General features: G+C 74.1%; 39 protein-coding genes, 1 tRNA gene and 1 pseudogene. 16 read left to right on the top strand and 25 right to left on the bottom strand.

The window, feature by feature from the left end:
- Together LWC33_RS29475 and LWC33_RS29470 are read left to right on the top strand one after the other, a co-directional pair.
- Positions 1-483, top strand: a pseudogene (locus LWC33_RS29475) (SCP2 sterol-binding domain-containing protein); the annotation flags it as partial.
- A gap of 236 nt (positions 484-719) precedes the next feature.
- Positions 720-1,247, top strand: a complete 528-nt coding sequence (locus LWC33_RS29470) for a L,D-transpeptidase (RefSeq protein WP_233307960.1) — start codon at positions 720-722, stop codon at positions 1,245-1,247.
- 65 nt (positions 1,248-1,312) lie between these two features.
- Here LWC33_RS29470 and LWC33_RS29465 read toward each other — a convergent pair whose 3' ends face one another.
- From LWC33_RS29465 to LWC33_RS29450, 4 genes are all read right to left on the bottom strand, one after another.
- Positions 1,313-1,771, bottom strand: a complete 459-nt coding sequence (locus LWC33_RS29465; RefSeq protein ID WP_233307959.1) for a DUF6010 family protein — start codon at positions 1,769-1,771, stop codon at positions 1,313-1,315.
- Positions 1,772-1,867: 96 nt separating this feature from the next.
- Entirely contained in the window at positions 1,868-2,299 is a 432-nt protein-coding gene (locus LWC33_RS29460; RefSeq protein ID WP_233307958.1) for a hypothetical protein, read from the bottom strand.
- A gap of 31 nt (positions 2,300-2,330) precedes the next feature.
- Positions 2,331-2,531 (bottom strand): heavy-metal-associated domain-containing protein, encoded by a 201-nt coding sequence (locus LWC33_RS29455; protein ID WP_233307957.1) that lies wholly within the window; start codon positions 2,529-2,531, stop codon positions 2,331-2,333.
- A gap of 112 nt (positions 2,532-2,643) precedes the next feature.
- On the bottom strand, positions 2,644-5,823 hold the full coding sequence (locus LWC33_RS29450; RefSeq protein ID WP_233307956.1) for an AfsR/SARP family transcriptional regulator: 3,180 nt from the start codon (positions 5,821-5,823) through the stop codon (positions 2,644-2,646).
- Positions 5,824-5,977: 154 nt separating this feature from the next.
- Between LWC33_RS29450 and LWC33_RS29445 the strand changes: the two genes are divergently transcribed.
- Together LWC33_RS29445 and LWC33_RS29440 are read left to right on the top strand one after the other, a co-directional pair.
- Positions 5,978-6,463: a DUF4188 domain-containing protein gene (locus LWC33_RS29445; protein ID WP_233307955.1), complete on the top strand. Its 486-nt coding sequence runs from the start codon at positions 5,978-5,980 to the stop codon at positions 6,461-6,463.
- Positions 6,464-6,548: 85 nt separating this feature from the next.
- Entirely contained in the window at positions 6,549-7,205 is a 657-nt protein-coding gene (locus tag LWC33_RS29440; protein ID WP_233307963.1) for a metal-dependent transcriptional regulator, read from the top strand.
- Between the two features lie 158 nt (positions 7,206-7,363).
- Here LWC33_RS29440 and LWC33_RS29435 read toward each other — a convergent pair whose 3' ends face one another.
- On the bottom strand, positions 7,364-7,963 hold the full coding sequence (locus LWC33_RS29435; RefSeq protein WP_233307954.1) for a hypothetical protein: 600 nt from the start codon (positions 7,961-7,963) through the stop codon (positions 7,364-7,366).
- A gap of 262 nt (positions 7,964-8,225) precedes the next feature.
- On the opposite strand from LWC33_RS29435, the gene LWC33_RS29430 reads away from it, so the two are divergent.
- Entirely contained in the window at positions 8,226-9,341 is a 1,116-nt protein-coding gene (locus tag LWC33_RS29430; protein ID WP_233307953.1) for an alpha/beta hydrolase family protein, read from the top strand.
- On the opposite strand, the gene LWC33_RS29425 is transcribed toward LWC33_RS29430, so the two are convergent.
- Entirely contained in the window at positions 9,332-9,811 is a 480-nt protein-coding gene (locus LWC33_RS29425; protein ID WP_233307952.1) for a hypothetical protein, read from the bottom strand. The two genes, LWC33_RS29430 and LWC33_RS29425, sit on opposite strands and share 10 nt — an antisense overlap.
- Positions 9,812-9,865: 54 nt before the next feature.
- On the opposite strand from LWC33_RS29425, the gene LWC33_RS29420 reads away from it, so the two are divergent.
- Positions 9,866-10,405: a peptidylprolyl isomerase gene (locus LWC33_RS29420; protein WP_233307951.1), complete on the top strand. Its 540-nt coding sequence runs from the start codon at positions 9,866-9,868 to the stop codon at positions 10,403-10,405.
- Between the two features lie 8 nt (positions 10,406-10,413).
- Complete coding sequence (locus tag LWC33_RS29415) at positions 10,414-11,286, top strand: rhomboid family intramembrane serine protease (protein WP_233307950.1); 873 nt, start codon at positions 10,414-10,416, stop codon at positions 11,284-11,286.
- 837 nt (positions 11,287-12,123) lie between these two features.
- Here the strand turns inward: LWC33_RS29415 and LWC33_RS29410 are convergent.
- The 10 genes from LWC33_RS29410 to LWC33_RS29365 all read right to left on the bottom strand — a co-directional run bounded on the left by LWC33_RS29410 (position 12,124) and on the right by LWC33_RS29365 (position 23,804).
- A complete protein-coding gene (locus LWC33_RS29410; protein ID WP_233307949.1) occupies positions 12,124-12,558 on the bottom strand; it encodes a PH domain-containing protein in 435 nt (144 codons plus the stop codon).
- Positions 12,559-12,686: 128 nt separating this feature from the next.
- Positions 12,687-12,947 carry a cell division protein CrgA gene (gene crgA, locus LWC33_RS29405; protein ID WP_232868280.1) on the bottom strand — a complete coding sequence of 87 codons (261 nt, stop codon included), beginning with the start codon at positions 12,945-12,947 and terminating at the stop codon, positions 12,687-12,689.
- Positions 12,948-13,121: 174 nt separating this feature from the next.
- A complete protein-coding gene (locus LWC33_RS29400; protein ID WP_233307948.1) occupies positions 13,122-13,763 on the bottom strand; it encodes an aminodeoxychorismate/anthranilate synthase component II in 642 nt (213 codons plus the stop codon).
- Complete coding sequence (gene pknB / locus LWC33_RS29395) at positions 13,763-15,706, bottom strand: Stk1 family PASTA domain-containing Ser/Thr kinase (RefSeq protein ID WP_233307947.1); 1,944 nt, start codon at positions 15,704-15,706, stop codon at positions 13,763-13,765. Before pknB ends, LWC33_RS29400 begins: the two co-directional genes overlap by 1 nt.
- A 109-nt stretch (positions 15,707-15,815) precedes the next feature.
- A complete protein-coding gene (locus LWC33_RS36655; RefSeq protein WP_372476717.1) occupies positions 15,816-17,690 on the bottom strand; it encodes a serine/threonine-protein kinase in 1,875 nt (624 codons plus the stop codon).
- Entirely contained in the window at positions 17,687-19,156 is a 1,470-nt protein-coding gene (locus LWC33_RS29385) for a peptidoglycan D,D-transpeptidase FtsI family protein (RefSeq protein WP_233307946.1), read from the bottom strand. The genes LWC33_RS36655 and LWC33_RS29385 overlap by 4 nt, the downstream gene beginning before the upstream one ends.
- Positions 19,153-20,655, bottom strand: coding sequence for an FtsW/RodA/SpoVE family cell cycle protein (locus tag LWC33_RS29380; protein WP_233307945.1), 1,503 nt, complete (start codon positions 20,653-20,655; stop codon positions 19,153-19,155). The genes LWC33_RS29385 and LWC33_RS29380 overlap by 4 nt, the downstream gene beginning before the upstream one ends.
- Positions 20,655-22,010, bottom strand: coding sequence for a PP2C family protein-serine/threonine phosphatase (locus LWC33_RS29375; RefSeq protein WP_233307944.1), 1,356 nt, complete (start codon positions 22,008-22,010; stop codon positions 20,655-20,657). The genes LWC33_RS29380 and LWC33_RS29375 overlap by 1 nt, the downstream gene beginning before the upstream one ends.
- Positions 22,007-22,465, bottom strand: coding sequence for an FHA domain-containing protein FhaB/FipA (locus LWC33_RS29370; protein ID WP_233307943.1), 459 nt, complete (start codon positions 22,463-22,465; stop codon positions 22,007-22,009). Before LWC33_RS29370 ends, LWC33_RS29375 begins: the two co-directional genes overlap by 4 nt.
- Positions 22,466-22,568: 103 nt before the next feature.
- Positions 22,569-23,804 (bottom strand): FHA domain-containing protein, encoded by a 1,236-nt coding sequence (locus LWC33_RS29365; RefSeq protein WP_308191024.1) that lies wholly within the window; start codon positions 23,802-23,804, stop codon positions 22,569-22,571.
- 197 nt (positions 23,805-24,001) lie between these two features.
- Here LWC33_RS29365 and LWC33_RS29360 point away from each other — a divergent pair.
- Positions 24,002-24,087, top strand: a tRNA-Leu gene (locus tag LWC33_RS29360).
- A 121-nt stretch (positions 24,088-24,208) separates the two neighbouring features.
- Here the strand turns inward: LWC33_RS29360 and LWC33_RS29355 are convergent.
- The gene (locus LWC33_RS29355; RefSeq protein ID WP_233307942.1) at positions 24,209-24,847 is read right to left on the bottom strand and encodes a nucleoside/nucleotide kinase family protein; all 639 of its coding nucleotides are present in this window, start codon (positions 24,845-24,847) and stop codon (positions 24,209-24,211) included.
- Complete coding sequence (locus LWC33_RS29350) at positions 24,844-25,089, bottom strand: DUF2630 family protein (RefSeq protein WP_233307941.1); 246 nt, start codon at positions 25,087-25,089, stop codon at positions 24,844-24,846. The genes LWC33_RS29355 and LWC33_RS29350 overlap by 4 nt, the downstream gene beginning before the upstream one ends.
- Positions 25,090-25,149: 60 nt before the next feature.
- Here LWC33_RS29350 and LWC33_RS29345 point away from each other — a divergent pair, with 60 nt between their 5' ends.
- Entirely contained in the window at positions 25,150-25,896 is a 747-nt protein-coding gene (locus LWC33_RS29345; RefSeq protein ID WP_233307940.1) for an IclR family transcriptional regulator, read from the top strand.
- On the opposite strand, the gene LWC33_RS29340 is transcribed toward LWC33_RS29345, so the two are convergent.
- Entirely contained in the window at positions 25,886-26,734 is an 849-nt protein-coding gene (locus tag LWC33_RS29340; protein WP_233307939.1) for an LLM class F420-dependent oxidoreductase, read from the bottom strand. The genes LWC33_RS29345 and LWC33_RS29340 overlap by 11 nt on opposite strands.
- 67 nt (positions 26,735-26,801) lie before the next feature.
- Between LWC33_RS29340 and LWC33_RS29335 the strand changes: the two genes are divergently transcribed.
- The 4 genes from LWC33_RS29335 (at position 26,802) to LWC33_RS29320 (ending at position 31,732) form a co-directional block, all read left to right on the top strand.
- A complete protein-coding gene (locus LWC33_RS29335; protein WP_233307938.1) occupies positions 26,802-27,905 on the top strand; it encodes a 5-methyltetrahydropteroyltriglutamate--homocysteine S-methyltransferase in 1,104 nt (367 codons plus the stop codon).
- A gap of 83 nt (positions 27,906-27,988) precedes the next feature.
- Positions 27,989-28,330 (top strand): TfoX/Sxy family protein, encoded by a 342-nt coding sequence (locus LWC33_RS29330; RefSeq protein ID WP_233307937.1) that lies wholly within the window; start codon positions 27,989-27,991, stop codon positions 28,328-28,330.
- 88 nt (positions 28,331-28,418) lie between these two features.
- Positions 28,419-29,132 (top strand): class I SAM-dependent methyltransferase, encoded by a 714-nt coding sequence (locus LWC33_RS29325; protein ID WP_233307936.1) that lies wholly within the window; start codon positions 28,419-28,421, stop codon positions 29,130-29,132.
- A 1,091-nt stretch (positions 29,133-30,223) separates the two neighbouring features.
- Positions 30,224-31,732: an MFS transporter gene (locus tag LWC33_RS29320; protein ID WP_233307935.1), complete on the top strand. Its 1,509-nt coding sequence runs from the start codon at positions 30,224-30,226 to the stop codon at positions 31,730-31,732.
- An 88-nt stretch (positions 31,733-31,820) separates the two neighbouring features.
- Here the strand turns inward: LWC33_RS29320 and LWC33_RS29315 are convergent, their stop codons facing one another.
- The 5 genes from LWC33_RS29315 to LWC33_RS29295 form a co-directional block, all read right to left on the bottom strand.
- Positions 31,821-32,750 carry an SDR family NAD(P)-dependent oxidoreductase gene (locus tag LWC33_RS29315; RefSeq protein WP_233307934.1) on the bottom strand — a complete coding sequence of 310 codons (930 nt, stop codon included), beginning with the start codon at positions 32,748-32,750 and terminating at the stop codon, positions 31,821-31,823.
- Positions 32,750-33,598: a MaoC/PaaZ C-terminal domain-containing protein gene (locus tag LWC33_RS29310; RefSeq protein ID WP_233307933.1), complete on the bottom strand. Its 849-nt coding sequence runs from the start codon at positions 33,596-33,598 to the stop codon at positions 32,750-32,752. The genes LWC33_RS29315 and LWC33_RS29310 overlap by 1 nt, the downstream gene beginning before the upstream one ends.
- A gap of 118 nt (positions 33,599-33,716) precedes the next feature.
- Positions 33,717-34,409 carry an iron-sulfur cluster assembly protein gene (locus tag LWC33_RS29305; protein ID WP_233307932.1) on the bottom strand — a complete coding sequence of 231 codons (693 nt, stop codon included), beginning with the start codon at positions 34,407-34,409 and terminating at the stop codon, positions 33,717-33,719.
- Complete coding sequence (locus LWC33_RS29300; protein ID WP_233307931.1) at positions 34,406-35,470, bottom strand: amidohydrolase family protein; 1,065 nt, start codon at positions 35,468-35,470, stop codon at positions 34,406-34,408. The genes LWC33_RS29305 and LWC33_RS29300 overlap by 4 nt, the downstream gene beginning before the upstream one ends.
- A 46-nt stretch (positions 35,471-35,516) precedes the next feature.
- The gene (locus tag LWC33_RS29295; protein ID WP_233307930.1) at positions 35,517-36,545 is read right to left on the bottom strand and encodes an NAD(P)-dependent alcohol dehydrogenase; all 1,029 of its coding nucleotides are present in this window, start codon (positions 36,543-36,545) and stop codon (positions 35,517-35,519) included.
- 348 nt (positions 36,546-36,893) lie between these two features.
- Here LWC33_RS29295 and LWC33_RS29290 point away from each other — a divergent pair, with 348 nt between their 5' ends.
- The 3 genes from LWC33_RS29290 (at position 36,894) to LWC33_RS29280 (ending at position 39,925) form a co-directional block, all read left to right on the top strand.
- Complete coding sequence (locus LWC33_RS29290) at positions 36,894-37,556, top strand: NAD(P)H-binding protein (RefSeq protein WP_233307929.1); 663 nt, start codon at positions 36,894-36,896, stop codon at positions 37,554-37,556.
- Positions 37,557-37,657: 101 nt separating this feature from the next.
- Positions 37,658-39,052: a dihydrolipoyl dehydrogenase family protein gene (locus tag LWC33_RS29285; RefSeq protein ID WP_233307928.1), complete on the top strand. Its 1,395-nt coding sequence runs from the start codon at positions 37,658-37,660 to the stop codon at positions 39,050-39,052.
- Between the two features lie 33 nt (positions 39,053-39,085).
- Entirely contained in the window at positions 39,086-39,925 is an 840-nt protein-coding gene (locus LWC33_RS29280; RefSeq protein WP_255693438.1) for a pentapeptide repeat-containing protein, read from the top strand.
- 484 nt (positions 39,926-40,409) lie between these two features.
- Here the strand turns inward: LWC33_RS29280 and LWC33_RS29275 are convergent.
- The coding region (locus LWC33_RS29275) for a CopD family protein (protein WP_233307926.1) at positions 40,410-41,149 on the bottom strand (740 nt) is incomplete at its 5' end.

Raw genomic sequence — 41,149 nt, 5'->3', positions numbered from 1 at the left:
GCCCGGACCCTGGTCGCCGCCGGCCCGGGAACGGAGGTCCGGGGCCCCTTCCACTTCCGCAGCGCCGCCTTCTGGGCCCGGCGGTTCGCCCACGAGACGCTGCTGCACCGGGCGGACGCCGCCCTCGCCGCGGGCACCCCGTTCGTCGTGGACCCGGAGGTGGCGCTCGACGCCCTGGACGAGTGGATGGAGCTCGACGTCCTGCCGCAGCATTTCGACCTCCGCCCGGAGAAGCGGGAGCTCCTCGCCCCGGGCCGCACACTCGCCCTGGAGGCGACCGACGCCGACACAGCGTGGTTCGTCGACCTGAGCGGGCCGGTCATCACCTGGCGGCGCGGGACCGGCGAGGCGGCCGTGACGGTCCGGGCGCCGCTGACCGAGCTCCTCCTGCTCGTCTACCAGCGGCGCGACGGGACGGGTCCGGCGGTCTCCGGGGACTCCGCGCTGCTCGCCCTCTGGCTGCACCACGTGGCATTCGGGTGACGACACGCCGTTCGGCGCCCGCGGGTGACCGGCCACGGCGAGGCCGTTTCCCGTGTGGGTCTGCGGGCGTTGGAGGGGTGCCCGGTCGTCGACCGAGATCTACTCACCGTGATCGGGCAACCCCGGAGGGTGTGTGGGCGTCTTCCTCTCGGAAGCCACCACAGCGACACGAGGAGCGGCAGGGCTTGGGTACGCGGCGCTACGCATCAGCCACACGCACCGGCAGACGCAGGACGGTGCTCGCCACTGTCGTCGCCGCCGTCGGGATCGGGGGCGCCCTGGTCGCCGGGCCCGCCTTCGCCGAGTCGCCCGCCGCGCAGCGCGCGCACGCGGAGCCGCTGGTCGAGGGCACTCCGTGCTCGATCTCGGCCAAGGCCTGCGTGGACCTCGACTCCCAGCGGGCCTGGCTGATCCAGGACGGCAAGGTCATCCGCGGACCGGTGCGCATCGCGTCCGGCGGCAACGGCGAGGAGACGCCGGTCGGGCACTCCCTGCGCGTGTACCGCAAGGACAAGGACCACCTGAGCCAGGAGTCGCGCCTGCCCAACGGCGACCCGGCCCCGATGCCGTGGTCGGTGTTCTTCAACGACGGCGGCATCGCCTTCCACTCCGGCAGCCCCGACCGGTCGTCGGCCGGGTGCATCCACCTGGAGCCCGCCGACGCCGAGGCCTGGTTCAACTACCTGCAGATCGGCGACATGGTGCAGGTGGTCAAGGCCTCCGAGGAGATGGCGGCGCGCAACCCGCAGCCCGCCCAGAAGTAGGCCCGGAAACCTGTTCGGACGCGCTGGCGGCCCGGCCGAATCGGCCGGGCCGCACGTCCGGTGGGTCAGCCGGCCGGGGCCGTGGTCGCGCGGGTGCGCCCGCGGCGGTCACCGACGAGCCCGGTGCCGTACGCGACGGCGATGGCGGCGGCGACCACGAGGTCCCAGCTCAGGCAGGAGATCGTGTAGGCCTCGGGGGCGAAGGCGCGGCCGGGGCCGATGTTGTGCAGCACGATGTCCCACACGGGGTGCAGGGCCCAGCCCGCGACGAGCCACCAGTACGAGCCCCGGACGCCGAGCACGGCCATCCCGCCGTAGAGCACGATGCCGAGGACCTCACCGGCCAGCCAGGCCGTGCCGGCGTCCTCGCGGGCGGCGAAGACGACGTAGAACACGGCGGCGGCGATCAGGATGCCGGCGAGCAGCACGCGCCCGACGACGTCGCGGACGAAGCGGGCCAGGACGAGGCCGACGAGGGACCAGAAGGCGCCGCCGACGGCACCTCCGACGAGCAGTTCGAGCATGGGTCGGTTCCTTTCGGGACGGCCGACGGGCCCGGCGGGCCCGCGGTGCGGAAGAGATCGGCCGGAGAGATCGGCCGGAGAGATCAGGCGGAGAGATCAGCCGGCGTCGGGCCGGGCCGGGCAGTGGCCGGTGTACTCGGCGCGGCGGAGCAGCATCGCCACGGCCATCGCGGGCAGCATCAGCACGTGCCCGCCGACCATCACGGTCCCCTCGGAGACGAGGCCGGCCCACAGCGGCGGGAACAGCACGACGAACGGCAGGTACATCGCGGCGGCCATCTCGAGGGTCGCGCGCCGGCCGTGGCCGCGGATCCGCATCCACGCGCACATGGCGACGGACATGTTCGTGGCCATGATCAGGGCCGCCGGCTCGGGTGCGTGGAGCAGCTCGGTCAGGCCGAAGGCGTCGCCGGCGAGTGACCAGAGCGGCCCGAGGGCCACCATGCCGACCACCATCGCCACGACCATCTCCAGGTAGTGGCGGACGAAGTGGCCGGTCGGGGTGGTGGGGCGCAGCAGGGTCTTCACGGTGGTTCCTCCAGGATTCGGGAAGACGGGGTCAGGGCGCGACCCGGTGGCCGGCGTGGGCCACGGCGGCGCGGACCCGCTCCGGCGCGGCGATCCCGGACACGCGGACCGTCCGGGCCGGCAGGTCGACCTCGACGGCGGTGACCCCGGCGACGTCGGCGACCCGGGCGGAGACGGCGCGGACGCAGTGCTCGCAGGTCATGTCCGGCACCTGCAGCTCGATGACTCCCATGGCGACATCCCTCCTCCGGTCGCGTCCGGTGTCGAACGCCTGGGAGAAGGGTCGGCTCGGGCGCTGTCCGCCCGCTGTCCCCGCGCTGTTCGCGCCGGACAGGAGGAACGGATCAGCCCTCGGGGAGCGGAACGGTCCCGGTCCGGAGGCCCTCCGCGTGGGCCTCGGCGAAGCCCGGCGCGCCGAGCTCGGCCCGCGCGCCGGCGGTGGCGCGATCGAGGTCGCCCTGCTCGACGGCATCGGCGGGACGGCCCGTCCGCTCCCGTTCGGCGGCCGCCACGCCGAGCAGCCGCGCAGCCGAGCGGGCGTCGCCGCGCGCGACTGCGACGCAGGCCAGACCCTCGACCGCGGCGGCCCGCACGACCCCGCCGCCCAGCTCGAGCGCCCGACGGTGGGCCCGTTCCGCGGCGGCGAGGTCGCCGGACAGCTCGTGCGCGTGGCCGAGCTGCACGGTCAGGGCCGCCGCCAGTCCGCCGATGCCCGCGGTCGTGAGCTGCTCGACGGCCGGGGCGAGCGCGGTTCGGGCGGCGGCCAGGTCGCCGCGCTGCCGCGCGTCGATGCCGCGCACGAGGGCCGCGAAGGCGGCGCCGGGCCCGGCGCCCAGCTGTCGCGTGGTCTCCTCGGCCTCCGCGCACCGTGCGAGGGCGCGTTCGCGGTCGCCCTCGACCAGGGCGCAGTAGGCCAGCTCGGCCTGCATCCACTGCAGCGTCAGCAGGAGCCCGAGATCGGTCGCGAGCCGGGCGGACCGCTCGATCAGCCGCACCGCCTCGGGGATGCGGCCCGCCATCCGCACGGCGGTGCCGTGGTGACCCAGCACCGCCGACCGGCCCCACCGGTCGTCGAGGCGCGCGAACGCGGCCGCCGCCCGCTCGGCCAGCCGCTCGGCCTCGGCGAACGGGACGGACCCGGTGCGGAACCCGATCTCGGCCCGGACGAACGTGGCGAGCGCCAGGCCCCACTCGTCGCCCGCCCGCCGCAGGGCCTGCTCGGCGGTGGTCAGCAACCCCTCGGCGCCCGCCGGGTCAGTGCCGAGGGTCCCCTCGACCGCCACCAGGATCCGGGCGTACGCCGCGGTCGCCTCCGCTCCGGTCTCCTCCGCGGCGGCCAGGCTCGCCGCGGCCTCCCGCGCGCACCGTGGGTCGGGGTGCACGACGCACGCCCCCGGCCGCCACACCAGGGACGCCGCCTGATGGGCGACCGCCCGGGCCGCGGGGGCGCCGCCGACCACCGCACCCAGCACGGCGTCGACGGCGCGCCGGCCCTCGTCGTGCCGGCCGAAGTACCACCACCATCCGAGCGCCCCCACCAGCCGCAGGGCGACGTCCGGTGCCTCGGCGGCGTGCTCGACGGCCCAGGTCAGCGCCGCGTCGATGTTGTCGCGCTCGGCCCGCAGCCGGGCGAGCGCGCGGTGCTGGTCGGCACCGCGGAGCCGCGGCGCCGCCGCTTCGGCCACGGCCAGCACCGCCTCGGCGTGCCGGCGCTCGACCTCCGCGCGTTCCCCGGCGTCGTCGAGGCGGCGGGCGGCGTAGGCCCGGACGGTCTCCAGCATGCGGAAGCGGCCGTCGCCGGTGCGCGCGTCGACCACCAGCGACCGCGCGACGAGCCGGCCGAGCACGTCGAGCACCGCACCGGCCGGGAGCGGGTCCCCGGCGCAGGTGGTCTCGGCCTCCTCCAACGTCCAGCCGCCGCGGAACACGGCCAGGCGCCGGAGCAGGACCTGCTCGTCCGCGTCGAGCAGGGCGTGGCTCCAGTCCAGCGTCGCCTGCAGTGTGCGGTGCCGCGCCGCGGCCGTCCGCGCGCCCGAGGTGAGCAGCGCGAACCGGTCCGAGAGGCGCTCGGCGATCTGTGCCGGGGACAGGACGGCCACCCGGGCCGCGGCCAGCTCGAGCGCCAGCGGCAGGCCGTCGAGGCGCCGGCAGATCTCCGCGACCGGGCCCAGCGTGGCCCCGTCGAGGACGAACCGCGGATCGACCGTCCAGGCCCGTTCGGCGAACAGCCGTACGGCGACGTTGGCGGCCAGCTCGGCCGGCCCCGCGTCCGGCGGCGGGACCGGCAGCGGACGCACGGGCAGCTGCACCTCGCCCGGCACCGCCAGCGGTTCGCGGCTGCTGGCCAGGACGTGCACCGACGGGCACCCCGCCAGCAGGCGTTCCACCAGCACCGCGCACGCGTCCACGACGTGCTCGCAGTTGTCGACCACCAGCAGCAGGCTGCGACCGCGCAGTGCGCCGATGAGCCGCTCCACCGGGTCCACGGCGGCGTCGCCGGCCAGGCCGAGGGCGTCGACCACCGCGGCCGGGACCCGGGCCGGGTCCGTCACGCCCGCCAGCTCGACGAGTACGACCCCGTCCGGAAACCGGTCGGCCAGCGTGCGGGCGGCCTCGGTGGCCAGCGTCGTCTTCCCCGCCCCGCCCGGCCCCGTCAGCGTGACCAGCCGGCGGTCCCGGCACAGCAGCGCGACGTGCTCGAGCTCGTCGGCGCGCCCCAGCACGGTGGTCAGCCGCACCGGGAGCGTGGAGGGCGGTCGCGGGGACGGAGCGGTCCGCGGGGCGAGGTCCGGGTGCCGGCGCAGCACCGCCTCGTGCAGCGCCTCCAGCTCGGGGGACGGGTCGAGCCCGAGCTGCTCGGCCAGCGCGCGGCGCAGGTCGGCGTACACCGCCAGCGCCTCGGCCTGCCGGCCCGCCCGGTACAGCGCGGTCATCTGGAGGCCGCGCAGCCGTTCCCGCAGCGGATGGGCGGCCGCGAGCGGCTCCACCTCGGCGAGGACCTCGGCGTCCCGGCCGGTCGCCGCCCGCAGCGCGGCACGCTCCTCGATCGCGGTCAGCCGCAGCTCCTGCAGGCGGGCCCGCTCGGGGGCGGCCCAGCCCTCGTCGGCGAACTCGGCGAGCGGCTCGCCGTGCCACAGCGCGAGCGCCGCGGTGTGCAGCTCCTCGGCGCGGTGCGGGTCGGCCGTGCGGCGCGCCTGCTCGACAAGCTCGGCCGCGCGGAACGCGTCGACCCGGTCTGGCGCGACGTCGAGCACGTAGCCCGGGGAACGGGTGGCGACGACGCCCGGCACGCCGGCCGTCGTGAGCGCCCGGCGCAGCTTCGAGACCCTGGTCTGCAGCGCGTTGGCCGGGTCGTCCGGGAGCTGCTCGCCCCACAGGTCGTCGATCAGCCGGGCGGTCGACACGACCGTGCCGGCGTGCAGCGCGAGCAGCGCCAGCAGGGCTCGTTCGCTGCTCCGGCCGACGTCGCGCGCCCTCCCGTCGACCACGACGGCGACCGGGCCGAGGAGTTGTACGTCGATCACCCGGTCCGCCGGCCCGTCCGCTCGGTACGCACCGCGTCAACCAACCATGCGACGGCTCCCCGGCGCGAGCCTGGTGCGCATCACACGTGTTGACACAGATAGCACCACTCTCCACTATTGGAGAGCGAAGCTATCTACTATCCGGGAGGCCGGCATGGCGCGGACGGACCGACGGCGAACGACCCACGACCACGAGGGCGAACTGGTGGTCTTCCTCATCGGCATGACGATCAACCGCTGGTGGCGTATCGACCTGTGGCTGCCGACCATGCTGGCCATGGGGCCGATGCTGCGCGAGCTGTCGACCGACCCGGACTCGGGCCTGCTCGGGTTCCGGGCGCTGCTCGGCGCCGGGGGACCGACCGTGGTCCAGTACTGGAGCTCGGTCGACAGGCTCTACGCCTACGCGAGCGACCGCACCGCCACGCACCGCCCGGCGTGGGCCGCGTTCAACCGCCGCGCGCGGAAGGCGCCGGGGGTCGTCGGCGTGTGGCACGAGACGTACCGGGTGGCGCAGGCCGAGAGCGTCTACGTCGGGACGCCGGAGATGGGCCTGGCGAAGGCGACCGGCCGCCTCCCGGTCACGGGCCGCACCGACGCGGCCCGGCAGCGCCTCGAGACGGACCGCACGGTGGCCTGACCGGTCCGGGCCGGGCCCCGCCGGAAGGGCCCGGACGTGCGCTCCGGCCGAGGTCAGGCACGGCTAACATCGTCGCGTGGGGACCATGACACCCGCCGTCGAGGACTACCTCAAGACGATCTTCCTGCTGTCCACGCGCGGGGAGACCGTCACCACCGGCGCGCTCGCGAAGGAGCTGCAGGTGTCCTCGCCGTCGGTGTCGGCCATGGTCAAGCGGCTGGCCGACGGCGAGCTGGTCCGGCGGGGCCGCACCCTCACCCTCACCGCGGCGGGCGAACGCGAGGCGCTACGGGTCGTCCGCCGGCACCGGCTGCTGGAGACGTTCCTGGTCCGGGCGCTGGAGATGCCCTGGGACGAGGTGCACGAGGAGGCCGAGCAGCTCGAGCACGCGCTGAGCGACCGGCTGGAGGCCCGGATCGACGCGGCGCTGGGCCATCCGACGCACGACCCGCACGGCGATCCGATCCCGGGCGCGGCGGGCCGGCACGACGAGAGCTGGGGCCAGCCGCTCGCCGTCGCCCCGGAGGGCTGCCGCTTCGCGATCGAGCGGGTGTCGGATCGGCGCAGCGACGCCCTGCGCTATCTCGGCGAGCGCGGGCTGCGTCCGGGCGTGGTCGTCGAGGTCGAGGAGCAGGACCCGTACGGCGGGCCCCGGTGGGTGCGGGTGTCCGGGGAGCGGGTCGCGCTGGCGCCGCTGCTCACCGCGCTGATCCACGGACGTGTGGTCCGGCAGGGGGCCTAGCGTGACCTCGGGGACGTCGGGTGGATCACCCGCCGCGCGGTTCCTGCGAGGAAGAGCACGAAAGGCCGATGCGCCGGCGGCCCCGGGGGAGGGCCGGCCGGCGCATCGGAATGGGTGTGCCCGGTTCGGGGGTTCCGGGCACCGTGGGGAGCGGACGCTCAGCCCGCGAGGGCGGCGATCTGCTGGGCGACGTCGCCCGCGGAGGGGGCCGCCAGGCCACTGGTGGGGAGCGCGGAGTCCTGGGTGTCGAGGTTCTGGTCCGCGGTCGACGGCAGGGAGGGCAGCTGCGGCGCGGCCGGCAGCTCGGGCGCGGCCGGAAGCTGCGGCGCGGCCAGCGGCAGCGTGGCCTGCGGGGTGGCGAGCTCGCCGCCGGTGTTCGGCAGGTGGCTCTGGACGGCGCCCGGGAGCGCCGGCAGCGCCGGCGCGTCGTGGGCCGCCTCGTGCGAGGCCGCCGGGAGCTCACCCGCGGTGGAGCTGTTGCCGCTGCTGTCGACGGTCACGTTCGGGGTCTCGAGGTTCGCGACGCCCGGCACCGAGAAGGAGCTGAAGTCCGTCGGCAGCTGCGGGGCGGAGTCCAGCGACGGGGCCTCCAGCGCCGGGGCCTCGGGCAGGGCCGCGGCCCCCGTCGGCAGCTCGGGCGTCGCGGGCAGCGACGGCATGTCGGCGGCGAACGCCTGGCCCGCGAAGGCGGCACCGAGGGCGGCGACACCGGCGACGGTGGCCGTCGTGGCAAGCGTGCGCCTGGCGAGACTGCTCATGACTGGGGGTCCTTCCGATCGGGGGAAACCGGATGTCGAACATCGGTCAACTCGCGTGTGGATCTGCGGGGCCAACGAAGCCGTCGTTACCGGGTTGTGCCCCGAGGCCGTGCTTCACCCGATGCGGTGGACGCAAAGACGCAGGTCACACGCGTTTCACCACCTCGGGGGTGCGGCGGTGCTTGACGGCGCGAACATCTCGGTCCCGGCACGCCGACAGGTGCCTCGACGCGGCCCGGGTCCACTCGGGATGATCGGGCGCGTGGGTGTTCGGGGACTGCTGGCCGCCGGTGTCGGCACGGGGCTGGGACTGGTGGGTGCCGGCGCGGTCGGCGTCGGCCGGCACTACGCGCACGTGCTGCTCGACCCCGTGCGGGTCGTCGCCTATCCCGAGCGGGTGCTGCGGGCCGACGCCGAGGCCGTGACGCTCGCCGGCAGCCGGCTCGTCCGGCAGCCCGGCGTGTGGGGCCTGCGCTGGCCGGACGGGCTGGCGGTGCTCGGCCGTGTGCTCGCCGACGACCGGCACGGGGTGCGCCGCGCCCTGCTGTCCGGCCCGGTCCCGCCGGAGGGACCTGCCGTCGTCGACGCCGGGCCGTTCGACCCGGACCCGGGGACGCGTGGCCTCCCGTTCACCGAGGTCCGGGTCAATACCCCGCTCGGTCCGGCGCCGGCCTGGGAGGTCCCCGGTCCGCGCGACGTCTGGGCGGTCGCCGTGCACGGCCGGGGCGGCCGGCGGCGCGAGGCGCTGCGGATCCTCCCCGTGCTGCACCGGCTCGGCCTGCCGAGCCTGGTGATCAGCTACCGCAACGACGACGACGCCCCGCCCAGCCCCGACGGCCACTTCCACCTCGGCGACACCGAGTGGGAGGACCTCGAGGCCGCGGTCCGGTACGCGCAGGAGCGCGGGGCCCGGCGGATCGTGCTCGTCGGCTGGTCGATGGGCGCGGCGATCGGCGGGGCCTTCCTCGACCGCTCGCCCGCCGCCGAGCTCGTCGACGCCGTGGTGTGGGACGCGCCGCTGGTCGACTGGCGGGCGACGCTGCGCCGGCAGGCCCGCAACCGCCTACTGCCGCCGCAGCTGATCCCGATCGCGACCGCCGTCGCTCGCCGCCGGATCGGCATCGACTTCGACGACTTCGACCTGCTCCGGCACCCGCCGGCGCGGCGCCCGCCCACCCTCCTCGTGCACAGCACGCCGGACACGGCGGTGCCGGTCGGGCCCAGCCGCGCGCTCGCCGCGGCGGGCGGCGAGCTGGGCTGGCCCATCCGGTACGTCGAGGTCGGCGGGGTGGAGCACACCGCGGCCTGGAACGCCGACCCCGAGCGCTACGAGCGCGCGGTCGCGACGTTCCTCACCGAGGTCCTCGCTCAGGAATGACCGGTGCGGGTCACCCCGGCGGGCGACCCGGTCTCCACGTCGACGTCCCCCGGCGGGTTCGTGGTCGGCGGCTCGGTCGCCTGCTCGACGGGCTGCGGGCGCCGGGACAGCACGAACCAGCCGACGATCGACAGGGCGGTGACCAGCAGGCCCGCCCCGATCCACCACCAACGGCGCGAGGACGGGGTATCCGGGTCGATCCGGGCGGCCAGCTCGCGCCGGGCGGTGAGCACGCCCTCGTCGAGCCGTTCGAGGGCCGTCGCGGCGGCCGCCCCGGCGACGGCCTCGGCCTGCCCGGCGAGCCGGCCCGCGCGCTCGGCCAGCACCGGCAGGTTCTCCTCCACCTTGCCGACGACCTCGTGGGCGAGCTCCTCGACGGTCCCGCCCAGGGCGGAGAGCGTGGCCTCCGCCTGGTCGCGGGCGCGGCCGAGCGCCTCGCGCGTGCCGGTGGGGATGCTGGGGGCGTTCATGGGGCCTCCGCTCGTGGTAGTGCCGGGGTGGCGTGCCCCACCGACCCTGGCACGATGGACGACGTGACTGCACCAGGCAACTCGAAGCAGACCGCGACGCTGCGGACGTCCGAGGGCGACATCCGGATCATCCTCTTCCCGGACCACGCGCCCAAGACGGTGGAGAACTTCGTCGGTCTCGCGACCGGCAAGAAGGAGTACTCGCAGCCGAACGCCGCCGGCAGCGACAGCGGGCCGTTCTACGACGGCTCGGTCTTCCACCGCGTGATCAGCGGCTTCATGATCCAGGGCGGCGACCCGACCGGCACGGGTCGCGGCGGCCCGGGCTACCAGTTCGGGGACGAGTTCCACCCCGAGCTCAAGTTCGACCGCCCCTACCTGCTGGCGATGGCGAACGCGGGGCCCGGCACCAACGGCTCCCAGTTCTTCATCACCGTGGGCCCGACGCCGCACCTCAACCGCCGCCACACGATCTTCGGCGAGGTGGCCGACGCCGAGTCCCGTGCCGTCGTCGACACGATCGCGAACACCGCGACCGACCGCGCCGACCGGCCGCTCACGGACGTGGTGATCCAGCACATCGACGTCGAGTAGGACCCGAATTGACGTACCCCGCCGGACCGCCCGAACCCACGGCGGCGCTGCCGGCCTGCGCCCGGCACCCGGACCGGCCGACGGGGCTGCGCTGCACGCGGTGCGGCCGGCCCGCCTGCCCCGAGTGCCTGCGCGACGCCGCGGTCGGCCAGCAGTGCGTCGACTGCGTGTACCAGGGCGGTCGGGGCGTCCGGCGGGGAAGGACGGTGGTGGGCGCCGAGCCCGGCGGTCGTCCGCTCGTGGTGCCCGTGCTCGTGGCGCTCAACGTGGCGCTGTACGTGTTCACCGCCGCCCAGGCGCGCAGCATCGGGTCCAACGAGGCCGCGCCGCTCTTCCGCGAGTGGGTGCTGGTTCCGGGCCTGGTGGCCGGCGGCGACTGGTGGCGGCCGCTGACGGCCGGGTTCCTGCACTACGGGCCGCTGCACCTCGTGTTCAACATGCTGGCGCTCTGGGTGATCGGGCGGGAGCTCGAGCCCGTGCTGGGGCGGGTCCGCTTCCTCGCGGTCTACCTGGTGTCGCTGCTCGGCGGGGCGGCCGCCGTGATGCTGTTGTCCCCGCCCGCCTCGCTCGTGGCCGGTGCCTCGGGCGCCGTGTTCGGGTTGATGGGCGCGCTGTTCGTGATCGCCCGGCGGCTGCGGGTCCCCACCGGCCAGGTCGTCGGCCTCGTCGTGGTGAACCTCGTGCTGAGCGTGGTCGTGCCGGGGATCTCGCTGGTCGGCCACCTGGGCGGGCTGGTGGTCGGTGCCGCCGCCACGGTGGCGCTGGTGCACGTGCCGAACGTGCGCAACCGCACGGCGCTGCAGACCGGGGCGCTGGTCGTGCTCACGGTCGTGGTGCTGACGGTGATCGCCGGGCGCGCCGCCGCGGTCGCCTTCGTCTGATTCGTCTGAACCGGCCGCGTACGCAGGGTGGGCCGGGGAACGTCGTCGGTCCCCGGCCACCGGACTCACTCCGGCTTGCTGCACCCGCAGCCGGTGGAGCAGCCGTCGGTCCCACGCATCGGCGTCCTGGCGATCATGGTGATCTCCCTTTCCTCGTCGGCAGACCGAGCCTAGGAAGGCGATGGCCTCCGGGGCGAGCCTCCGGAGGTGGCACACCTGCCCGCGGACGCTCGGCGGAGGGTGAGGATCGCTGGGCCGTCAGGGTGATCATGACGGATCCATCAGGTGCACCCGGGAGGGACCCGCAGACCATGATCACCTGTCGTGGATGCAGAGCGTCGAATTCCGGCCGTCCCCGTCCATGGATGGTGATCACGACCTGGCGTGCAGGCTGGCTACGACCATGATCGTCGATCCTGGACAGAGAAGGTCGAAATCCGACCGTCGCCGCCCATGATCGGCGATCGTGCACGGGAAGCGCCGTCCACGACAGCGAAGACCGGAGCCCTGAGACCAGCACTGCCGCAGATCGAAGCGGTGGACCATCGCGACCGCGGCTCACGATGACGAGCTGGTCACCGCGCTTCGAGACCCCACGTCGCCATGATCACTCGTTAGGGACGCTGCCGGTCGGATATCGACCCTCCTCGTCCATGGTCAGTGATCACGCTCTGGGCTCACGCGCGCCCAGGCCGTGATCGTCGGTCCCGGGCGGAGAAGGTCGAGATCCGGCCCTCTCCGTCCGCGAAGAGTGATCGCAGCCCGAGGTGATGCGCACCCCGACCCATGGCCTCCGGTTCCGTGCCGAGAGAAGGTCGACACCGACCGGCGGGCTGCTCAGGAGCGGCTGGGGAGGTACGGCCGCACGACCTCGGCGACGTCCTCGGGATCCGCGCCCAGGTCCAGCCGGCCCAGCACCACGAGGCGCTCCTCGCCGCCGACCAGCAGGTCCAGCTCCAGGAGGCTGGTCTCGCGGCCGAAGCGGCGGGTCCGTAGCACGCGCACCTGCTGCACGGCGGGCCAGTCGACGGACCGCGTGCGGGTGAGGCTGCGCACCTCGAGCCCGTGCCGGTGCAGGGCGAGCCGCGGCCGGGCGATCGTGCCGACCAGGGCGGCGTACGCGAGCCCGAGCGCGGCGACCGCGGCGATCAGCCGCCCGGCCGGATCGGCGCCGCCCAGGAACAGGGCGACGAGCCAGCCGAGGGCGCCCGCGGCCAGGACCCAGGCCAGCACGACCAGCCCCGCGGCCGGGGCCCACTGGTGCTCACGCATCGTAGCTATGAGGGTTATCCACAGGGCTTGTCCACAGTGGGGATGAATAACACACCTGTAGTTTTCGCTGCTCAGCGCCCTGCGACGGCAGATATGGCCTGGATCACGCAGCGTTACTACCTGATCGACTAGCGCCAGCGCATCGACATGAGCAGGGCGATGACGATCAGCCCGAAGCCGACGAGGAAGTTCGCGCCGCCCAGCGCCTGCATGAAGGGGATCGCGTCGCGGGCCAGGTAGTCGGTGATCAGCCAGGCCAGCCCGAGCAGGCCCACACCCAGCATGATGACGACGTACGCGGGATGGGTGGGGCCCTTGATCTTCACCGGCTTCCGGTCGGCCGCCGGGGGCGTGTAGGCGACCTTCTTGCGGACCTTGGACTTGGGCATCGGGGACCTCGTGGAGCTCTCTCGGGGTGACGCGGGGTGGTGCACGCCGGTCGCGCGCACCGCTCGCGACCACCGTAGCCGACATGCGGGCGCCGCGGGCCGGGCACGAGGCCCGCGATCAGCACGAACACCCCGGATCGGGCATGGCGGGACCCGGGCCCCGCCCGTGCCGGGTCAGACCTGGGCGGTGAGGGCGGCGACCTCGTCGCCGAGCCGGCGGACGAGCTCCTCGGGCACCTCGTGCCCGGCGCTCGCGAGCCAGTTGGCCAGCATCCGATGCCCGCCCTCGGTGAGCACGGACTCGGGGTGGAACTGGACCCCCTCGATCGGCAGGTCCTTGTGCCGCACCGCCATGATCAGGCCCGTCTCCGTGCGCCCGGTGACCTCGAGCTCGACCGGCACCGTGTCCGGCCGGATCGACAGCGAGTGGTACCGCGTGGCGGTGAAGGGCTCGGGCAGCCCGCGCAGCACGCCGACGCCCTCGTGGAAGACCTGCGAGGTCTTGCCGTGCAGCAGCTCCGGAGCCCGCTCCACCACGCCGCCCCAGGCCACGCCGATGGCCTGGTGGCCGAGGCAGACCCCCAGCAGCGGCAGGTTCCGGTCCCCGGCGGCCCGGATGACCTCGATGCTGCGGCCGGCCTCCTCGGGGATGCCGGGGCCGGGGCTGACGAGGACCGCGCCCACCTCGTCGAGCTCGTCCAGCCCGGGGGACAGCGCGTCGTTGCGCACGACGACCGGCTCGACGCCGAGCTGCGCCAGGTACTGGACGAGGTTGTAGACGAAGCTGTCGTAGTTGTCGACGACCAGGACGCGCATCAGTTCCCGCCTCCGAAGAATCCGCCGCCGCCGCCTCCGCCGTTGCCGGACGACTGGCCGACGACCAGCGTGACCGTGTCCTCCGGGTCGACGGACTTCCCGGCCGAGGGGTCCGTCTTGACCACCCGGTTGTTCTGCGAGGAGTCGTTCACCTGCGTGGCCTGCAGCTGGTAGTTGCGGATGCCGGCCGAGCGCAGCTGGTCGACCGCGTCGTTGACGGACTGGCCGACGACGTTGGGCATCTGCACCTGGTTGCCGCGCGAGATCTGCAGCGTGATGGTGGTGCCCGGCGCCACCTTGGTCCCGGCCGCGGGGTTGGTGCCCACCACGGAGCCGTCCTGGCCGCCGCCGTCGACGTTCTGCGTCTGCACGGAGGTGAACCCGGAGTTGGCCAGCGTCTGCTTGGCCTGGTCCGCGCTCTGCCCGGTGACGTCCGGCACCGCGACGGTGGTCTGCTTCGTGCCGACCACGACCGACACGGCGCTGCCACCAGGCGCGTCGACGCCGGCCGCGGGCGACGACGAGATGATCTTGCCGACGAGGCTCGAGTCCGAGGTCTCCTGGGTGCTCTGCTCGCCCAGCTTGAGGCCCCGCTGCTGCAGCAGCGCCGAGGCCTCGTCCGTGGTCTTGCCGGACAGGGCCGGCACGGTCGCCGCGGCGGGCCCGGTACCCACGAAGATCGTGACGCGGCTGCGTTCGGCGACCTGCACGTTGGAGCCCGGGTCCGTGCGCGTGACCTTGTTGGTCAGCGCGACGTCGGACGCCTCCTGCTTGAGGTCCACGAGCAGCCCGGCGTTGACGACGGCGGTGCGCGCGGCGTCGGGATCCTGCCCGACGACGTTAGGCACGGCGACCTGGTCGGGCTGCGCCGGCCCGCCGAGCACCTGGTAGGCGAAGAAGCCGATCAGCGCGAGCGCCGCGAGCACCCCGACGACGATCCCGACCGTGCGCCCGGTGCGCCGGCGCGGCTCCTCGTCCTCCCAGGTCTGCGGGGGCGGCGGCGGGGCGTGCCGGCCGCCGCCGGAGATCCGCCGGGTGGCGGCGGTCTGCTCGGCGAGCAGCGCGGTGCGCTCGTCCTCGCTCATCACCATCGGCGCGAGCGGCTGCTGACCGTTGCGCACGCGGATGAGGTCGGCGCGCATCTCGGCGGCGGACTGGTACCGGTTGGCCGGGTTCTTCGAGAGCGCCTTGAGGACGACGGCGTCGAGCGCCGGCGGGATCTGCGGGTTGACGTCCGACGGGCGCCGCGGGTCCTCCCGCACGTGCTGGTAGGCGACCGCGACCGGGGTGTCGCCGGTGAACGGCGGCTCGCCGGTGAGCAGCTCGAACAGCACGCAGCCCGCGGCGTAGACGTCCGACCGCGCGTCGACCTGCTCGCCGCGCGCCTGCTCGGGGGAGAGGTACTGCGCCGTGCCGATGACGGCCGCGGTCTGCGTGACGTTCTGCCCCTCGCCCAGCGCGCGGGCGATGCCGAAGTCCATCACCTTCACCGCGCCGTTGCGGGTGATCATGACGTTGGCGGGCTTGACGTCCCGGTGGATGATGTTGTGCCGGTGGCTGAAGTCCAGCGCGGCACAGACGTCGGCCATGACCTCGATGACCCGCTGCTGGGAGAGCGGGCCGGTGGTCTTGACGATCTCCCGCAGGGTCTGGCCGTCGACGTACTCCATGACGATGTACGGCAGCGGGCCGAACTCGGTCTGGGTCTCGCCGGTGTCGTACACGGCGACGATCGCGGGGTGGTTGAGGGCCGCGGCGTTCTGCGCCTCCCGGCGGAACCGCAGCTGGAACTGGGGGTCGCGCGCGAGGTCGGCGCGCAGCACCTTGATCGCGACGTCCCGGCCCAGACGCGTGTCCATCCCGCGATGGACCTCGGACATGCCGCCGTAGCCGAGCGTGTCGCCCAGCTGGTAGCGCTCGGAGAGCAGCTTGGGGGTCGTCATCGGGTCCGGTTCCTGAGGGGGTGGGGGGCGGGTCCCATCATGCCCGGGGCGGGCGACGTCGCGTTCCCCGGCCACCCCGGGCGTGCGCCGACCCGGCGACTGCGAGGGCTCACCGGATCTCCTCCGTGCGGGTCGGGACGGCCGTGGGTCCGGCCGGTGCCGCCGGACGGGCGAGGACGGCCACCTGGCCCGTCACGCTACCCGGCGAGGTCTGCGTGTGCGTTCCGTCCGGTACGGGCCCGGCGGACGGTGTCGGGGCGTCGGCGAACAGTTTGGGGACCGTGAGCGCCGCCACGACGACGGCCGCGACGATCAGCAGCACGAAGGCCACGAGCAGCACCGTGCCCGAGCGCTGCGACTGCTGCCGCGCGACGAGCTTGAGCGGCTCGGTCGGCGGCGCGGGCGCGACCGGGGGGCGGGGCGGGGGCGTGCGCGAGGCGGCCCCCGGGGTCGGTGGTCCGGCGGCCGCGCGTGTCGCGCTCCCGGGCGGCGGGGTGGCGGTGCGTGCGGCGCCGCCGGAACGGGTGGGGGTCGGCGAGGGCCGGGAGGCCTCGACGCCCGGGCTCGGCGGGCGGAGCGCCTGCGGTCCCGGAGCGGCACCGCCGGGTGCCGGTCGCCCGTCCGCGCCCTGGTCCGTTCCCGATTCAGGGGCCCGGTGCGCCGACCCGGGCCGGCCCGGGACCGGCGTGTCCGACCGGCCCCGCTCCGGGGACTCGGGCTGTGCTCGCGGCCGCACCCCGGCCGCGGGCGAGGCGGTGGTGGACGAGGAAGTGGCGGGCGAGGCGGTGGACGAGGAAGTGGCGGGCGAGGCGGTGGCCGACGGGGTGGGAAGAGCCGTGGGGGACACCGGCGGCAGGGAGGGCGTCGAGGAGACCTCACCCCGGTCCGCGGCGCGAGAACTCCCCGACGAGGGCGACGGGGTCGCCGAGGGAGTCGACGACGTCCGGTTCCGGTCCCGCCCCCGCGTGGCGCGCCGCTCCCGCTTGCTGCGCCGGCGGTGCGCGGCGGGGCCGTCGGCGGCCTCGGCGACCCTCGTGGCCCCGGCTGCGCCCCCGTCCGGTCCGGCCGACGGCAGCCGCAGCCCGAGGGCGGTCATCCGGTTCGGCGTGGGCAGCGCCTCCTCCCGGCGCACGGCGGCGACGGCGGCGGCCAGCTCGGCCCCGTCGGCGTAGCGCCGGTCCGGGTCCTTGACCAGGATCGTCTCGATCAGCTGCCGCACCCGCCACGGCACCGACTCCGGCAGGGGCGGCGGCGCGTCCCGGACCTGCATCATCGCGACAGCCACGGCGTTGTCGGCGCGGAAGGGGCGGTGGCCAGCCAGGCACTCGTAGCCGACGATGCCGAGCGAGTAGACGTCGCCCTCCGGCCCGGCCTCGCCCCCGCTGGCCTGCTCGGGCGCGATGTAGTGGGCGGTGCCCATCACCATGCCGGTGCGCGTGACGGGGACGGCGTTGGCGGCCTTGGCGATGCCGAAGTCCGTGAGCTTCACGGTGCCGTCGACGCGGATGAGGATGTTCCCCGGCTTGACGTCCCGGTGCACGAACCCGCGCTCGTGGGCCGCGTAGAGCGAGTGCGCGGCCTGCTCCATGATCCGGAGCGTCTCGGCGGGGTCCATCGGGCCGCGCGCGATCACCGCGGACAGCGGCTCGCCCCGCACCAGCTCCATCACCAGGTAGGCCGTGCGCCGGCCGTCCTCGGTGACCTCGTCCTCGCCGTAGTCGTGGATGGCCGCGACGCCGGAGTGGTTGAGCGAGGCCACCGTGCGCGCCTCGATGCGGAAGCGGTGGAGGAACTCGTCGTCGTCGGAGAGCTCGCCGCGCAGCACCTTGACGGCCACGTGGCGGCCGAGCCGCTCGTCGAGGGCCTCCCAGACCTCGCCCATGCCACCGACGGCGATCCGCCGCTCCAGCTTGTAGCGGTCGGCGATGAGCCGGCCCGCGGCGAGGCTGCCGGGGACGGGGAGCGGGCCGCCGGCGGCCGTCACTGGCCGCCCCGCAACGCCTCCGCGATCACGGCCCGTCCGATCGGTGCGGCGACGGAACCGCCGGTCGCCTCGAGGGCCCGGTCGCCGCCGTTCTCCACCAGGACGGCCACCGCGACCTGCGGGTCGTTGGCCGGCGCGAACGCGACGTACCAGGCGTGCGGCGGGGTGTTCTTGGGGTCGGTGCCGTGTTCCGCGGTGCCCGTCTTCGACGCGATCTGGACGCCGGTGATCTTGCCGCCACCCGAGGTGCGGGCCTCGGAGCCCAGCATGAGGTCCGTGAGCGTGGACGCGACGTCGGCCGGCATCGAGCGGCCGAGCCGGTCCGGCTCGGTGGTGTCGATGACGTCGAGGTTCGGGCCCTGCACCTCCTTGATGAGGTGCGGGGCCATGGTCTGCCCGCCGTTGGCGATCGAGGCGACGATCATGGCGTTCTGCAGCGGGGTCAGCCGCACGTCCCGCTGGCCGATCGAGGACTGCTGCACGGCCGCGGTGTCCGGCAGGTCGCCGACGCCCGAGGCCGTGACCGGCATCGGGATCGACAGGTCGGAGCGGCCGATGCCGAACGCGTCCGCCTGGGCGCGGATCTTGTCCGCCCCGAGCTCGCCGCCGAGCTGTGCGAACGCCGTGTTGCAGGACCGTGCCAGCGCCTCGCGCAACGACGCGGTCTGGCCCGTGCCGCACTGGGTGCCGGCGTAGTTCTCCAGCGTGGTGTTCGTGCCGGTCAGCGTGATGTTGGGGGCCGCGGTGAGCTGGCTGTCCGGGGTGTAGCCGTTCTGCAGCGCGGCCGCGGTGTCGACCAGCTTGAACGTCGACCCGGGCGGGAAGGTCTGGTCGATCGCCCGGTTCGGCAGGGTCGCCGGGTCCGCGGCGTTGTCGGCCTTCCACGCCTGCTGCTGGGTGCCGGAGTTGTGGCTGGCCAGCGGGTTCGGGTCGAACGAGGGCGTGGACACCATCGCCAGGATCTCGCCGGTCTTCGGCTGCAGGGCCACGACCGCGCCCTCGAAGCCCTTCTTCGACATCTCCTCGTACGCCCGCTCCTGCACGGACGGCTTGACGGTGAGCACGACGTTGCCGCCGCTCGGGTCCCGCCCGGTGATCAGGTCGGAGAGCCGGCGGGCGAACAGCCGGTCGTCGCTGCCGTTGAGCACGGGGTCGGCGTAGCGCTCGATACCGCTGGAGCTGTAGATCACCGAGTAGTAGCCGGTCAGCGGCGAGTACGCCGGGCCGTCCGTGTACTGGCGCTGGTACTTGAGCCGGTCGTCCGTCTCGACGCTCTGCGCGAGCACCTGCCCGTCGGCGGAGATCTGGCCGCGCTTGCGGGCGTACTCGGCCAGCAGGACCCGCTGGTTGCGCGGGTCGTCCCGGTAGTCGCCGGCCTTCACGACCTGCACATAGGTCAGGTTGCCGAGCAGCAGCAGGACCAGCGCCATCACGGCGATGGCGATCCGGCGGATCGGGGTGTTCACGGGCGGCCGCCCGTCGGGCCGGGGAGCGGCCCGGTCGTCGGGCCGACGGCGGGGCGCTGGACCAGCTCGGTGCCGGCGTCGGCGATCGGGACGGCGGGGGCGGCGGGCCGTCGCGTCAGGGGAGCCCGCGCCGCGTTCGAGATCCGCAGGAGCATCGCGACGAGAGCGTAGTTCGCCACGAGCGACGACCCGCCGTAGGACAGGAACGGCAGGGTCAGGCCGGTCAGCGGGATCAGCTTGGTGACGCCGCCGATGACCACGAAGATCTGCAGCGCCACCGCGAAGGACAGGCCGGTGGCCAGCAGCTTGCCGAAGCTGTCCCGCACCGCGAGGGCGCTGCGCAGGCCGCGGGTGATCAGCACCAGGTAGACGACGAGGATCGACGCCAGCCCGATCAGGCCCAGCTCCTCGCCGAGCGAGGACCAGATGAAGTCGCTCTCGGCGAAGGGCACCAGGTCGGGGCGGCCCGCGCCCAGGCCGGTGCCGCCGACGCCGCCGGTGCCGAGCCCGAACAGCGCCTGCGCGATCTGGTAGCCGCGGTTCGCGTAGTCCGCGAAGGGGTCGAGCCACACCTGCACGCGGACCTGCACGTGCCCGAACAGCTGGTAGGCGATCAGCGCCCCGACCACGAAGAACCCGAGGCCGATGAGCATCCAGGACACGCGCTCGGTGGCCGCGTAGAGCAGGACCAGCAGGATCCCGAAGAACAGCAGGGAGGACCCCAGGTCGCGCTCGACCACGAGCACGCCGACCGAGAGCCCCCAGGCCACCAGCAGCGGCGCGAGGTCGCGGGCGCGGGGCAGCTCCATCCCGAGGAACCGGCGCCCGGCCGTGGAGAACAGGTCCCGCTTCTGCACCAGGAACGCGGCGAAGAAGACGATCAGCAGGATCTTCGCGAACTCGCCGGGCTGGATGCCCGCCCCGCCGATCCGGATCCACAGCTTCGCGCCGTTGACCTCGGAGATCGACGACGGCAGGAGGCCGGGCAGGGCCAGCAGGACCAGGCCGACGAAGCCGCAGGTGAAGCCGTAGCGCGCCAGCGTGCGGTGGTCCTTGACCCGCCACAGCACGGCGATGAACAGCGCCAGCCCGACGGCCGTCCACAGGATCTGCTTGAACACCAGCGAGCCCGGGAGGGGCTGGCCGAGCAGCGCCGCACGGTCCTGGTCGGCCAGGTCGAGCCGGTGGATCATCACCAGGCCCAGCCCGTTGAGCAGCGCGACCGAGGGCAGGATCAGCGGGTCGGCGTAGGGCGCGAACCTCCGCACGGCCAGGTGCGCGAGCGTGAGCACCACCAGGTACGCCAGGCCCACGTAGAGCAGCGTCGGGGTGAGCTCCTGCTCCTGGTTGGCCTCCACCAGCACCAGCGCGCCGGTCACGATGACCGCGGCGAACACCAGCAGCAGCAGCTCGATGGTGCGCCCGGTGGGCAGCGCGGGGGCGCCCTCCCGGCCGTTCGTCGCGCCCGGCCGGGCCGCCCCCGACCCCGGGGCCGCCATCAGCTCGCCGGCCGGCAGGTCAGGCCCGGCTCGGGGGTGGCGGTCGGCAGCGGGGTGGTGTCCGTGGCCGGCGCGTTCGGGTCGGGCTGCCCGGCGGTTCCCGGGGCCGGCGGGACGGCCGGCGTGGTCGTGGCGGGCTGGTCGACGGGGCAGACCGGCAGCATCCGCTGGTGCAGCCGGCTGACGGTGCCGCGGGCGCCGTCGAGACCGTCCGAGGCGGGGATGCCGGCGGCCACCGTGTTGCGCGCGTCCTCGGGCAGGTCGGACAGGCTGATGTCCGTCCGCTCGGCCACGGTCTGCAACGGCACGCCCAGCACGCTCCCGCGCACCCCCTGGTAGATCACGACCTGTTGGGCCTCGGTCCCGACGTAGTACTGCTGCAGCACCCAGCTGCGCGCGAGCCAGCCGCCCACCGCGAGGAGGACGAGCAGACCCGCGACCGCGATCCCGATCCGCACCGCGGTGCGCCGGCGCGGACGGTCCGGCTGGGCCGCGGCCGCCGGCTCGACGCGGCGGGGCAGGGCGCGGGGGAGGGTGGTCGCGGAGGCCCGGGACGCGGCCGTGTCGGCGCCGGAGATCCCGTCGTCGCTGCCGTCGCCCGCCGCGCCCCCGATGATCGGGGCGTCGTCGCCGTAGTCGACGTCGAGGACGTCGGCGACGATGCAGGTGATGTTGTCCGGCCCGCCGCCGCGCAGGGCCAGCTCGATGAGCCGGTCGGCGCACTCGCGGGGGTCACGGTACTGGCGCAGGGTCTCGGCCAGCGTCTCGTCGCTCACCGGGCCGGACAGCCCGTCCGAGCAGAGCAGGTAGCGGTCGCCGGCGCGGGCCTCGCGGATGGTCAGCGAGGGCTCGACCTCGGCCCCGGTGATCGCCCGCAGCAGCAGCGAGCGCTGCGGGTGGGTGTGCGCCTCGTCCTCGCTGATCCGGCCCTCGTCGATCAGCGACTGGACGAACGTGTCGTCCTTGGTGATCTGGGCGAACGCCCCGTCGCGGAGCTGGTAGCACCGCGAGTCGCCGACGTGCACCAGGCCGAGCCGGTTGCCCGCGAACAGGATCGCGGTCAGCGTTGTGCCCATGCCCTCGAGGTCGGGGGACTCCGCGACGTGCCGGGTGATGGCCGCGTTGCCCTCGAAGGTGGCCTCGCGCAGCTCGGCCAGCAGGTCGTCGCCGGGCTGGTCCTCGTCGAGCGGGGCCAGCGCGGAGATGACCAGGGACGACGCCACCTCGCCGGCGGCGTGCCCGCCCATCCCGTCCGCCAGCGCCAGCAGCCGCGGCCCGGCGTAGACCGCGTCCTGGTTGTTCTGCCGGACGAGCCCGCGATCGCTGCGGGCGGAGTAGCGCAGGACCAGCGTCATGAGCGCAGCTCGATCACCGTCTTGCCGATACGGACAGGGACCCCCAGGGGGACCCGGGTGGGTGCGGTGACCTTAGCCCGGTCCAGGTAGGTCCCGTTGGTCGACCCGAGGTCCTCGACGTACCAGTCCTCGCCCTGCTGGCTGATCCGCGCGTGCCGGGTGGAGGCGTAGTCGTCGTCGAGCTTGAGGGTCGAGTCGTCCGCGCGGCCGACGAGGATCGGCCGCGAGTCGAGCGTGATCCGGGTGCCCGCCAACGGCCCCTGCGTGACCAGCAGCTGCCTGGCGGTCCGGCTGCGCCCCGCACGGGACGCGACCCGCCCCCCACCGGGCATGATCGCCCGCAGGCCGGACGCCGCGTAGAGGTCCGACCGGACCACCCGCAGCGCGACCAGCACGAACAGCCAGAGCAGGGCGAGGAAACCCGCTCTGGTCAGCTGCAGCACCAATTCGGGCACTCGCCGGGCACTCCGATCTCATGAGGTGGGCAGGGGACGTGGCAGGGACGGTGCAGCGTACCGACCCCGCTCGCACGACCTCCCGCCCGGACCGCGGGTCGGCTCAGCCCTGGGTGCGGAAGACCAGGCTGGAGTGCCCGACCCGCACCACGTCGCCGTCCGTGAGCTGCCACTGCTGCACCGGGTTGCCGTTCACCGTGGTGCCGTTGGTGGAGCCGAGGTCCGACAGCGTGGCGGTGTGCCCGTCCCAGCTGATCTCCAGGTGCCGGCGCGAGACGCCGGTGTCTGGGAGCCGGAAGTTGGAGTCCTGGCCGCGGCCGATGACGTGCGTGCCCTCGGTCAGCGGGTAGCTGCGCCCGGAGCCGTCGTCGAGGGTCAGCGTGGCCTGCAGCTGCTGGCCGTAGCCCGGCTGGCCGCCCCAACCCTGCTGCTGGCCGTAGCCCTGCTGCTGGTCGTAGCCGCCGTCGTAGCCCTGGTCGTACTGCTGGCCGTAGCCGTCGTACCCGGGCTGCGCGTAGCCCTGCTGGCCGCCGTACTGGGGCTGGCCGTACCCGGGCTGGGCGTAGGCCTGCTGGCCGCCGTACTGCTGGCCGCCGTCGTAGCCCTGGTCGTAGCCCTGCTGCGGGTAGCCGCCCTGCTGGCCGTAGCCCTGCTGGCCGCCGTACTGCTGGCCGTAGCCCTGCTGCTGGCCGTAGCCCTGGTCGTAGCCCTGCTGGGGGTAGCCGCCCTGCTGGCCGTAGCCCTGCTGGTCGTACCCGCCCTGCTGGCCGTAACCCTGCTGGCCCTGCTGGCCGTAGCCCTGCTGGCCCTGCTGGCCCTGCTGGTCCTGCGGCGGGGCGTAGGTCTGCTGACCGTACGGGGCACCACGGTCGTAGCCGTACTGCCCGTTCTCCTCGGGGTGGCCCGGTTGCTGGCTCATGGGTGCTTCTCCTGCGTTGCGTGCTCGTCCGGCGGACCGACGGGAAGCGTCGGGGTCCACGGCCGAGCGGGTGCGGAACTGTCCCGTGTGCAGCGCCTCGGAGCGCTCCAGGAAGACTACGACCTCGCCGTAGGTGTCCCAGCCCTGGTCGGCGAGTTGCGCGGCGACGTGCGCGGAGAGCGAGTCCGTGACCCCCGCGGTGTCGCCCGCCATGCGGTCCAGATCGGCGGGGCTGAGCTGCACGGTGTAGGCGTTGGGTGCGAGCACCCGGCCCCCCGCGAGCTGCCGGAGATGGTCCTCGGCTTCCCTGAGCAGCGCCTGCGCGACCTCCTGGGGAACGACGCTGCCTCCGAAGACCCGCGCGAAGGCGTCGTCCACCATCCCCTGGAGGCGGCGTTCGAAGCGATCGACACGGCCCACTCGATCTTCCTTTCCGTCCGCTCGGCGTGTTACCGGCGTGTCCGATGGTATCCGTGGTAGGCCCACGTCCGGTGACACCCGACCCGGTGGTGCGGTGACCGTCCGCCCGCGCGCGCCAAGTCGACGGGTGACGATCGCGTAGAGGACCCCCCTCGCACGGGGTGTCCGGGTGCCGTGCTAGCTTTTCCCAGTCGCTCGGGCGAGTGGCGGAATGGCAGACGCGCACGGTTCAGGTCCGTGTGTCCGAAAGGACGTGAGGGTTCAACTCCCTCCTCGCCCACCATCACCCGAAGGCCCGCCGGAACCGGCGGGCCTTCGTCCGTTCCCGGGTCGGCGAGCCGTCCGTTGTGTGCGACGACCGGTCGATCACCGTGCCCACGGTCCACCGTCCTCCCCGCCGGCGTTCACTCGCGCATGGCGGGCCGGTCCGGATGGTCGGCCATCACCAGCACGTCGGCGGCGCCGGACGGGTCGCGCTCGCGCGAGTAGCGCTCGAACACCGGGAGGGTCCAGCGCTCCTCCTCCGGTGTCCGGCGGGCGAGCGCGGCCCGGCCCATGTGCAGGTGCGCCACGAGCTCGAAGGGCAGCCCGCGGCCCAGCAGCAGGGCGCCCGCGACCACCACCACGCCGGCGGGACCCAGCTCGCGGTAGTCCTCGCGGTAGGCGCGGTCGCGCTCGGCGTCCCAGAGCCGGGGCAGCACCCGACCCGCCCCGTCCGGGGCGGCGGGATCGAGGACCTCGCGGCGCAAGGCGCCCTCGTCGAGCCAGCCGTCGAGGTACATGTCCTCGTCGTGGTGGCCGTATTCCAGCCGCAGCGAGGCGGGCCGCAGGAAGTCCGCGGCCCGCACGACCACGGTCTCCCGCCCGCGCAGCCGCAGCCCGTCGGCCACCGCCTCGGCGAGCTCGGCGGTCCCGGTGGGCGGCGGCCCGTCGATCGCGACCCGGACCCGCCCGGGCAGCGCGTCGGTCCGTGCGACCAGGTGCTCCGCGAGCGCCTCCCGGCTCACCGCGCGGATCGAGCGGATCGAGCGGGTCGACGTCACTGCCGGTAGTTCTCCACCGTCGAGGCGTCGCGGGTCCGTGCCTCGTCGGGGTCCTGGCCGGCGGCCCGTCGGGCGTCGCGCTGCCGCAGCAGGTCCCAGCACCGGTCCAGGTCGACCGCGATCCGGTCGAGCCGGGCCTTCTCCTCGTCGCTCAGCGCCTTCCCGACGTGGGAGCGTTCGAGCCGGTGCTCCTCCTCGACGAGCTCCGTGATCCGGTGGCGCAGGTCGGCGTCGTCCGTCATGCGTGCATCCTCCGCTGTGGGTGCTTGCTGCGCGATCGCTGCGGATCCGACACTAGTCGCGTGACCTCGGGGCAGGGTGGTTCGCTGGTCCGGGCACTGCGGGTGCTCGAGGCCGTCTCCGCGCTGGGCGACGGGGTCACCGCCAAGGCCATCGCCCGCCGGCTCGGCTGCCCGCTGCCCACCGTGTACCGGGCGCTCGGCACGCTGGTGGAGGAGGGCTACCTGGTCCGGCTCAACGCGGTGCGGGGCTACGGGCTCGGCTACAAGGTGGCCGAGCTGCACCGCGGCCTCACCACGCAGGTCCGGCCGTCGGCGGCGGTGCGCGGGCTGCTCCACGAGGTGCACGACGGCGTGGGCGCGGCCGCCTACCTCGCCGTACGCCGGGACGTCGACGTCGTGGTCGCCCACGTCGACCGCTGCGCCGAGCATCCGGGGCCGCTCGGCCTGCGCGTCGGCGAGCCCGCGCCCCTGCACGCGACGGCCCTGGGCAAGGTGCTGCTCGCGGGCCTCCCGCCCGCGGAGCTCGGCGAGGTGCTGGAACGCACGCCCCTCACCGCCTACACCCCGCGCACGCTCGCGGACCGGCGCGGGCTGGACCGCGAGCTGCAGCGGATCCGGGCGGCCGGCGCGGCCGTGGAGGTCGAGGAGTTCCACCGCGGGGTCGCGGGCGTCGCCGTGGCGCTGCGGGGGGCGACGGCCGCGGTCGGGGTCGCGGTGAGCCGCGCCGAGTTCGCCGCGCGGCGCTGGGAGCTGGAGCACGCGGTCCGCGAGGCGGCGGACCGCGTGTCCCGGGTGCTCACCGTGTGAGCAGGCGCGCCAGGGTGTCGAGCTCGGCCAGGGTCTCCGCCTCGGCATCCGGGCCGTCCCGGTCCGGGAGGGTGAACAGCACCCGGTCGACGCCCGCCTTCGCGTAGGAGTCCAGGGCGTCGGGCTTCGGCACGGCCCCGAAGATCGTCACGGGCAGGTGGTCCCGGCCGGCGTCGGCCGTGCGGCGGCGCAGCTCGGTGACCCGCTCCGCGAAGGCGTCGAGCTCGCGCAGCCGGACCCGCAGCGGGATCCAGCCGTCGCCGTGCGACAGGACCCGGTCGAGCACCGTCGGGCCGCCGCCGCCGAGGAGCACGGGCGGCGCGGCCGTCGGCTTCGGCCAGGACCAGAGCGGGTCGAAGTCGACGAACTCGCCGTGGTACTCCGCCTCGTCCTGCGTCCAGATCGCACGCAGCGCCTCGATCCGCTCCAGCATCTGCGCGGTGCGCTGCCGCGGGTCGATGCCGTGGTGCGCCATCTCCTCCTTGTTCCAGCCCGGCCCGACGCCCAGCTCCACCCGTCCCGGCGCGAGCCGCTCCACGCTCGCCACCTGCTTGGCGAGGTTGATCGGGTGGTGCTGGTTGATCAGCGTCACGCCGGTACCCAGCGCGATCCTGCTGGTCACGGCCGCCATCGCGGCGAGTGCGACGAAGGGGTCGTAGGTGTGGCTGTACTGCCGCGGCAGCTCGCCGCCCGCCGGCCACGGGGAGCGCCGGCTCGTCGGGATGTGCGTGTGCTCGGTGAGGAACAGCGCCGAGAAGCCGCGCTCCTCGACGCCCCGGGCGAGGACCAGCGGGTCGATGCCGTAGTCGGTGAGGAAGGTGCTGACGCCGATGTCCATGGTCGGACTGTGCCATCCCGGCGGTTCCGTCGCGCCACACCTGCGTGCCGCGCGTTACGTTCTGGCCATGGCGCTCCGCACCGAACCCCCGTTCCGCGCCGACCACGTCGGCAGCCTCCTGCGACCGAAGGCCCTGCTCGACGCCCGGGCGCAGTACGCGCCCGGCTCGCCCGAGCTGGAGGCGGTGGAGGACGAGGCGATCCGCGACGTCGTCCGGCTGCAGGAGGAGATCGGGCTGCGGTCCGCCACGGACGGCGAGTTCCGCCGCACCTCCTGGCACATGGACTTCATCTACCAGCTCGGCGGCGTCACGAAGACGGACGAGCAGATCCGGGTGCGGATGGTCAACGCCGAGGGGGAGGGCGCCTTCACCTCGGCCGGTCTCGCGATCACCGAGAAGGTCCGGCTCCGCGAGCCGATCTTCGCCGACGCCTTCCGGTTCCTCGCCTCCTGCACCACGAGCGCGGTGCCGAAGCTGACGATCCCGTCGCCGAGCATGGTCCACTACCGCGGCGGCACGGCGGCGATCGACCGCTCGGTGTACCCGGACGTCGAGGAGTTCTGGGCGGACCTGTCGGCCGCCTACGCCGACGAGGTCCGCGCCCTCGGCGAGCTCGGCTGCCGCTACCTGCAGCTCGACGACACCAGCCTCGCCTACCTCAACGACCCCGCCCAGCGGGCCGAGCACGCGGCCGACGACGCCGACCACCTCCACGAGCGCTACATCCGCCAGATCAACGCCGCCATCGCGGACAAGCCGGAGGGCATGCGGATCACCACCCACATGTGCCGCGGCAACTACCGGTCCTCGTGGGCCGCGGAGGGCGGCTACGACTTCGTGGCCGAGGCGTTGTTCGGCGGGCTCATGGTCGACGGCTTCTTCTGCGAGTTCGACGACGAGCGCTCCGGCGGGTTCGCCCCGCTGCGGTACGTCCCGCCGGGCAAGCAGGTGGTGCTCGGGCTCGTGACCACCAAGAACGGCCGGCTCGAGGACGCCGACACCCTCAAGCGCCGCATCGACGAGGCCGCGAAGTACGTCCCGCTCGACCAGCTCTGCCTGTCGCCGCAGTGCGGCTTCTCGTCGACCGTGGAGGGCAACACGCTGACCGTCGACGAGGAGATCGCCAAGCTCCGCCTGATCGTGCAGGTCGCGGAGGACGTCTGGGGCTGACGTCGGGGGCTGACGTCGGGGGCTGACGTCGGGCCTGACGTCGGGTAGCCGGTTCTGTCGGGGTCCGGCGCTACCGTGCGCGCATGACCTACGACGAGGGTCTCGCCGCGCGGATCCGCACCCTGCTGGCGGACGAGCCGGGGCTGACCGAGAAGCGGATGTTCGGCGGGCTCGCCTTCCTGCTCGGCGGGCACATGGCCGTCGCCGCCAGCGGGCGGGGCGGGCTGATGGTCCGGGTGGATCCGGACCGCGCGCCGGAGCTCGTCGCGCTCCCCGGCGTCGAGCGGATGGTCATGCAGGGCCGCGAGATGGACGGCTGGCTGCGAGTGGCCGGCCGGCCCGACGTCGACGACCTCCCCGACGCCGACCTCGCCCGCTGGGTCGCCGAGGGGGTGGGGTTCGTGCGGACGCTGCCGCCGAAGTGACGGGAGCGCAGCGATCGATCATGCCGAGGGCTTCTCGACCGGCGGCAGGTGATCGTGGACTGCGCCACGTCCGGCTAGGCTCGGGCGGGTGAGCGAGGGGCCTGCGGGCTGGGGCGAGCCGCTGTACGAGCGCGTGCTGGCCGGTGTCCCGGAGGGCGCGTCGGTGCTCGACGTCGGGTGCGGGCCGGGCGTGTTCGCCGCCTTCGCCGCGGCACGCGGGCTCACGGTGACCGGCCTCGACGCGGACCGCTCCGCCGTCGCGGCCGCCCGGCGCGAGGTGCCGACGGCGACGTTCGAGATCGGCGACGCCCACCAGCTCACGGGGTCCTACGACCTGGTCGCACTGGTCCAGGTGCTGGCGCACGTCACCAACCCGCTCAAGGTCCTGAAGGAGGCGGCGCGGGTCGGCGGGCGGGTCCGCGCGACGGTCTGGGGCCGCGAGCAGGAGTCCGACGTCCGGCTCTTCGGCGAGGCCCTCGCCCCGTTCCTCCCGCCGCGCGGGGCCCGCCGCGCGCCCGCCGGCCCACCCCCGCTGACGGATCCCGACCGCTTCCGGAAGATCGCCACGACCGCCGGCCTCGAGGTCCTCGCGCTCGACGAGGTGGAGTGCCCCTTCGACTACCCCGACGAGGACGCGCTGGTCGGCCCCCTGCTCACCGCGGACATCGGGCGGTTCGCGGTCAACCGGGCGGGCCCGGCCGCGGTCCGCGACGCGGTGCTCGCCGCCTTCGCCCCGCGCCGCCACGGCGACGGCTACCGGCTCCGCAACCTCTTCCGGGTCCTCGACGCCCGCCCCGGCTGACCCGCGCGACCTGGTGTGCGGAGCCGCCGATCGCGGCTCTCGTGCGGCAATGGCGCCGCCCGCAGCCGTCCCGGCACACCGGCGCCGATCACGAGCACGACCGGCACGAGCTGATCGCTGTTCCGTGCAGCGCTCTTGCGCATAACCGTTCCGCACAAGATCGCTGATCACCGGGCCGCCACCGACGCCGGCGCGTGTGCGAGCCGCCGGGCGCGTACGTCGCTCCACAACTGCCGATCACCAGCACCACCGGCACGAGCTGATCGTCGGACCCGTGCAGAGGTGGTCTCGTTCCCTTCGGTTCCGCACGTTATGGCTGACCAGGCGACCACCGGCACGAGCTGATCGTCGGACCCGTGCAGAGGTGGTCTCGTTCCCGCCGGTTCCGCACGTTATGGCTGACCAGGCGACCACCGGCACGAGCTGATCGCTGTCCCCGTGCAGCTAGGGTTCCGACACCGGCCCTCTCTGCACCCAACCGGCGACCACGGGTGGTGGCCGGCAGAGCTGATCGCCGTTTCCGTGCAGCAGCGGCTCCGCTCATGACCGTCCCTGCACACTGTCGCCGATCATGCCCGCCATCGGGCCCGCCCGGGGGCCCACGTCAGCTGTCGCCGGGACGCATGCTGTTGTCGCTGTTGTCGACGCCCGCGTTGCCGCCGGTGGCGAAGGCCGAGCCGTCGTCGATCGTAAGGTCGCCGCCGACGTTGGTGGGCTCGGCGGCCGCGGGGCCCGGACAGCATCCGTTCCGACGGCTGATCGCCGGTTCCGTGTAGGGCGTGTGCGTTCACGGCGCTCCCTGTGCAGCGCCGCCGATCACGGGGCGATGGTGCTGCCGCCGCCCACGTCAGCCGCCGCCCACGCCTGATCACCGTCTCCGTGTACGAGCGGTCTCGCTCATCACATCCCCCCTTCATTGATCGTGATCGCCACCGACGCCAGCTGATCGCCGTTCCCGTGCAGTCGGTGTTCCGGCTGCGACCCTCCCTGCGCCACACCGACGATCACGGGCGGTCGTGGAGCTGATCGCCGCTCCGTGCAGCCAGGAGAAGCCCGTTGACGCCCCACGCCCACGTCCGTAGCTTGAGTTCGTGTCGAAAACTCAGCTCGTCACCATCGGCGCCGCGGCGCTCGCCCCGTTCGTGGTGTTCGCGAGCTTCCCGCTGCCGATCGTGGCGCTGCCGGCGATCGGGGCGGACCTGGGCGTCGGGATCGCCGAGCTGAACCTGCTGGTCAGCGGGTACGCCCTCGGCCTCGGCGCCTTCCTGCTCACCGGTGGCTCGCTCGCCGACCGCTTCGGCGCCGCCCGGGTGTGGATCGGCGCGATGATCGGTTTCGCGGTCTTCTCCGCCGGCTGTGCCCTCGCGACGAGCGTGCCCCTGCTCGTCGCCGCCCGGATCGCGGAGGGCGGGGCGGGAGCGGCCCTGATGGCGTCGTCGCTGAGCCTGGTCGCCGCCGCGGTCGAGCCGCAGCGGCGGGCCGCCGCGGTCGCGCTGTGGGGCGCGGCGATCGGTGCGGGGCTCTCGAGCGGACCGGTCGGGGCGGGACTCGCGCTGGAGTTCGGGCGGTGGCGGCCGGCGTTCGCCGTGCTCGCCGCCGTCGCGGCCGCGGCCGCGCTGCTCGGCGTCCTCGCCCTCCCCACGCCCCGCGGGGCCGCCCGCGGTCGGTTCGACCTGGTCGGGACCGTGCTCCTCACGGTCGGGCTCGGCGGGCTGATCCTGGGCGTGAGCTGGGCCGGCGCCGACGCCTCCGCCCCACGGGTGTGGATCGCCTTCGGGCTCGCCGTGGTGCTGCTGCCGGTCTTCGTCCTGCAGCAGCGCCGGCGCGCAGTGCCGATGTTCGACGTCGGGCTCCTCCGCCTGCCGACCTACGCCGGCGGCCTGGTCGCGGGCATGGCGATGGCGCTGTCGATCCTCTCGATGCTGGTGCTGCTCGGCCCCTACCTGCAGGTGGTGTTCGGGCTCTCGGCGCTGCAGGCCGGTCTGTGGTTCCTCCCGGCGACGCTGCTGTCCACCCTCGTCGCCCTCTCCGGCGCCCGGATCGGGGCGCGGTTCTCGCTGCGCACGCGGCTCACCGCCGGGCTCGGACTCTCCGCGGCCGGGCTCGCCGCCCTGGCCTTCGTGCAGACGTCGTGGACGTTCCCGCTCCTGCTGCCCGGGTTCGTCCTCGCCGGGCTCGGCATGGGCCTGGCCAACCCCGCGCTCGGCGCCGCCGCGGTGGTCGGTGTGCCGCCGGAGCGCAGCGGGGTCGCCGCGGGCGCGGCCAACACCGCGCGGCAGCTCGGCAACGCGCTGGGCATCGCCATGCTCGGCGCGATCATCCACGCGGGCGCGCTGGCCTCGGCCCGCACCGAGCTGCCGGTCGCCGCCGACCTGCTCGCGGCAGGCGACCTGCACGGCGCGGCCGCGCTGACCTCGGCCGACGCCGTGCAGGCGGCCTACGCCGTCGCCCAGACCACCGGCGTGCGGCTGGCCCTCGAGGTCTCGGCGGTCCTGGCCTTCCTCGGGGCCCTCGTCGCCGCCTTCCTGCTCCGACCCCGCGCGGCGGCGCCCGTCGCCGTCCCCGCACCGACCATTCCCGAGCGCGTTATGGAACCATAATGCGAACAATCGGGCTCTCAGCGCGTTATGGAACCATGATGCGCAATTCCCCGGACCGGACGCACACCATGGTTCCATGATGTGGGCGTCAGGACCGCCGGGCGATCTGGTCCGCGAAGAGGCTGGGCGGCAGGCCGTCGGCGACGGCCCGGACGTCCTTCTCCAGCGCCGCGGCCAGGTAGTCGAAGGACCAGGGGCCGTCCGAGTGCGCCTCGGCCACGACCGTCGGGTTCTCGTAGAGGCTCACGTCGAAGCCCACCGAGCCCAGCACCCGTCCGGTCAACCAGTCCGACCGCTCGCTCGCCAGGTAGAGCGCGAGCTCGGCGATGTTGTCCGGGGACCGGACCGGGTCCCCGTCGACCGGCCGGTCGGCGACCGCGCGGTCCTTCTCCGCCACCGTCGCGACGAGCCGGGTCGCGGCCGCCGGGGCGATCGCGTTGGCCGTCACGCCGTACCGGGACAGCCCCTGGGCCAGCGAGTACGTCAGCCCGACGATCCCCATCTTCGCGGCGGCGTAGTTGGCCTGCCCCGGCGAGCCCTCCAGCCCGGAGTGCGAGGTGAAGTTGACGATCCGGAAGTGGCCGTCGGGCCGGCGCTGCGCCCGGAAGTGCGCGGCCGCCGCGCGGGAGGCGGAGAAGTGCCCGCGCAGGTGCACGCGGATCACGTCGTCCCACTCCTCGTCGGACATGTTGAAGATCATCCGGTCGCGGAGGATGCCCGCCGCGTTGACGAGCACGTCCAGGGCGCCGAACTCGCGCACGGCGGCCTCCACCAGCCGGACGCCGGTCGCGGTGTCGGAGATGTCGCCGCCGTCGGCGACGGCCCGGCCGCCCGCCGCCCGGATCTCCGCGGCGACGGCCTCGGCCCGGCCCGCGTCGGCACCACTGCCGTCCGTCCCGCCGCCCAGGTCGTTGACGACGACCGCCGCGCCCTCCGCGGCGAAGCGCCGGGAGATCGCGGCCCCGATCCCGTTCGCGCCGCCGGTGACGACAGCGACCCGCCCCTCGAGGACCCCCATCACGCCGCCTTCAGGAGGCCGCGGTCCAGGACCACGGCGCCGTCGGAGTCCCGGGTCGTGCGGAAGGCCGCCCCGCCGGTCTCGTCCCGCCAGATCGACACCGTCAGCCGGTCCCCGGGGTAGACGGGCGCGGTGAACCGGCCATCGATCGCGCCGAACCGGGCCGGGTCGCCCTCGCAGACGGTCCGCAGCAGGATGCGGGCGGTGAAGCCGTACGTGCACATGCCGTGCAGGATCGGCCGGTCGAAGCCGCCGCGGGCCGCGAAGGCGGGGTCCGTGTGCAGCGGGTTGCGGTCGCCGGTCAACCGGTAGACCAGCGCCTGGTTCGGCGCGGTGGTGAAGGGGATCCGGTGGTCCGGTGGGCCGTCCGGGAGCGGCGGCGCCTGTGCCCCGCCGCGCGGACCGCCGAAGCCGCCCTCCCCGCGGATGAACGCCGAGCCGACGGTGGTGGCGAGCGGCGCGCCGGTCGTGGCGTCGACGGCCTCGCAGGTGGTCTCCACGAGCGCCCCGCTGCCCTTGTCGTACACCCCGGTGACCTGCGCGGACACCCGCGCACGGCCCTCCACCGGCAGCGGCGCGTGCAGCCGCACGGACTGCTCGGCGTGCACGAGCTTCGTGTGGTCGATGTCGCCGAGCGGCACGCCGCCGCCGCGGGTGACGATCGCGGCGTAGGTCGGCAGCGCGAGGGTCGCGAGGCCCTCGGTGTTGTCCGTGGTGAAGGCGAGCTCGTCGAGCGGGTCCTCCTGCCCCGCGCCGACGGCCAGTGCATAGAGCAGCACGTCGTCACGGGTCCAGGCGAACTCCGCGGGCTCGCCGCGGGTGCCGAGCAGGTCGGGCGCGAGAGGCATCAGATCTCCTTTGATCCAGCTGCATCAAAGTTAGCCCGATGATCCGTCGCCGACCAGCCCCGAGAACGACGGACCGGGGCCCACCACCCCCGCGGGACCCCGGTCGTCGATCAGCGGCTCACGCCCTGGCCTTCGCCTCCTCCGAGTAGCGCGTCTTGAGCAGCGACTTGCAGTACTCGCCGTTGGTCTCGATCCCGACCCGCTGCAGCCGCGCCCGCCGCAGGTGCAGCGGCACCTGGGCGGAGGTGACCCGGCTGCCGTCCGGGTGGATGAGCAGCGGCGCGTCGTTCTCGTAGGGCAGCCCGATCGCCATCCGCCGGTCCCGGAGCCGGCGCAGCTCCATGGAGTCGGGGATGTCGGCCAGGGTGAGCTCGGCGAGCTCGTCCGGGCCGAGGCCCTCGTCGACCAGCGGCCGCGCGAGGCGGTCCTGGCCGGCCAGCGCCGCCTTCGCGAGGAAGACGTGCCGGAGCTCGTCGAGCTCCGCCGTCGCCTCGCCCTCGAACGAGCCGATGAACCCGGCGTGCGCGGCCACCCCGCCGTTGATCTCCTCCGACGCGTGGTGGTCGGCCAGCGAGACCACCGCCCGGGTGACCCCGGGGACCGCCGAGACCGCGTCGTAGGCGTCGGCGACCATGAGGAAGGAGAAGTTGGGGGCGCAGAAGAACGTCGGCAGGCGCAACCCCACGGTGACTTCCCCCGAGGGGGAGACGGTGCACGACTCGACGAAGTCGAGATCCGTGATGGGCTCGTCCAGCTCCGGGTCGAGCACCGTCCCCAGCGCCCGCCAGACCTCGGCGGGCAGATCGGTCATGCCTGGGCACCCGCCTTGTCCTCGACGAGCTCCTCGCCCGGCTGCATCGGCTCGTCGGCCGAGGTCGGCAGCTGGCACTCCGCCGGCACCGGGATGTCGTAGAGCTTCGCGGCGTTGAGCCCGAGGATCTTCTTCTTCGAGGCGGTGGTGAGCCGCGGGTAGTCGGCGAACTGGTCGTCGTCGGGCATCTGCCAGTCGACCAGGCCCTCGACCTGCCACTTCGGCGTCCAGATGTTGTAGTCGGAGCCGAAGGTCATCTTGTCCTCGCCGACCCAGAACAGCAGCTCGCCCATGACCTTGGCGAAGAACTTCGGGCGGGCGTGCATCAGGCCGCCGACGACCACGGAGAGGCCGGCGTAGACGTTGGGCTCCTGCACCGCCATGAAGCAGAAGTCCTCGATGCGCGGCAGGCCCACGTGCTCGACGATGAAGTTGAGCCCCTGGAAGTCCGTGGCGGCGTGGTCGACGTCCGCGACGTCGAACGCGTCCTTGTCCAGCGGCCAGATCGTCGGGCCCTTGTGGACGTGGACGTTCTTGATCCCCAGCTCCTGGGCGGCCTGGAGGAACTCGTACGCCTCGGGGTCGGTCAGCTTGTAGCCGCGGGAGGCACCGTTCCACTCCGCGGTGTAGAGCTTCACGCCCTTGAGGTTGTACTTCTTGGCGTCGGCCTCGAGCTGCTTCATGCCGGCGTCGCCCTCACGCGGGTCGAAGCGGCCGTTCACGATGAGCTTGTCGCCCCAGCGCTCCAGGAGCTGGGCGTTCTGCTCGATCGTGTTGAAGCCCTCCTTGTACCACTCCTTGAGGTAGGTCGACTGGAAGATCGCGTGGTCGACGTGACCCTCGATGAACATGTCCCGCTCGAAGTCCTCGGGCGTGACCTTGAGGTACTTCTCCCAGTCCCAGTGGGTCTCGGGCGGGCCGAGCTGGTGGTAGCCGTAGAAGCAGTCGATCCAGCCCTTGGCGTACTGCTCCTTGCCTTCGACCCAGTTCTCCTTCGACGCGTCCCAGAAATGGCTGTGCGCATCGACGATGAAGTACTTCTCGCCGTCCTTCTCGTACATGTGGTGGTTCCTTCCGTCAGCGTCGGTGCTGGTCAGAGGGGGTGGATCAGGGGACGAGGATCGCGCGGCCGCGGACCTGGCCGGCGTCGAGGTCGTGGAGGGCGTCGAGCGCCGCGTCCAGCGGGTACTGCTTGGTGTGCAGGGTGACCTTCCCGGCCTGCGCCAGGACCATGAGCTCGGTGAGGTCGGCGTAGGTGCCGACGATGTTGCCGATGACGTTCTTCTCGCCGCCGACGAAGTCGAGCGTCGGGGCCTTGAACTCGCCGCCGTAACCGAGGATGTACTGGGACCCCGCGGGGGCGGTCATCTGCCAGGCGTCCAGCTCGGCGCCCTGCTCGGCGACGAAGTCGAACACCACGTCGCCGCCGCGGCCGTTCGTGAGGTCCTTGACGGCGTCGACGTGGTTGCCGTCGGCCTGGACGGTCTCGTCGGCACCGATCTGCTTGGCGAGTGCGAGCGCGTCCGGGTTCTTGTCGACGACGACGATCCGGGTCCCGGTGATCGCCGCGAGCGTCTGGATCGCGATGTGGCCCAGCCCGCCCGCGCCCTGGACCACCGCGGTGGTGCCCGGGTAGAGGTCCGGGACCGCCTTGCGCACGGCGTGGTAGGCCGTGATGCCCGCGTCGGCCAGCGCGGCGACGTCGGCGGGGTTGGTGTTCGGGTCGAGCTTGATGCAGGCGCGCGCGGTGGTCCGCAGGTACTCGGCCATACCGCCGTCGTTGTTCGACAGGCCGGGGAAGAACGCGTTCTCGCACTGCATGTCCCGGCCGCGGCGGCAGGCCAGGCAGAGCCCGCACGACGGCTGCGGGTGCAGGATCACCGTGTCGCCGACGGCGACGTTGGTGACCCCGTCGCCGACCGCTTCGATCCAGCCCGCGTTCTCGTGGCCGATCACATACGGCAGCGTGGGGTTCTGCGCCGCCGCCCAGTCCCCGTTGATGATGTGCAGGTCCGTACGGCAGACGCCGGCGCCCCCGATCTTGACGATCACGTCGAGCGGGCCCTGGAGCTCGGGCTCCGGGATGTCGTCGATCTTCGGATCGGAGTGGTACTCGTGCACCCGGACGGCTTTCACGCCCGTACCTCCTCGGAGTCGGTGCCGCTGTGGTCCCGATCACCGTCGATCACGGTGTGCGGTGTCACAAGGCGACATATTCCGACATGCGAGAAAAAGGACTAATCGGGCGCATACGCTGCTCCGGCCGTCGGGTGGCGCGATCTTGGAAAGGTCCGTCATGGCCCGGTGACCTGCGGGGACGAGGGAAGACCGGGTTGCGGGGAGCCCGTCCGGCCAGGTGTCTCATCCTGCGACGACCTGCCCTTCGGGGGAGGAGCGGAGGTCGGCGTCGTCCGCGTCGTTCCACGTGGAACACGCACAAGCGTCGGAAGGCGGGCCTGCACGGGCGCCGCTAGCGTCGCGCCCATGCGGACCGTCATCGCGGGAGGACACGGCAAGATCGCGCTGCGGCTGGCCACACTGCTGGCGAACCGGGGCGACGAGGTGGTGGGCGTGGTGCGCAACCCCGACCACCGCGCGGACGTCGAGGCGACCGGGGCCTCGGTGGCCGTGGTGGACCTCGAGCAGGCGGCGCCGACCGACCTGGCACCGCACCTGAAGGGCGCCGACGCGGTGGTCTTCGCCGCCGGTGCCGGCCCGGGCAGCACCGCCGAGCGCAAGGACACCGTCGACCGGGCCGCGGCCGAGCTGCTGGCCGACGCCGCCGCCCAGGCGGGGGTCCGGCGCTACCTGCTGGTCTCGTCGACCGGGGTGGACCAGGAGCCGGACCCGGAGCGCGGCGAGGTGTGGGTGGCGTACATCCGGGCCAAGAAGGCGGCCGAGGATGCCCTGCGCGCCCGTCCCGACCTCGACCTCACCGTCGTCCGCCCGGGCCCGCTGACCGACGACCCCGGCGTCGGCCGGGTGGCGCTGTCCAAGAGCCACCTCACGCGCACCGAGATCACCCGCGACGACACCGCCGCCGTCCTGGCCGCGCTGCTGCAGGCTCCCGGCACCGCCGGGCTCACGCTGGAGCTGATGGGTGGCGATGCCGACATCCTCGAGGCCGTCGTGGCCGTCCAGGAGTGAGGGCAGGTCCCCGGTCGGGCGATTCCGCCGCGGCCCCCGCCCCACGGGGATGATCGGTCCGCCACGGGCCGTCCCGCGGTGACGGCACGGGAGGAGTTCGGGTGAGTGAGCACGAGTTCGACGTCATCGTGATCGGAGCGGGCCCGGTCGGCGAGAACGCCGCCGACTACGCCCACCGCGGAGGCCTGTCGGTGGCGCTGGTCGAGGCCGAGAAGGTCGGCGGGGAGTGCTCCTACTGGGCCTGCATCCCGTCGAAGGCGCTGCTGCGTACCCCCAGCGCCGTCGCTGCCGCGCGCCGGCTGCCCGGGGTGACCGCCGAGTTCGACCCCAAGGCCGTGTTCGCGCGCCGGGACTCGTTCACCTCGCGCGGCGACGACTCGGGCCAGGCCGACTGGGTCGGGTCGGCCGGGATCACGCTGGTCAGGGGGCACGGACGGCTCGCGGGGGAGCGGACCGTGACCGTCGGGGACGACGTCTACCGGGCCCGGCACGCCGTCGTCGTCGCCACGGGGAGCACTCCCGTCACCCCGCCGGTCGCCGGCATCGACACGGTCCGGACCTGGGGCTCGCGCGAGGCGACCTCCGCGGACGAGGCGCCGGCCCGGCTCGGCGTGCTGGGCGGCGGCGTGGTCGGCTGCGAGATGGCGCAGGCCTACGCCCGCCTCGGCTCGCAGGTCACGATGCTCGTGCGCGGCGACCGGCTGCTCACCTCCGCCGAGCCCGTCGCGGGGGAGAAGGTGGCCGAGGCGCTGCGGGCCGACGGGATCGACCTGCGGCTCGGCCAGGGGCTCGACGGTGTCGCCGAGTTCGGCGACGCCATCACGCTCACGGTGGGCGGCGAGACGATCGAGGTCGACGAGCTGCTGCTCGCCACCGGACGCCGCCCGCGGACCGCCGACGTCGGGGCCGAGAGCGTCGGGCTGGAGGCCGGGAAGCCCTTCGCGATCGACGACACCGGGCTCGTCCAGGGCGTCGAGGGCGGGTGGCTGTATGCGACCGGCGATGTCACCGGCCGTGCGCCGCTCACGCACATGGGCAAGTACCAGGCGCGGATCGCCGGCAACGCGATCGCGGCGCGGGCGAACGGGGCCACGCTCGACGCCGGCGCCTGGGGTGAGCACTCGATGACCGCCGACCACCACGCCGTGCCGCAGGTGGTCTTCACCGACCCGGAGGTCGGGCACGTCGGGAAGACGGCCGAGCAGGCCCGCGCGGCGGGGATCTCCGTGCGGACGGTGGAGATCGACATCGCCGTCGCGGGCTCGTCGCTGCACGCCGACGGCTACGACGGTGCGGCGGTGCTCGTCGTCGACACCGCGCGGGAGGTGCCGGTCGGCGCCACGTTCGTCGGGCAGGACGTCTCCGAGCTGGTGCACTCCGCGACCGTGGCGATCGTCGGGGATGTGCCGCTCGGGCGGCTGTGGCACGCGGTCCCGTCGTTCCCGACGATCAGTGAGGTGTGGCTCAGGCTGCTGGAGTCGTACCGGGCGGGCTGAGGGGCCCGCGTACCGTCGGTGGACGTGCTCGACCTGACCGACCTGCGCGCCGACTGTGGCCGCTGCACCGGCCTGTGCTGCGTGGCGCCGGCGTTCGCGCGCTCCGCCGACTTCGCGTTCGCCAAGCCCGCGGGCACCCCGTGCCGGCACCTGCAGGCCGACGCCCGCTGCGGCGTGCACGCCGAGCTGCGGCCGCGGGGCATGGTCGGCTGCACGGTCTTCGACTGCTTCGGCGCGGGGCAGGCGCTGTCGGCGCGGGCGGACTGGCGAACCGGTGACCGCGCGGCGGTGTTCGCCGCGTTCCCGCAGCTCAGGACGTTGCACGAGCTGCTGCGCTATCTGATGGAGGCACGGGGGCTGGTCGACGGTGCCCTGGCCGACGAGCTCCGGACGGCGATCGCCCGGACCGAGGAGCTCGCGGGGCTGGACCCCGCCGAGCTGGCCGCGCTCGACGTCGAGGCCCACCGCCGTGCCGTCAACCCCCTGCTGGTCGCGGCGAGCGAGGCCGCGCGCGGGGACGGGCCGGACCGCCGCGGCGCCGACCTGATCGGCGCGCGGCTGCGCGGGGCGGACCTGCGCCGGGCGAGCCTGCGGGGCGCGCTACTGCTGGGTGCCGACCTGCGGGGGGCGGACCTGCGGGGCGCCGACGTCACGGGTGCCGACCTCCGTGGCGCACGCCTGGAGGGTGCGGACCTGCGCGGGGTGCTGTTCCTGGTGCCGCCGCAGCTCACCGCGGCCCGGGGCGACGCGACCACGCGCATGCCCGAGGGATTCGAGCGCCCGGACCACTGGGCCACGTCATCGCGCGACACCACCCCCGCCCGCCCAGGCAGCCAGGGCGGACGGGACCGCCGCCGGTTGCGCCGGCGCTGACCGGCGATCGCGGGTCGAGGGAGCGAATCCGCGAGACCCGCCTCCGCTCTATTGTGGACGATCACGGCGGGGTGGTCGTGGGAGTCGTGGTGCAGGAGCCGCTGCGGAGCGGCTGACGCACCGCAACCGCGTCCGGCTGTGATCGCGAGGTGAGGCGCGGGAGCGCGGGGTGCGCTCCACGTCCGCCGATCATGGCCGGGAGCGGTGGGTCGCGGTGCAGGAGCCGCGCATGGGCGGCTGGAGTACCGCAGGTCCGCTGCCGCTCGCGGGGTGACGACTCAGCGCCCTCGACCGCCGGAAGATCCATCCGGGCGTCACTGCACGGCTGCGACGACAGCAGCACCGTCACCGTCGCCGCGCGGTGATCGTTCCGAGCGGTACGTGGCGCTGGTGGCGGCAGCGCTTCTGTCACGGTCGTGCCGCGCGCCGGGCCGCCCGAAGGCGCGGCACGGGGCGGCACGGTCGCGGGAGTGCCGCGATCCGCTCAGGGGGCGGTCTGGCTCAGGGCGGCCGCGACCCCGATGGTCACCGCCATGACCGTCACCTCCACACCGGCCCACCGCAGCACGGGGAGGGTGCCCCGCTGCAGGCGTCGGCGGGCGACGCCGCCGAGCAGGGCGAGGACGACGATCAGCGCGGTCTTGGTGAGGATCAGCGCGCCGTAGCTGCTGGTGACGAGGTCGCCCAGGGAGGGCAGCCGGAGCACCGCGTTGGCCACGCCCGTGACCGCCGTGCCGGCCAGGCACACGGTGGCGATCCGGGAGAAGCGCGGCAGGCCCTTGTCGAGCAGCGCCCGGTGGGGTGCGACGAGCAGGAGCAGCACGCCGAGCCCACCGACCCACAGCGCGGCGGCACCGACGTGGAACGCGACCGCGACCACCGCGAGGGAGTGCTCGGCCGACGAGCCCGTGTGCCCGGTGACGGCCGGGGTGAGAGCCCCGAGCAGGGCCGCGACCAGCACGACCCGACCCGGCACCGACTCCGGGCTGCGCAGCCGGGCGACCGCGCACCCCAGCACCGCGGCCGCACACAGCGCCGTCAGGACGGTCCCGCGGCCGGCGGCGATCCGGGTGACGAAGGCGCCGACGTCGCCCGCGGTGAGTGCGCCGAGCGGGCGGGCGACCGCCTCGGCCGTGCGCACCGCGACCGACACCAGCACCGCGGCGAGCCAGGCGCCGGCCACCACGACCGTCGCCCGGTCGCCGCGCCGGATCACCGTGGTGC

The sequence above is a fragment of the Pseudonocardia terrae genome (genome assembly GCF_021343995.1).
GTDB classification, from domain to species: domain Bacteria; phylum Actinomycetota; class Actinomycetes; order Mycobacteriales; family Pseudonocardiaceae; genus Pseudonocardia; species Pseudonocardia terrae.
This window is presented reverse-complemented; position numbering and strand designations above follow the sequence as displayed.

Bases quoted from the DNA above. Each gene is read 5' to 3' on its own strand.
- LWC33_RS29305 (WP_233307932.1), bottom strand. From the start codon at position 34,409: ATGACCGATCTGCCCGCCGAGGTCTGGCGGGCGCTGGGGACGGTGCTC.
- LWC33_RS29435 (WP_233307954.1), bottom strand. From the start codon at position 7,963: ATGAGCAGTCTCGCCAGGCGCACGCTTGCCACGACGGCCACCGTCGCC.
- LWC33_RS29420 (WP_233307951.1), top strand. From the start codon at position 9,866: ATGGACGACGTGACTGCACCAGGCAACTCGAAGCAGACCGCGACGCTG.
- LWC33_RS29465 (WP_233307959.1), bottom strand. From the start codon at position 1,771: ATGCTCGAACTGCTCGTCGGAGGTGCCGTCGGCGGCGCCTTCTGGTCC.
- LWC33_RS29310 (WP_233307933.1), bottom strand. From the start codon at position 33,598: ATGCCTCTCGCGCCCGACCTGCTCGGCACCCGCGGCGAGCCCGCGGAG.
- LWC33_RS29375 (WP_233307944.1), bottom strand. From the start codon at position 22,010: ATGACGCTGGTCCTGCGCTACTCCGCCCGCAGCGATCGCGGGCTCGTC.
- LWC33_RS29410 (WP_233307949.1), bottom strand. From the start codon at position 12,558: ATGCGTGAGCACCAGTGGGCCCCGGCCGCGGGGCTGGTCGTGCTGGCC.
- LWC33_RS29425 (WP_233307952.1), bottom strand. From the start codon at position 9,811: ATGAACGCCCCCAGCATCCCCACCGGCACGCGCGAGGCGCTCGGCCGC.
- LWC33_RS29350 (WP_233307941.1), bottom strand. From the start codon at position 25,089: ATGACGGACGACGCCGACCTGCGCCACCGGATCACGGAGCTCGTCGAG.
- LWC33_RS29340 (WP_233307939.1), bottom strand. From the start codon at position 26,734: ATGGACATCGGCGTCAGCACCTTCCTCACCGACTACGGCATCGACCCG.
- LWC33_RS29315 (WP_233307934.1), bottom strand. From the start codon at position 32,750: ATGGGGGTCCTCGAGGGGCGGGTCGCTGTCGTCACCGGCGGCGCGAAC.
- LWC33_RS29455 (WP_233307957.1), bottom strand. From the start codon at position 2,531: ATGGGAGTCATCGAGCTGCAGGTGCCGGACATGACCTGCGAGCACTGC.
- LWC33_RS29400 (WP_233307948.1), bottom strand. From the start codon at position 13,763: ATGCGCGTCCTGGTCGTCGACAACTACGACAGCTTCGTCTACAACCTC.
- LWC33_RS29290 (WP_233307929.1), top strand. From the start codon at position 36,894: ATGCGGACCGTCATCGCGGGAGGACACGGCAAGATCGCGCTGCGGCTG.
- LWC33_RS29380 (WP_233307945.1), bottom strand. From the start codon at position 20,655: ATGGCGGCCCCGGGGTCGGGGGCGGCCCGGCCGGGCGCGACGAACGGC.
- crgA (WP_232868280.1), bottom strand. From the start codon at position 12,947: ATGCCCAAGTCCAAGGTCCGCAAGAAGGTCGCCTACACGCCCCCGGCG.
- pknB (WP_233307947.1), bottom strand. From the start codon at position 15,706: ATGACGACCCCCAAGCTGCTCTCCGAGCGCTACCAGCTGGGCGACACG.
- LWC33_RS29300 (WP_233307931.1), bottom strand. From the start codon at position 35,470: ATGTACGAGAAGGACGGCGAGAAGTACTTCATCGTCGATGCGCACAGC.
- LWC33_RS29445 (WP_233307955.1), top strand. From the start codon at position 5,978: ATGGCGCGGACGGACCGACGGCGAACGACCCACGACCACGAGGGCGAA.
- LWC33_RS29440 (WP_233307963.1), top strand. From the start codon at position 6,549: ATGACACCCGCCGTCGAGGACTACCTCAAGACGATCTTCCTGCTGTCC.
- LWC33_RS29330 (WP_233307937.1), top strand. From the start codon at position 27,989: ATGACCTACGACGAGGGTCTCGCCGCGCGGATCCGCACCCTGCTGGCG.
- LWC33_RS29335 (WP_233307938.1), top strand. From the start codon at position 26,802: ATGGCGCTCCGCACCGAACCCCCGTTCCGCGCCGACCACGTCGGCAGC.